The organism is Sphingobium chungbukense (genome assembly GCF_001005725.1).
GTDB lineage: Bacteria > Pseudomonadota > Alphaproteobacteria > Sphingomonadales > Sphingomonadaceae > Sphingobium > Sphingobium chungbukense.
Genome location: NZ_LBIC01000009.1, coordinates 342,340 through 400,010, shown reverse-complemented (window position 1 = coordinate 400,010; position 57,671 = coordinate 342,340). Strand labels below are relative to the sequence as shown.

Annotated in this window: 49 protein-coding genes (2 of these 49 only partly in view); 29 read left to right on the top strand and 20 right to left on the bottom strand. The window is 65.5% G+C overall.

Going from position 1 to position 57,671, the window contains the following annotated elements:
* Positions 1-240 carry the 5' portion of an IclR family transcriptional regulator gene (locus YP76_RS19785; protein ID WP_232307648.1) on the bottom strand. Its footprint begins 516 nt before the window's first position, so the window shows 240 of its 756 coding nt (coding positions 1-240); the start codon lies at positions 238-240; its stop codon lies beyond the left edge, outside the window.
* Between the two features lie 82 nt (positions 241-322).
* Here YP76_RS19785 and YP76_RS19780 point away from each other — a divergent pair, with 82 nt between their 5' ends.
* The 4 genes from YP76_RS19780 (at position 323) to YP76_RS19760 (ending at position 4,281) form a co-directional block, all read left to right on the top strand.
* The gene (locus YP76_RS19780; protein ID WP_046765277.1) at positions 323-1,108 is read left to right on the top strand and encodes a 2-keto-4-pentenoate hydratase; all 786 of its coding nucleotides are present in this window, start codon (positions 323-325) and stop codon (positions 1,106-1,108) included.
* Positions 1,109-1,113: 5 nt separating this feature from the next.
* Complete coding sequence (locus YP76_RS19775) at positions 1,114-2,067, top strand: acetaldehyde dehydrogenase (acetylating) (protein WP_046765276.1); 954 nt, start codon at positions 1,114-1,116, stop codon at positions 2,065-2,067.
* A complete protein-coding gene (gene dmpG / locus YP76_RS19770) occupies positions 2,064-3,089 on the top strand; it encodes a 4-hydroxy-2-oxovalerate aldolase (RefSeq protein ID WP_046765275.1) in 1,026 nt (341 codons plus the stop codon). Before YP76_RS19775 ends, dmpG begins: the two co-directional genes overlap by 4 nt.
* Positions 3,090-3,483: 394 nt before the next feature.
* Complete coding sequence (locus YP76_RS19760) at positions 3,484-4,281, top strand: DUF2189 domain-containing protein (RefSeq protein ID WP_046765273.1); 798 nt, start codon at positions 3,484-3,486, stop codon at positions 4,279-4,281.
* 3 nt (positions 4,282-4,284) lie between these two features.
* Here the strand turns inward: YP76_RS19760 and YP76_RS19755 are convergent, their stop codons facing one another.
* A complete protein-coding gene (locus tag YP76_RS19755) occupies positions 4,285-5,190 on the bottom strand; it encodes a LysR family transcriptional regulator (protein ID WP_046765348.1) in 906 nt (301 codons plus the stop codon).
* Between the two features lie 104 nt (positions 5,191-5,294).
* On the opposite strand from YP76_RS19755, the gene ilvD reads away from it, so the two are divergent.
* Positions 5,295-7,148 carry a dihydroxy-acid dehydratase gene (gene ilvD, locus YP76_RS19750; RefSeq protein ID WP_046765272.1) on the top strand — a complete coding sequence of 618 codons (1,854 nt, stop codon included), beginning with the start codon at positions 5,295-5,297 and terminating at the stop codon, positions 7,146-7,148.
* Between the two features lie 242 nt (positions 7,149-7,390).
* Here ilvD and YP76_RS19740 read toward each other — a convergent pair whose 3' ends face one another.
* On the bottom strand, positions 7,391-7,822 hold the full coding sequence (locus YP76_RS19740) for a MarR family winged helix-turn-helix transcriptional regulator (protein ID WP_046765270.1): 432 nt from the start codon (positions 7,820-7,822) through the stop codon (positions 7,391-7,393).
* Positions 7,823-7,898: 76 nt separating this feature from the next.
* Here YP76_RS19740 and YP76_RS19735 point away from each other — a divergent pair, with 76 nt between their 5' ends.
* From YP76_RS19735 to YP76_RS19715, 5 genes are all read left to right on the top strand, one after another.
* Positions 7,899-9,065, top strand: a complete 1,167-nt coding sequence (locus YP76_RS19735) for an HlyD family secretion protein (RefSeq protein ID WP_408640454.1) — start codon at positions 7,899-7,901, stop codon at positions 9,063-9,065.
* Positions 9,062-10,615, top strand: a complete 1,554-nt coding sequence (locus YP76_RS19730) for a DHA2 family efflux MFS transporter permease subunit (protein WP_046765268.1) — start codon at positions 9,062-9,064, stop codon at positions 10,613-10,615. Before YP76_RS19735 ends, YP76_RS19730 begins: the two co-directional genes overlap by 4 nt.
* Before the next feature lie 11 nt (positions 10,616-10,626).
* Positions 10,627-12,075 (top strand): efflux transporter outer membrane subunit, encoded by a 1,449-nt coding sequence (locus tag YP76_RS19725; protein WP_046765267.1) that lies wholly within the window; start codon positions 10,627-10,629, stop codon positions 12,073-12,075.
* A 136-nt stretch (positions 12,076-12,211) separates the two neighbouring features.
* The gene (locus YP76_RS19720) at positions 12,212-13,498 is read left to right on the top strand and encodes an HD-GYP domain-containing protein (RefSeq protein WP_046765266.1); all 1,287 of its coding nucleotides are present in this window, start codon (positions 12,212-12,214) and stop codon (positions 13,496-13,498) included.
* A 45-nt stretch (positions 13,499-13,543) separates the two neighbouring features.
* Positions 13,544-14,383 (top strand): class I SAM-dependent methyltransferase, encoded by an 840-nt coding sequence (locus YP76_RS19715; protein ID WP_046765265.1) that lies wholly within the window; start codon positions 13,544-13,546, stop codon positions 14,381-14,383.
* On the opposite strand, the gene YP76_RS19710 is transcribed toward YP76_RS19715, so the two are convergent.
* Positions 14,380-14,781, bottom strand: a complete 402-nt coding sequence (locus YP76_RS19710) for a DUF2147 domain-containing protein (protein ID WP_046765264.1) — start codon at positions 14,779-14,781, stop codon at positions 14,380-14,382. The genes YP76_RS19715 and YP76_RS19710 overlap by 4 nt on opposite strands.
* Positions 14,782-14,840: 59 nt before the next feature.
* On the opposite strand from YP76_RS19710, the gene YP76_RS19705 reads away from it, so the two are divergent.
* Entirely contained in the window at positions 14,841-15,539 is a 699-nt protein-coding gene (locus YP76_RS19705) for a methyltransferase domain-containing protein (protein WP_046765263.1), read from the top strand.
* On the opposite strand, the gene YP76_RS19700 is transcribed toward YP76_RS19705, so the two are convergent.
* Entirely contained in the window at positions 15,469-16,626 is a 1,158-nt protein-coding gene (locus YP76_RS19700; RefSeq protein ID WP_046765262.1) for an NAD(P)/FAD-dependent oxidoreductase, read from the bottom strand. The genes YP76_RS19705 and YP76_RS19700 overlap by 71 nt on opposite strands.
* Positions 16,626-17,690 (bottom strand): type III polyketide synthase, encoded by a 1,065-nt coding sequence (locus YP76_RS19695; protein ID WP_046765261.1) that lies wholly within the window; start codon positions 17,688-17,690, stop codon positions 16,626-16,628. Before YP76_RS19695 ends, YP76_RS19700 begins: the two co-directional genes overlap by 1 nt.
* A gap of 413 nt (positions 17,691-18,103) precedes the next feature.
* On the opposite strand from YP76_RS19695, the gene YP76_RS19690 reads away from it, so the two are divergent.
* From YP76_RS19690 to YP76_RS19665, 6 genes are read left to right on the top strand one after another with little or no spacing between them, the layout of a single operon-like run.
* Complete coding sequence (locus YP76_RS19690) at positions 18,104-18,193, top strand: potassium-transporting ATPase subunit F (protein WP_046765260.1); 90 nt, start codon at positions 18,104-18,106, stop codon at positions 18,191-18,193.
* 13 nt (positions 18,194-18,206) lie between these two features.
* The gene (gene kdpA / locus YP76_RS19685) at positions 18,207-19,910 is read left to right on the top strand and encodes a potassium-transporting ATPase subunit KdpA (RefSeq protein ID WP_046765259.1); all 1,704 of its coding nucleotides are present in this window, start codon (positions 18,207-18,209) and stop codon (positions 19,908-19,910) included.
* A 12-nt stretch (positions 19,911-19,922) separates the two neighbouring features.
* Positions 19,923-21,953 carry a potassium-transporting ATPase subunit KdpB gene (gene kdpB, locus YP76_RS19680; RefSeq protein ID WP_046765258.1) on the top strand — a complete coding sequence of 677 codons (2,031 nt, stop codon included), beginning with the start codon at positions 19,923-19,925 and terminating at the stop codon, positions 21,951-21,953.
* 20 nt (positions 21,954-21,973) lie between these two features.
* A complete protein-coding gene (gene kdpC, locus YP76_RS19675) occupies positions 21,974-22,558 on the top strand; it encodes a potassium-transporting ATPase subunit KdpC (protein WP_046765347.1) in 585 nt (194 codons plus the stop codon).
* Positions 22,555-25,236 (top strand): sensor histidine kinase, encoded by a 2,682-nt coding sequence (locus tag YP76_RS19670; protein ID WP_046765257.1) that lies wholly within the window; start codon positions 22,555-22,557, stop codon positions 25,234-25,236. The genes kdpC and YP76_RS19670 overlap by 4 nt, the downstream gene beginning before the upstream one ends.
* Positions 25,233-25,964, top strand: coding sequence for a response regulator transcription factor (locus YP76_RS19665; RefSeq protein ID WP_046765256.1), 732 nt, complete (start codon positions 25,233-25,235; stop codon positions 25,962-25,964). Before YP76_RS19670 ends, YP76_RS19665 begins: the two co-directional genes overlap by 4 nt.
* A gap of 45 nt (positions 25,965-26,009) precedes the next feature.
* Here YP76_RS19665 and YP76_RS19660 read toward each other — a convergent pair whose 3' ends face one another.
* The gene (locus YP76_RS19660) at positions 26,010-27,905 is read right to left on the bottom strand and encodes a potassium transporter Kup (protein ID WP_046765255.1); all 1,896 of its coding nucleotides are present in this window, start codon (positions 27,903-27,905) and stop codon (positions 26,010-26,012) included.
* Positions 27,906-28,119: 214 nt separating this feature from the next.
* On the opposite strand from YP76_RS19660, the gene YP76_RS19655 reads away from it, so the two are divergent.
* Positions 28,120-28,395, top strand: coding sequence for a hypothetical protein (locus YP76_RS19655; protein WP_046765346.1), 276 nt, complete (start codon positions 28,120-28,122; stop codon positions 28,393-28,395).
* A 99-nt stretch (positions 28,396-28,494) separates the two neighbouring features.
* On the opposite strand, the gene YP76_RS19650 is transcribed toward YP76_RS19655, so the two are convergent.
* The 5 genes from YP76_RS19650 to YP76_RS19630 are packed head-to-tail and all read right to left on the bottom strand — an operon-like array spanning position 28,495 to position 32,612.
* Positions 28,495-29,481, bottom strand: coding sequence for a methyltransferase domain-containing protein (locus YP76_RS19650; protein WP_046765254.1), 987 nt, complete (start codon positions 29,479-29,481; stop codon positions 28,495-28,497).
* Between the two features lie 2 nt (positions 29,482-29,483).
* Complete coding sequence (locus YP76_RS19645) at positions 29,484-29,696, bottom strand: DUF5989 family protein (RefSeq protein ID WP_046765253.1); 213 nt, start codon at positions 29,694-29,696, stop codon at positions 29,484-29,486.
* Positions 29,693-31,462 carry a carbamoyltransferase family protein gene (locus YP76_RS19640; RefSeq protein ID WP_046765252.1) on the bottom strand — a complete coding sequence of 590 codons (1,770 nt, stop codon included), beginning with the start codon at positions 31,460-31,462 and terminating at the stop codon, positions 29,693-29,695. Before YP76_RS19640 ends, YP76_RS19645 begins: the two co-directional genes overlap by 4 nt.
* Entirely contained in the window at positions 31,462-32,196 is a 735-nt protein-coding gene (locus YP76_RS19635) for a ferritin-like domain-containing protein (RefSeq protein WP_046765251.1), read from the bottom strand. The genes YP76_RS19640 and YP76_RS19635 overlap by 1 nt, the downstream gene beginning before the upstream one ends.
* Entirely contained in the window at positions 32,193-32,612 is a 420-nt protein-coding gene (locus YP76_RS19630) for a cupredoxin domain-containing protein (protein ID WP_052757506.1), read from the bottom strand. Before YP76_RS19630 ends, YP76_RS19635 begins: the two co-directional genes overlap by 4 nt.
* A gap of 129 nt (positions 32,613-32,741) precedes the next feature.
* Between YP76_RS19630 and YP76_RS19625 the strand changes: the two genes are divergently transcribed.
* The 5 genes from YP76_RS19625 to YP76_RS19605 are packed head-to-tail and all read left to right on the top strand — an operon-like array spanning position 32,742 to position 37,067.
* Positions 32,742-33,338: an RNA polymerase sigma factor gene (locus YP76_RS19625; RefSeq protein ID WP_046765250.1), complete on the top strand. Its 597-nt coding sequence runs from the start codon at positions 32,742-32,744 to the stop codon at positions 33,336-33,338.
* A gap of 7 nt (positions 33,339-33,345) precedes the next feature.
* The gene (locus YP76_RS19620; RefSeq protein WP_046765249.1) at positions 33,346-33,963 is read left to right on the top strand and encodes an anti-sigma factor family protein; all 618 of its coding nucleotides are present in this window, start codon (positions 33,346-33,348) and stop codon (positions 33,961-33,963) included.
* A complete protein-coding gene (locus YP76_RS19615) occupies positions 33,960-35,216 on the top strand; it encodes a S8 family peptidase (RefSeq protein WP_052757505.1) in 1,257 nt (418 codons plus the stop codon). The genes YP76_RS19620 and YP76_RS19615 overlap by 4 nt, the downstream gene beginning before the upstream one ends.
* Complete coding sequence (locus YP76_RS19610; protein WP_046765248.1) at positions 35,137-35,892, top strand: TorF family putative porin; 756 nt, start codon at positions 35,137-35,139, stop codon at positions 35,890-35,892. Before YP76_RS19615 ends, YP76_RS19610 begins: the two co-directional genes overlap by 80 nt.
* A gap of 35 nt (positions 35,893-35,927) precedes the next feature.
* Entirely contained in the window at positions 35,928-37,067 is a 1,140-nt protein-coding gene (locus tag YP76_RS19605) for a hypothetical protein (protein WP_232307647.1), read from the top strand.
* 74 nt (positions 37,068-37,141) lie between these two features.
* On the opposite strand, the gene YP76_RS19600 is transcribed toward YP76_RS19605, so the two are convergent.
* From YP76_RS19600 to YP76_RS19585, 4 genes are all read right to left on the bottom strand, one after another.
* On the bottom strand, positions 37,142-38,746 hold the full coding sequence (locus YP76_RS19600) for a sensor histidine kinase (RefSeq protein ID WP_046765246.1): 1,605 nt from the start codon (positions 38,744-38,746) through the stop codon (positions 37,142-37,144).
* Between the two features lie 10 nt (positions 38,747-38,756).
* On the bottom strand, positions 38,757-39,467 hold the full coding sequence (locus YP76_RS19595; protein ID WP_052757504.1) for a response regulator transcription factor: 711 nt from the start codon (positions 39,465-39,467) through the stop codon (positions 38,757-38,759).
* Positions 39,468-39,478: 11 nt separating this feature from the next.
* Positions 39,479-41,062: a DUF4153 domain-containing protein gene (locus YP76_RS19590; protein ID WP_084733273.1), complete on the bottom strand. Its 1,584-nt coding sequence runs from the start codon at positions 41,060-41,062 to the stop codon at positions 39,479-39,481.
* A gap of 150 nt (positions 41,063-41,212) precedes the next feature.
* On the bottom strand, positions 41,213-42,163 hold the full coding sequence (locus YP76_RS19585; RefSeq protein WP_046765244.1) for a cation diffusion facilitator family transporter: 951 nt from the start codon (positions 42,161-42,163) through the stop codon (positions 41,213-41,215).
* Positions 42,164-42,243: 80 nt separating this feature from the next.
* Between YP76_RS19585 and YP76_RS19580 the strand changes: the two genes are divergently transcribed.
* Positions 42,244-43,095, top strand: coding sequence for an SDR family oxidoreductase (locus YP76_RS19580; protein WP_046765243.1), 852 nt, complete (start codon positions 42,244-42,246; stop codon positions 43,093-43,095).
* A gap of 8 nt (positions 43,096-43,103) precedes the next feature.
* On the opposite strand, the gene YP76_RS19575 is transcribed toward YP76_RS19580, so the two are convergent.
* Positions 43,104-44,210 (bottom strand): Gfo/Idh/MocA family protein, encoded by a 1,107-nt coding sequence (locus YP76_RS19575; protein ID WP_046765242.1) that lies wholly within the window; start codon positions 44,208-44,210, stop codon positions 43,104-43,106.
* 58 nt (positions 44,211-44,268) lie between these two features.
* Positions 44,269-44,568 (bottom strand): response regulator transcription factor, encoded by a 300-nt coding sequence (locus YP76_RS19570; protein ID WP_232307646.1) that lies wholly within the window; start codon positions 44,566-44,568, stop codon positions 44,269-44,271.
* Positions 44,569-44,828: 260 nt separating this feature from the next.
* Here YP76_RS19570 and YP76_RS19565 point away from each other — a divergent pair, with 260 nt between their 5' ends.
* Both YP76_RS19565 and YP76_RS19560 read left to right on the top strand, forming a co-directional pair.
* Positions 44,829-46,175 carry a GntP family permease gene (locus tag YP76_RS19565; protein ID WP_046765341.1) on the top strand — a complete coding sequence of 449 codons (1,347 nt, stop codon included), beginning with the start codon at positions 44,829-44,831 and terminating at the stop codon, positions 46,173-46,175.
* A gap of 12 nt (positions 46,176-46,187) precedes the next feature.
* Positions 46,188-46,865 carry a FadR/GntR family transcriptional regulator gene (locus YP76_RS19560; protein ID WP_046765241.1) on the top strand — a complete coding sequence of 226 codons (678 nt, stop codon included), beginning with the start codon at positions 46,188-46,190 and terminating at the stop codon, positions 46,863-46,865.
* Between the two features lie 420 nt (positions 46,866-47,285).
* On the opposite strand, the gene YP76_RS28370 is transcribed toward YP76_RS19560, so the two are convergent.
* Together YP76_RS28370 and YP76_RS19550 are read right to left on the bottom strand one after the other, a co-directional pair.
* The gene (locus YP76_RS28370; protein ID WP_046765240.1) at positions 47,286-47,816 is read right to left on the bottom strand and encodes a TPM domain-containing protein; all 531 of its coding nucleotides are present in this window, start codon (positions 47,814-47,816) and stop codon (positions 47,286-47,288) included.
* A gap of 127 nt (positions 47,817-47,943) precedes the next feature.
* Positions 47,944-48,426, bottom strand: a complete 483-nt coding sequence (locus YP76_RS19550) for a gluconokinase (RefSeq protein ID WP_084733284.1) — start codon at positions 48,424-48,426, stop codon at positions 47,944-47,946.
* A 214-nt stretch (positions 48,427-48,640) separates the two neighbouring features.
* Between YP76_RS19550 and YP76_RS19545 the strand changes: the two genes are divergently transcribed.
* The 3 genes from YP76_RS19545 to YP76_RS19535 all read left to right on the top strand — a co-directional run.
* Complete coding sequence (locus YP76_RS19545; protein ID WP_046765238.1) at positions 48,641-51,670, top strand: glycosyl hydrolase family 28-related protein; 3,030 nt, start codon at positions 48,641-48,643, stop codon at positions 51,668-51,670.
* A gap of 139 nt (positions 51,671-51,809) precedes the next feature.
* Positions 51,810-54,758, top strand: a complete 2,949-nt coding sequence (locus tag YP76_RS19540; RefSeq protein WP_046765237.1) for a TonB-dependent receptor plug domain-containing protein — start codon at positions 51,810-51,812, stop codon at positions 54,756-54,758.
* Between the two features lie 70 nt (positions 54,759-54,828).
* On the top strand, positions 54,829-57,671 hold the 5' portion of the coding sequence (locus YP76_RS19535; protein WP_046765236.1) for a glycosyl hydrolase family 28-related protein. Its footprint extends 208 nt past the window's final position; 2,843 of the gene's 3,051 nt are visible here — the first part of the coding sequence; the start codon lies at positions 54,829-54,831; the stop codon falls past the right edge of the window.

Sequence of the window (57,671 nt, the reverse complement as noted above, 5' to 3'; positions counted from 1 at the left end):
GTCCACGCTCTGCATCAGGGACAGCAACCGTCGGCCGGGTCCCAATCGACCCCTGGGCATGCGGGCCAGGAACCCTTCGGCCACCAGCGTCGTCACCTGCCGATGAGCGGTCGCAACAGGCATGTCGATAAGCTCGGCGATGGCAGCCACGCTTCGCCCGTCCCGATCCTTCAGGATCGCTTCAAGCATGGCAAGGCTGCGGCTGAGCGCTGCGATGGAGGGTGTTCCATTTCTCACCATATGAGATGGTAGGGCAGAGCCGCACTGGCGGCAAGCCCCTTTCCCATATAGTTTCCACGGCAAATCGAAGGATGAGGATCAGATGACCCGACCAACCCATGAACAGCTCGCACTGCGCCTTCGCGATGCCTATGCCCAAGGTGCGGTGGCCCCCATGCGAGACGGGCTTGACCCGGTAGACGTGGCGGGCGCCTATGCGGTGCAGGCGATCAACACGCGCTTCTGGCAGGCGCAGGGACGCCGCATCGTCGGCCGCAAGGCAGGACTGACAGCCAGGGCCGTGCAACAGCAACTGGGCGTCGATCAGCCGGATTTCGGCGTGCTGTTCGAGGATATGCAGATTGCCGATGGCGGCACGCTGGACCCGGCGCGCAGCCTGCAACCCAAAGTGGAGGCGGAAATCGCCCTCGTGCTCGGCGCCGACCTGCCCGATGCCGATACGACGCCGCAGGCCGTCGCGGCCGCCGTCCGGTCCGTCCATGCCGCCATAGAGATTGTCGACAGCCGGATCGCCGACTGGAAGATCAGTTTCGCGGACACCGTCGCCGACAACGGCTCCTCCGCCTTCTTCGTGATGGCCGAGGAAGGACGCTCCATGGCGGGGACGGACCTCTATGCGGCGGGCATGGTCATGGAGATTGACGGCCGGATCGCATCGCTGGGCGCGGGCGCGGCGGTGCTCGGCCATCCATTGAACGCGGCCGCCTGGCTCGCCTCCACCCTGGCCGCGCGCGGCGAGCCGCTGAAGGCGGGCGACATCCTGCTGACCGGCGCGCTGGGACCGATGGTCGCGCTCGTGCCGGGCAACCATGTGCGCGCGATTGTCGGCGGCATCGGCACCGTTTCCTTCAACTTCGGGAAGGTCTGAAGACCATGCGGAAAACCAAAGTGGCCATCGTCGGTTCGGGCAATATCGGCACCGACCTGATGATCAAGATCATGCGTTTGTCGCAGACACTGGAAATGGGTGCCTTTGTCGGCATCGATCCGGAAAGCGACGGCCTGAAGCGTGCCGCGCGGCTGGGCGTACCGATCACGGCGGATGGCATAGACGGCCTTGTCGCCATGCCCGAATTCGCGGACATCCGGATCGTGTTCGACGCCACTTCGGCCGGCGCCCACAAACGCAATAATGAAGTGCTGCAAGCCCATGGCAAGCGGGTGGTGGACCTGACCCCCGCCGCCATCGGCCCCTATACCATTCCGCCGGTCAATGGCGACGCCCATCTCGACGCGCACAATGTCAACATGGTGACCTGCGGCGGGCAGGCGACCATCCCCATGGTCCATGCCGTCAACCGCGTCGCCAAGGTGCATTATGGCGAGATCGTCGCCTCCATCGCCTCCAAGAGCGCTGGTCCCGGCACCCGCGCCAATATCGACGAGTTCACCGAGACGACGTCCCAGGCGATCATGGACGTCGGCGGCGCAACGCGGGGCAAGGCGATCATCGTCCTCAACCCCGCCGAACCGCCGTTGATCATGCGCGACACCGTCTACTGCCTGTGCGACGAGGCCGACCAGCAGGCGATCCGCGACAGCGTTCGGCGCATGGTCGAGGATGTGCAGAGCTATGTCCCCGGCTATCGGCTGAAGCAGGAGGTGCAGTTCGAGCATGTCGGCTCCAACCGGCCGCTCCACATCCCGGAAATGGCGGACACCGGCCAGACCGATTTCACCGGCCTCAAGGTCACGATCTTCCTGGAGGTGGAGGGCGCCGCCCATTACCTGCCCGCCTATGCCGGCAATCTCGACATCATGACCTCGGCCGCGCTGCGCACCGCCGAGAAGATCGCGGACCGTATCACCGCAGGAGTCCCCGCATGACCTTCGACCCGACCCAGACCAAACTCTATATCCAGGACGTGACCTTGCGGGACGGGATGCACGCCATCCGTCATCAATATGGCCTGGATCATGTGCGGAAGATCGCCCGGGCACTCGACCTGGCGAAGGTCGACGCGATCGAGGTCGCCCATGGCGACGGCCTCAACGGCTCGTCCTTCAACTATGGTTTTGGCGCGCATACCGACTGGGACTGGATCGGCGCCGTGGCCGAGGTGCTGGAACATAGCGTGCTGACCACGCTGCTGCTGCCCGGCATCGGCACGGTGCATGACCTGAAGCGGGCTTACGACCTCGGGGTCCGGTCGGTCCGCATCGCCACTCATTGCACCGAGGCGGACGTGTCGAAACAGCATATCGAGGCCGCCCGCAACCTCGGCATGGACGTGTCCGGATTCCTGATGATGAGCCATATGTCGGAGCCCGGCGCCCTCGCCGCCCAGGCCAAGCTGATGGAAGATTATGGCGCGCATTGCGTCTATGTCACCGACAGCGGCGGCGCGATGAACATGGCGCAATATAAGGCACGGTTCGAGGCCTATGACAGGGTGTTGAAGCCCGAGACCCAGCGCGGCGTCCATGCCCATCATAATCTGAGCCTGGGCGTCGCCAACAGTCTGGTCGCCGTCGAGCAGGGCGCGATCCGGGTCGACGCCTCCCTCGCGGGCATGGGCGCGGGCGCCGGCAACGCGCCGCTGGAGGTCTTCATCGCCGCGGCCGACAGCTACGACTGGAACCATGGCTGCGATCTCTACGCGCTGATGGATGCCGCGGAAGAACTGGTGCGCCCGTTGCAGGACCGCCCCGTCCGCGTCGATCGGGAAACGCTGACGCTGGGCTATGCCGGGGTCTATTCCAGTTTCCTGCGACATGCCGAAAAGGCGTCGGCCGAATATGGCATCGACACCCGCGCGATCCTGACCGAGGTAGGCCGCCGCAAGATGGTCGGCGGGCAGGAGGATATGATCGTCGATATCGCGCTCGATCTGGCCGGGCAGCGCTGACGGGAACAGCCAATTCCCTATCGTCCCGCCATTTGTAGGGACATGTTCCATAGCTGGCTGATTGACCTGCATGGATATCAGGTCGGGCAGATCCAGGGCCGGTCGACATTTCGGTTACTGACGAGTGGCGCAAAAGCGCATGCTTCGTTCCCATATCGATCGGCCCTGGCCTTTCCCCAACGACAGCCAACCCGTCATGGATCGCCCGGCAGCCTCGCCCGCAGCATCAAATGGCTGGCAAGCCCCGCAATCCCGGTGTAAGGTGCCGCCATTGGCCATGAGGCGCCCCCTCATGCCGAGAGATGCCCGCCTTTCCAAAAAGACGGGCATGTCCCGACAGAGGACTGAAAAAAGAGCGAAGGCGTGTCATGGTGTTCGGCCAGGAGAGCGAACCATGGCTATTGCCCATCCGTCCCATGCCACACCCGCCCGCGAGGATATTGCCATTCGCACCCTCGGCTTCGACGATCTACGGATCGCGCTCAGGCAGGGCTGGGACGATTTCCTCGCCAAGCGCGGCGATCTCGTCTTCATCGGCTTCATCTATCCGGTGATCGTCCTGCTCGCGATCCTGTCCGCCAGCCGGATGTCGATCATGCCGCTGGTCTTCCCGCTGGTCGCCGGATCGGTGCTGCTGGGTCCGGCCTTTGCCAGCGGCTTCTACGAACTGGCGCGGCGGCGCGAAGATGGGCTGGATTCCCGCTGGCGCCATTTCCTGGATGTCGTGCGCAAACCGGGAACGTCGGCGGTGTTCGACCTGACCTGCGTCACGGCGATGCTGTTCATCGGCTGGATGGCGATGGCCTGGCTGATCTACCATGTGACGCTGGAAAATGTGCCGGGTTCGACATCGTCGGTGGGCGCTTTCCTGTCGGCGACGTTCAACACCTCCGAAGGGTGGCAGATGATCGTGCTGGGCAATCTGGTCGGCTTCTGCTTCGCCGTCGCCACGCTGGCGGCCAGCGTCGTTTCCTTCCCGATGGTGGTGGACAAGCCGGTCAGTTGGGGCGTGGCGCTGCGCACATCCTTCCGCGTGGCCTGGCACAATCCGGTGACGGTGGCGGCCTGGGGCCTGATCGTCGTGGCGATGCTGTTCGTGGGCGCGCTTCCGGCGCTCGTAGGCCTTGCCGTGGTGCTGCCCGTGCTGGGCTATGCCACCTGGCATCTCTATACCCGCGCTGTGGTGCGGTAAGGGTCAGCCCTCGGCCATGTCGAGGGCTATGCCGATCAGCGAACGCAGGGTCGGCGCCTCGTCGGCGCGGCGCCAGGCCAGCCCGGTTTCCAGAACCGGCGCCGCATCGGCCAGCGGCAGGTAGCGAACGCCCGTCCGCGCCAGGTTCCGGAGCGAGGCGGGCACCAACGCCAATCCCATTTCCGCCGAGACGAGGCTGATGATCGTCTGCATCTGGATCGCGCGCTGGCGGATCAGCGGCTGGCGCCCCTTCGCCCGATAATGGTCGAGGACGAGGTCGTGGAAGGTTGGCGAGACATGGCGGGGAAAGAGCAACAGAGGCTCGTCCAGCCAGCTTTCGCCGGCCAGCTTCCCCTGCTCAAGGGCAAGCCGCCCCTCCTCCACCCAAAGTTGCGGCACCGCAGCCACCAGCGGTTCCCGCAGCAAGGGCCGATATTCGATCAGCGAGGGCAACGCGGAAGCGGGCGGGATCATGATCCCTGCATCGATCCCGCCCTCGACCAGCGCCTCGATCTGCACGTCGCTGGTCGCCTCCGCCAGGGTCATCTCCACCTCGGGAAAGGCGGTCGAATAACGGCGAACCAGCGCAGGCAGGATGCTGTAGTCGGCGGAACTGACGAAGGACAAGGCCAGCCGCCCTGCCGTCCCTTTCCTCAGACGCTGCGCGGTGGCCGGCAAGGCGCCGATCGCGCCCACCGCCGGGCGGACATGCTCCAGCCATTGCGCGCCGAAGGGGGTCAGCGCGACATGGCGCTTTGTCCGGGCAAAGAGCGGCGCGCCCAACTCCCGCTCCAGCGCCATGATCGATTGGCTGAGCGGCGGTTGCGTCATACCAAGCCGTTCCGCCGCGCGCCCGAAATGCAGTTCCTCCGCCACGGCGAGGAAATGGTTGAGTTGCCGCAGATCCATATCAATCATTCACCACACGACTTTGTTACGCCATTCCAATATATTTCACAACCTGTACGAAAAAGCGTAGAGGCGGGCGGAGAGGAATCCGAGGAAAGCGATCCATGCCCCATTATCGTTCACGCACCAGCACCCATGGCCGCAACATGGCCGGCGCACGCGGCCTGTGGCGCGCCACCGGCATGAAGGACGAGGATTTCGGCAAGCCGATCATCGCCATCGCCAACAGCTTCACCCAGTTCGTGCCGGGGCACGTGCATCTGAAGGATTTGGGCCAGCTCGTTGCGCGGGAAATCGAGGCGGCGGGCGGCGTCGCCAAGGAATTCAACACCATCGCGGTCGACGACGGCATCGCCATGGGCCATGATGGCATGCTCTATTCGCTGCCCAGCCGCGATCTGATCGCCGACAGCGTCGAATATATGGTGAACGCCCACACGGCCGACGCGCTGGTCTGCATCTCCAACTGCGACAAGATCACGCCCGGCATGCTGATGGCCGCGATGCGCCTCAACATCCCCGCCATCTTCGTGTCCGGCGGGCCGATGGAAGCGGGCAAGGCCGACATTCATGGCCAGACCATCGCGCTCGATCTGGTCGATGCCATGGTCGCTGCCGCCGACGAAAGCTATACCGACGAGGAAGTGAAGGTCATCGAGCGGTCGGCCTGTCCCACCTGCGGTTCCTGTTCAGGCATGTTCACGGCGAACTCCATGAACTGCCTGACCGAAGCACTGGGCCTGTCCCTGCCCGGCAACGGATCGACGCTGGCCACCCATAGCGACCGCGAGAAGCTGTTCCTCGAGGCCGGGCGCACCATCGTCGACCTCGCCAAGCGCTGGTACGAGCAGGAGGACGCCGCCGTCCTGCCCCGCTCCATCGCCAGCTTCGCGGCGTTCGAAAATGCCATGAGCCTCGACATCGCCATGGGCGGATCGACCAACACGGTGCTGCACCTACTGGCCGCCGCCTATGAGGGCGGGGTCGATTTCACCATGGCCGATATCGACCGGCTGTCTCGCAGGGTCCCCTGCCTCTGCAAGGTCGCGCCCGCCAAGCAGGACGTGCATATGGAGGATGTCCACCGCGCCGGCGGCATCATGGCGATACTGGGCCAGCTCGACCGGGCGGGCCTGATCGACGCAAGCCTGCCGACCGTCCACAGCGCGACCATGGGCGAAGCGCTCAATCGCTGGGACATCAGCCGCACCAACAGCGCGGCGGTGCAGGATTTCTTCAAGGCGGCGCCCGGCGGCGTGCGCACGACGGTCGCCTTCAGCCAGTCGAACCGCTGGAAGGAATTGGACACGGACCGCGAAACGGGTGTCATCCGCAGCGCGGAGCACCCCTTCTCCAAGGATGGCGGCCTCGCGGTGCTGTTCGGCAATATCGCACCCGAAGGCTGCATCGTGAAGACGGCGGGCGTCGACGAATCCATCCTGACCTTCCACGGCACGGCCCGCGTCTATGAAAGCCAGGACGCGGCGGTCGCGGGCATATTGGGCAATGAAGTGAAGGCGGGCGACGTGGTCGTCATCCGTTATGAAGGGCCCAAGGGTGGGCCGGGCATGCAGGAAATGCTCTATCCGACCAGCTATCTGAAGTCGAAGGGGCTGGGCAAGGCCTGCGCGCTCATCACCGACGGGCGTTTCTCCGGCGGCACGTCGGGCCTGTCGATCGGCCATGTCTCGCCCGAAGCGGCGGAGGGCGGGCTGATCGCGCTGGTCGCAACCGGCGATCCGATCCTGATCGACATCCCGAACCGCGTTATCAGTTTGGCCGTGGACGACGCCGTCATCGCGGAGCGCAAGGCGGAAATGGAGGCGCGGGGCGCCAAGGCCTGGAAGCCCTTCGGCCGCAAGCGCAATGTTTCGCCCGCGCTGCGCGCCTATGCGGCGCTCACCACCAATGCGGCGCGCGGCGCGGTGCGCGACGTCAGCCAGATCGAGAAGGATTGAACTTCAAGGGGGCGCGGCGCACAGGGCGCGCCCCTTCGATCACGCGCCGGGGCGGGATCAGTTGAGCAGGATGTAAAGCATACCGGTCAGCGTCAGGGCCGACGCGCTGCACAGGGCCAGCAGTCCTACACTGCATTGGCACATGCTGTAATGCATACGCTCCATCACACTCTCCCCTGCCGCCAGACTTAAGCTGGTCGACCGGGCGATGATAACAGAGAAGATCGCGCGAATCAAAAAAGTCAGGCGTCCGCCAGCCCTTCCAGTAATTTTTGCAGCGCAGCATGGAAATTCAGCCGCTCCGACGGGTTCAGATTAGCCAATAGCTTCGTCATGAGTTGGCGACGCAAAGGTTCCGCCACGGCGACCGCGGCTTCTCCGGCGGGTGTGAGGGTCAGCCGTTTGACCCGCCTGTCCTCCTTGTCCGGGATCCGCCTGATCAACCCATCGCGTTCCAGACCGTCAAGCGCCTCCGTCGCGGTTCGCGGCGCCACGCCCATGATTTCGGCTATGTCGACGGCCCGCGCATTTCCCGACCGAGCCTTGATGCACATCAGCACCTTCGTCTGGGCCAGCGACGCGCCCTGCTCCGTCATCGCCCGGTCGAAAGATTTGCGCATCAACGCGATGGTGCGGAACAAGTCCGTCAGCAGTTCTTCGTCGGAGACATTCATGAGGGCCCTCAATAAATGGTATTGCACAATACTGCAAGAGCGAGCATAGGGCCAGGATCAATTAACGGGTTCCTTCATGAATTCAGAGACAATGGTTTCCCCCTGCGCATCCGCCGACGATTCGGGCCAGCGCCCCTTCTCTCCGCTCAAGAGCCCCCGCGCCCGCCTGATCCTGCTGCTGGTGGGGTTGGCTCTGATCGTCGTTGGCGTGTTGTGGTTCATCCGCTTCGAAAGTTTCGGCCGATATCAGGAATCGACCAACGACGCCTATATCCAGGCCGATTCGATCACCGTCGCGCCCAAGGTTTCCGGCTATGTCGACCGCGTTTTCGTGGACGAGAACCAGGATGTGAAGATGGGCCAGCCGCTGGTCCAGATCGACCCGCGCGACTACCGGGCGCAGGCAGCCCAGTCGCTGGCGCAGATCGACGTCGCCAAGGCCAGCGCCGCCGGCGTCACCGCCCAGATTGCAGAGCAGCGCGCCGCCATCGTCCAGGCAGCGGCGGAGTTGAACGCCTCCAATGCCAATGCCGCCTTTGCGGCCAGCCAGGTGGAACGTTATCGTCCGCTGGCGGCCAGCGGCGCGGAAACCCGCGAACACCTGTCCGAGCTGCAAAATCAGGCTACGCAGGCTCGGTCCAGGGCCGCCGCCGCGCAGGCGACGCTGACCAGCGCGCAAAAGCGGGTCGCCACGCTGGAAGCACAGGTCCGGCAGGCGCAGGCACAGGGTGAGGCCGCCCGCGCCCAACTGTCCGCCGCCAATACCGATGTGGAGGCAACCATATTGCGTGCCGCCGCCGATGGCCGGATCGGTGACAGGAGCGTGCGGCAAGGTCAGTTCGTGCAGGCAGCGACCCGCCTGATGACGCTGGTCCCCAAGGCCAGCCTTTATGTTGAGGCGAATTTCAAGGAAACGCAAATGGGCCTGATGCGCGTCGGCCAACCAGTGAAAATCGAAGTGGACGCGTTGCCGGGCATGGAACTGCCCGGCCGGGTGGCGAGTATCGCGCCCGGCACCGGCGCCCAATTTTCGGTTCTGCCGCCGCAAAACGCCACCGGCAACTTCACCAAGATCGTCCAGCGCATCCCCGTTCGGATCGCTGTCAGCGCAGGCCCCGAAACCCGCAAGCTGCTGGTTCCCGGCATGTCGGTCGAGGTGTCGGTGGACACGCGCTCGGCCAAGGACGCCACCGCACAGATCCGCCGGGAGCAGGAGCGGCACAACGCGCGGACCGGCCAATGACCACCGCCGCTCCACAGGTCGCGCCGGTGCCCGAACGCGCCGACGCCGCCGCATGGCTGGCAGTCGCGGCGGGCAGCCTGGGCGCGATGATGGCGACACTGGATATTTCCATCGTCAATTCAGCCCTGCCCACGATCCAGGGTGAAATCGGCGCCAGCGGCACGGAGGGAACCTGGATCGCCACATCCTATCTGGTCGCGGAAATCATCATCATCCCCCTGGCGGCCTGGCTGGAACGGCTGTTGGGATTGCGGACCCTGCTGTTGGCCGCCGCCTTTCTGTTCACGGGCTTTTCCATGCTGTGCGGTGTGGCGAACGACCTGACGACCATGGTGATCGGACGTGTCGGCCAGGGTTTTACCGGCGGCGCGCTGATCCCCACGGCGATGACGATCATCGCCACCCGCCTGCCCCGTTCGCAGCAGCCGATCGGCAATGCGCTGTTCGGCGTCACCGCGATCCTCGGCCCGGTGCTGGGGCCGCTCGTGGGCGGATGGCTGACGGAAAATATCAGTTGGCATTATGCCTTTTTCCTCAACCTGCCGGTCGGCATCATATTGATCACCCTGCTGTTGGTGACGATGCCGTCCCAAAAGCCGCAGCCCAGCGAATTCTGGCAGGCCGACTGGCTGGGCATTGCCGGCATGGCGCTTGGGCTCGGCGGCCTCACCATCGTCCTGGAGGAGGGGCAGCGCGAACAATGGTTCCAGAGCCGGGAAATCGTCATGATGTCGATCGTCTCGGCGATCGGCTTCATCCTGCTGTTCGCTGGCCAGTTGGTCGCGAAACGGCCGGTCATCCGGCTGAAGCTGCTGCTGGATCGGCAATTCGGCGCGGTGGCGGCCATGGGGCTGGTGATCGGCATGATGCTCTATGGCACGGCCTTCGTCATCCCCCAGTTCCTGGCCGCCATCGCCGGCTATGACGCGTTGCAGTCGGGCCGGATCGTCCTGCTGTCGGGCATTCCCAGCCTGATGCTGATGCCCTTGACGCCATTGCTGATCCGGCATCTCGACATCCGGATCGCGGTCGGCCTCGGCCTGACGGTCATGGCGACCAGTTGCTGGATCGACACGGTTCTGACCAATCAGGCGGTCGGCCATGATTTCATCGAATCGCAACTGCTGCGCGGCGTCGGCAGCGTGTTCGGCTTCCTTTTCCTCAACCAGGCCGCCATTGCCGCGGTCCCCCGCGAGGATGCGGGCGACGCCGCCGGCCTTTTCAACGCGGTCCGCAACCTGGGCGGATCGCTGGCGCTGGCGGGCATCGCCACCATCCAGGACCAAAGGACCTGGTTCCACAGCCGCCGCATGGAGGAAAGCCTGAGCGCGAACAGCGGTCAGGTTCAGGATTATATCGGCAGCCTCGGCCATGCGATGGGCAGCCATGACGCGGCCCTGCGCACGGTGGCGGGCACGATCCAGCGAGAGGCGCTGGTCATGACCTACAATGATATTTTCACGATGCTGGCGGTCGGCATCATCGCCGTCATACCGCTGGTCCTGTTCCTGCGTCCCTTGCCCAAGGGGCAAGCGATTGCCATGCACTAAGGCTGTCTTTCATGCGTTCCCTTCTGTCCGCCCTTCCCCTTGTCGCGCTTGCCGCCTGCACCGCCGGACCAGACTATCGTGGGCCGGAAACCGCCAAGGCGGTCAGCCCCGGAGCGCAGTTCGTCCGGACAGCGGAAGGCGTCAGCGCGCAAGCGCCCGCGGCCGCGGCGTGGTGGACGACCCTGGGCGACCCTGTGCTGGACGCGCTCGAAACCCGCGCGCTCGCCGCCAATCCCGGCGTTGCGGTGGCCGAGGCGCGGGTCAGGCAGGCTCGCGCATCCCTGCGTTCGGAACGGGCCAATGCCTTGCCCAGCGCCAATGCCTCCGCCCTCTATGTCCACGCAACCCTGCCGGGGGTCGATTTAGGCAGTTCGAACGGTGACAGTTCCGGCGGGAGCGATCAGTCCGGCAATGACAGCCAGTCGCTCAACCTCTACAATCTGGGTTTCGACGCCAGTTGGGAAGCAGACCTGTGGGGCGGCAAGCGGCGCGGCGAGGAGGCGGCGCGGGCGCAACTCGACGCGGCGCAGGCCAATGTCGCAGACGCGCAGGTCAGTCTGACCGCGGAAATCGCGCAGGCCTATGTCGATCTGCGCGACCGGCAGCAGCGCATGGCTCTGGCGCAGGACAGCGCCGCCCGGCAGCGCGAAATGCTGCGCCTGACCCAGCAGCGCCAGGAACGGGGCACCGCTTCCGCCCTTGAACTGGAGCAGCAACGCCATCAGCTGGAACTGGCGGAGGCCGCCATCCTGCCGCTGAATGCCGAACGCCAGGCCTATCTCAACGCATTGGCCACATTGGCCGGGGAAGCGCCCGGCGCGCTCGACGATATGCTGGGAGAGACGGCAGCCGTCCCCCTGCCCCCCTCCCATGTTGCCGTCGGTGATCCGGCGGACCTGCTCAAGCGGCGACCGGACGTCCGTTCGGCGGAGCGGCAATATGCCGCGGCCACAGCGAAGATCGGCGTCGCACAGGCCGCACGCTTTCCCAGCATCAGTTTCATGGGGCTGATCGGCATCGGTGGCACCCGGGCGGGAGATCTGTTCGATTTCGGCAAGCTGGCTACGATCGCCATGCCGCGCCTGAGCTGGAGCTTCCTCGATTTCGGCCGCAATGCCGCCCGCGTGGAGCAGGCGGAGGGGAAGCAGGACGAAGCCGCCGCCCAATATCGCCAGTCCATCCTCAATGCCCTGCGCGACAGCGAAGACGCCCTTGCCCGCTTCGGTGCCCAACGGCTGAACGTCGCCAGCGCCGCCCGGTCCAGGGGTTCGGCGGACCGCAGCGCTGCGCTGATGCGTCAGCGTTTCGAAGCGGGCACCGCGACGCGCATCCAGCTTCTCGATGCAGAGCGCCAGAGCATCGCAGCCGGCCAGGCACTCGTCCAGGGCACGAGCGCGATGACGGCCGGCTATATCGCGCTGCAAAAGGCACTCGGCCTCGGTTGGGAAGGGCCGCGTTAACATTTTCGCAAGGCGTTCCCGGCGAAATGGCGATCCACGGCATCGTGCGCAAAAGCGGGAACCGGTTTTGCGCAAAAAAAAACGATGCGACATCAAAAAACTAGGGCGCGCGGCGCGCTCTAGCCGGGGCGCACCAATGTTGAAAAGAATCCGTACCCAGGATGTCGAGCTGGGCATGTTTCTCCACAAGCTGGAAGGGTCATGGTTTTCCCATCCCTTCTGGAAGAGCAAGATATTGCTGGACGATGCCGAGCAGCTGGCGACGCTGAAGGCCAGCAAGGTCGAATGGGTCCAGATCGACATATCGCGCGGCGCGGACGTGAAGCCGAAGGACATGCCGCCGCCACCGCGCGCCGTGGCGACCCTGGATCAGCGCGACCGTCCCTTCGGCCGGGCCGGCGCGACCATCGCGCGGCGCGCTGCTCCCGCTCCGGCCAGCCGTCCCTTCGATCCGCTATCGAAGGAAAGGCTGTCGACCAAGGCCGAAATGGTCCACGCCAACCGCCTCGCCCGCAAGTCGGTACGCGCGATGCAGAAGATTTTCGACGATTCGCGCCTGGGCAACGCCATCAAGCTCAAGAAGCTGGAGCCGATGATCGATGAGATTTCCAGCTCCATCCAGCGCAATCCCCATGCCTTCATGGCGGTGACGCGCCTCAAGAACAGCAGCGAATATCTCTATCTCCACGCATTGTCGGTTTGCGCGCTGATGATCAGCCTGGCCCAGCAGCTTCGCCTCTCGGCAGAGGAAGTGCAGCAGGCCGGCCTTGCCGGATTGCTGATGGACGTGGGCATGGGCCATGTGCCGCAGGAAACCTGGGACAAGGACAGCCCGCTGACCCCCGAGGAATGGGAGGTGGTGAAGAGCCACACCACATTGGCGCATCAATTTCTGGCACTGGGCGGGGAGATGCCCGATGCCGTGCTGGACGTGTGCCTGCATCATCACGAACGGCTGGACGGCAGCGGCTATCCCCATGGCCTGAAGGGTGAGGAGATCGGCCTGTTCGCACGCATGGCGGCGATCTGCGACACCTATGACGCGATGACCTCCAACCGCATCCACCGCCATGGCGAAGACCCCTCCCGTGCCCTGTTGATGCTGGACGAGGCGCAGACGCTTTACGATCCTGAAATCTTCCATGCGTTCCAACAGGCCGTGGGCATCTATCCCATCGGGTCGCTGGTGCGGCTGCGTTCGCATCGTCTTGCCATCGTCGTCGAACAGAATAGGGACGATCTGACACTGCCCGTGGTCCGTCCCTTCTATTCACTGAACGACCGCAGCTTCCTGAAGGCGGAAGATATCGACCTCGCCCATTGCTTCGGCGCGGACCAGATCATCACACGCGAGACACCCGAGGGCTGGGATATGGCGGAATGGCCCACGCTCAGCGCCAAATTGCTGGCGGCGGCAGGTTGAACGGGCGGCCTTGCCGAACAGCCCCCGCAGGTAGATACAATCCGCATGATCGTGCCGAAGGTTCCCCAGACCGCGGCGGCCGTCGCGGTGCATTATGACGAACTCGATCTTGCCTATCGGCGGATCTGGGGCGAGCATGTGCATCATGGTTATTGGCGAACCGGCCGCGAAAGTCCGGCAGAGGCGACCGACGCCCTGGTCGCGCAAGTCGAGGCGCGGCTGGCGCTGGCACCCGGCCAGACGCTGTGCGACATAGGGTGCGGCTACGGCGCCACTGCCATTCGCATCGCGGCCCGGCATGATGTCGCCATTGTCGGCCTGACCCTCTCCGCCGCGCAAGAAAAGATCGCCAACGCCCGCCCATCCCCGCATTTCACCTGCCTTCGGCGAGACTGGCTGCACAACGACCTGCCCGGAGCGAGCTTCGACAGTGCCTATGCGATCGAAAGCTCCGAACATATGGTCGACAAGCCGCGTTTCTTCCGCGAAGCGGCCCGCATATTGCGTCCGGGCGGGCGGCTGGTCGTCTGCGCCTGGCTGGAGGGCGAAAAGCTTCGCCCATGGGAAATCCGGCATCTACTCGAACCCATTTGCCGTGAGGGACGGCTTCCGAGCATGGGCAGTCGCGCCGATTATGAAAAGCTCGCCACCGATGCCGGCCTTGCCTTGCTCGATTATGAGGATGCCAGCATCCGCGTTCGCCGTACCTGGACGATCTGCCTGCGGCGCTTCGCCCGAAGCCTGTTCAGCGACGCCGACCTGCGGCGACTGGCGCTCAGTCCCGGCATCCGCAATCGCGACTTCATCCTCAGCCTGCCGCGCCTGATCCTCGCGCTGCGTACAGGGGCGATGCGTTATGGCATCTTCGTCTGGGTCAAAGCTTAGCGTGCCCGCGTCCAGCGCCGCGATTGGCAGATGAAAAGCACGCACCCCGTCACCTTGAGCGACCCGTCCGGATTGAGCCCCAATGTCGCGCGATAGCTCCGTCCCGATTGGGGATCATAGGCTCGCCCGCCCTTCCAGACCGCGCCGTCCCGATTGAAACCCGACAGGGTGAGGAGACCCACGATCGGCTGCCCACGCAAGTGCGGATCGGGATTGTTGATGTCGGTGGCGGGTACGCCGGGTCCTTTGTCCAGCACGCGCACGATCCGCCCGCAAATATGCTCGCCGCAGGGCGCGATCTGCACCACGCCCTTTCGGTCGTCGGTCAACCAAAAGCCCTCGACGCCCGGCATCGGCGTCCCGGCGACAAGAAACAGAAATGCGGAAAAATATCCCATGGCATCACCTCTTCGCGTAGCGGAATATGCTATGAGGAAAGGGTAGAAGAGAGGGTATCATGGCCGACCTTTCGATCCGGTCCCGACAGGCAGAACAGATGGATGCGCCGGACCTCGACCCGGCCGTCTATGAGCGCGTGCTGCACGACCTCGCCAGGGTCAACCGCTGGACGTTCACCGCATGGCCGACCATCGCCTTTCTCAACCGCGCCGTCGGTTCGGCCCGGCGATTTCGCCTGCTCGACGTGGGTTTCGGCGATGGCGACATCCTCCGCGCCGTCGCCCGCTGGGCCAGAAAGCGCGGGATCGAGGCCGAACTGATCGGGGTCGACCTCAATGAGAAGAGCCTCGCCGCGGCCCGCCATGCGACCCCACCGGACCTTCGGATCGACTATCGCGCCGGGGACTATCTCGACCAGCCGGAGCGGTTCGATTTCATCATCTCCAGTCAGGTGACGCATCACATGACGGACGCGCAACTGATGACCTTCCTGCACCATATGGAGGCGAACGCGCGCATGGGCTGGCTGATCTGCGACCTGCATCGGCATGGTTTCGCTCATTGGGGCTTCCCGCTGCTCGCACGGCTGCTGCGCGTCCATCGGATCGTGCGTGAGGATGGCCAGCTCTCCATCGCCCGCGCCTTCCGCGCCGGCGACTGGGCGGTATTGTTGCCGCAAGCGGGCATCAGCCTGGACCAGGTGCGGATCGTGCGCCGCTTTTCCTTCCGCCTGTGCGTCGAGCGGATATGCGGGTAAGCTGCGCGGCCTGCACGCCCAGCGCCGGCATCCAGCGCAGCAACCGCATCAGCACGTCGCGGCCCACAGTCCCCTTCGCGCCATGGCGCAGAGCCTCCGCCACGGCCACCGGACGAAAATTCCGGCGATGCATCCGCCTTTGCCAGTCGGCCGCCGCTTCCGGCCCGTGATCGAGCAAAGCCTGCGCCGCGCTCACGCCGCTGTTCAGCGCCATGGCGATGCCGTCGCCCGCCAGCGAGGCGATCACCGCACCCTGGTCCCCGATACGAAAGATGCCGGGAGACGTCGTGCCCGTTCGCCAGCCATAGGGCACACCGGCGATCGCATCGAAATGCGGCGGGATTGCACCCTTCATCCGCTCGGCGAGACGGGGCGCCTCCACCATGATCTCCTTCATCAACCCCACCACGCCCGCTGCCAAGCGTTCGTGCGCGACGGCAAGGCACAAATTGGTCGTGCCGTCCTCCTGCAACAGCAGCCCCGCATAGCCCCGGTCGAACAGATGCAGTTCGATCGTACCGGCCAGATCACGCGAACGGCTCGCATCGACCGGCAATTGTGCCCGAAGCCCGGCGGAAGGGGTTTCCTTGCGCCCGTGAAGGTCGCGCGCAAGACCCCTCAACTCATGCTTGCCGGTCGCCAGCAACAAGGCCGCGCCGCTCCATTCTTCACCATCGTCGAAGCGGATGGACCGGCGAACCGGATCGGCCGCGCGCACCGTCCTGCCGCGCAGGAGAACCGCCCCGGCCTTCCCCGCCAACCCGATCAGTGCCTCATCCAGCACCCGGCGCGACAGACCTGCCGCACGATAGGGAAGCGCGAATTCGACACGATGCCCACCGGCAAACAGCCGCAGATACCCCACCGGCCGCGCGCCCAAGGCGAAGGCATCCACGCCCAGATCCCGCAACTCCGCCAGCGCATCCCAACCCAGAAAGCCACCGCAGACGCCGTCATGCGGCCCGGCATGCCGATCGACCAGATACGCCTCCACGCCCCCGCGCGCGAGCGTGATCGCGGCCGCCGCGCCGGCCGGCCCGCCGCCGACGATCAGCACCGGCACAGTCGAGGGGCCCTTGCCATGCATCATCCCATTCCTTCGAACCGGAATCCCTCTGCCGCCAGGCCCGGTCCGAACGCCAACGCCACGCCCTGCCGCGCATGCCCCAGCCTGTCCCCCAGAATGAACATCAGTGTGGAGGAGGACATGTTGCCGAATCGTGCTAGGACGCTTCGCGAGGATGCGAGCGCATCATTCCCGAGCCCCAGCCCATGCTCCACCGCATCCAGGATGGAGCGCCCGCCCGCATGCACCGCCCAATCCTGGATTTCCGCGGGATCATCGCTGCCCCACATCGCCCGGCGGATCGCGGGGACGCCCAGTGCCGTCTGAATGCGCCCCGGCACCTCGCCCGACAAATGCATTACAAAGCCGCTGTCACCGATTTCCCATCGGATCAGTTCCGCCGAATCTGTCAAATTGAAGGAAAAGGGCCGGTCGATCGCGATTCCGCTGCCTTCCGCCGTCACCAGGGCTGCCGCGGCGCCATCCGCGAACTGGAGCATCATCAGCAACCGCTCTATCTGTCGTTCCGGCTGGAAATGGAGCGACGACAGCTCGACCGTCACCACCAGCACCCGCGCCTCCGGTTCCGACCGGACGATATGCCGTGCCGTGCGCAGGGCTGCGACCGCCGCATAGCAGCCCATGAACCCCACCAACGTCCGCTCGACCCCCTGCAGCCCCAGCCGTTGCGCAATGATCTGATCTATTCCTGGCGCGACGAAGCCGGTGCAACTCGCCACGACCAGATGGCTGATCCGCTCGACCGCCACCTTCTCCTTCAGTCTTGCGACCGCTTCCAGCGCCAGGGCCGGCGCATGGTCGGCGTAGCACCGCATCCGCAGCGAGGTCGGCGGCATCGCCCCACTATAGAAACCGCCCGGATCGACCGGCGATCCCCCCTCCGCTGTCGGCGGCAGGACGCACCAGCGATGATCGATGCCGGATCGCTCCGCCATGCGCAGGAAAAGCTGCCTTTCGCGCGGGTTGTCCAACTGCCGGCCTGCCCATTGGATGAAGGAAGCATGCATGTCCTGCGCGGGGACGGCGCAGCCGATGGCATTGATGCAGGCGCGGACGTCGGTCATCGGGTCGACTTATCTCCTATTTCCCGGAAACGCCTCATGACAGGGCAATGATCCTTCCAGCCACTGGCTCGTGGAGTTTCAGTGCCTTGGCAAGCGCAAATGGTTCAAGGGGGATATGGAACTTACGCGATTATTCGGCGGGTTCGGATTCATTTTCCAAGCCAATTCCAGGCCAGAAATCCTGTTTCATACGCAAATACTATGCCCTGCCCTTTCTCCCTCTCTCGAATTCAAACGACCCACTGCTCTAATTGACGGGCGGCAGACGAAGCGTCCCGCATCCCGCGCGACACCCACGCCTGCGGGAGTTTTTGCATGCAGGACATTCTCTGGATCGGCCTGATCCTTATCCTGTTGGTGGCTAGCTTCAGCTATGTCGCCCTGTGCGACCGGGCTTGAGGAGGCTGGCCGCTATGACCATCGATCTCTGGCTCGCCGCTCTGACTGCGCTTGGCCTTCTCCTTTATCTGGTCGCCGTGCTCGCGCGGCCAGAACGATTTTAGAAAAGGCTGATCCATGACCTTTCAAGGATGGCTGCTGATCGCGGCTTTCACCGGCCTGTTGCTGGTTCTCGTCAAGCCCGTCGGCCTCTGGCTGTTCGCGCTCTATGAAGGGCGGCGAACGCCGCTTCATGCCGTGCTCGCTCCGGTCGAGCGGGGCTTCTACCGCCTTTCCGGCGTCGACCCGGAGGAGGAGCAGGGATGGCGCCGCTATGCCGTCCACATGCTTGTCTTCAACGCCGCTCTGCTGCTGCTCACCTATGCCCTGCTGCGGATGCAGGGACTGCTGCCGCTCAATCCGCTCGGCTATGGCGCGGTCGGCGAGCATCTCGCCTTCAACACGGCGGTCAGCTTCACCACCAACACCAATTGGCAGAGCTATGCCGGGGAATCGACCCTGTCGAACCTGAGCCAGATGCTGGCGCTGACGATCCATAATTTCCTGTCCGCCGCGACCGGCATCGCGCTCGCCTTCGCGCTGTTCCGCGGCTTCGCCCGGCGCAGCACGACCGGCATCGGCAATTTCTGGGCCGACATGACGCGAGTGACGCTCTATCTGCTGCTGCCGGTCTGCATCGTCTATGCGCTGTTCCTGATCGCCAGCGGCGTGCCGCAGACGCTGGCGGGATCGGTCGACCTCACCACACTGGAGGGGGCGAAGCAGACCCTTGCGCTCGGCCCGGTCGCCTCCCAGGAAGCGATCAAGATGCTGGGCACCAATGGCGGCGGCTTCTTCAACGCCAACAGCGCCCATCCGTTCGAGAACCCGACCGCGCTCACCAATTTCGTGCAGATGCTGTCGATCTTCCTGATAGGCTTCGGGTTGACATATTGCTTCGGCAAGGCGGTCGGCAATGTCCGCCAGGGCTGGGCGATCCTGGCGGCGATGCTCACCATCTTCCTGATCGGCGTCACCATGACCTACTGGCAGGAGGCGGCGGGCAACCCCGTCCTCCACCATCTGGGCGTCGCCGGCGGCAATATGGAAGGGAAGGAAGTCCGTTTCGGCATCGCCGCCTCTGCCCTGTTCTCGGTCGTCACCACGGCGGCGAGCTGCGGCGCGGTCAACGCCATGCATGACAGCTTCACCGCGCTGGGCGGCATGATCCCGCTCATCAACATCCAGCTGGGCGAGGTCGTGGTCGGCGGCGTGGGCGCGGGCATATACGGCTTCCTGCTGTTCGCTATCCTCGCAGTGTTCGTCGCGGGGCTGATGGTCGGACGCACGCCCGAATATGTCGGCAAGAAGATCGAGAGCCGCGAGGTCAAGCTCGCCGTGCTGGCGATCGCCGTGCTGCCGCTCATCATATTGGGCTTCACCGCCATCGCCTCGGTCCTGCCCGCAGGGTTGGCAGGCCCGCTCAACAAGGGGCCGCATGGGTTCAGCGAAATCCTCTACGCCTTCACCTCCGGCGTCGGCAATAACGGCTCCGCCTTCGCGGGGCTGACCGCCAACACCCCCTTCTACAACGGGATGCTGGGCGTCGCGATGTGGATCGGGCGGTTCTTCATCATCATTCCGATGCTGGCGATCGCGGGCAGCCTGGCGGCGAAGAAATACACCCCTGAAACCGCGGGTAGCTTCCCCACCACAGGGCCGCTCTGGACGGGCCTGCTGGTCGGCATCGTGCTGATCATCGGCGGCCTCACCTTCCTGCCCAGCCTCGCCCTTGGTCCTATCGCCGATCATCTCGCGATGATCAGTGGCCAGCTTTTCTAAGGATCACTGCACATGGCCCGATCCACTCGGAAATCGCTCTTCACCGCCGACCTGATCGTTCCCGCGATCGGCGACGCCTTCCGCAAACTCGATCCGCGCGAACTGATCCGCAATCCGGTGATGTTCACCACCGCCGTCGTCGCGACATTGCTGACTGTGCTGCTCGCGGTCGGACAGGACCAACTCGCAATCGGCTTCAAGCTGCAACTGGTGGTCTGGCTCTGGCTGACGGTGCTGTTCGGCACCTTTGCCGAGGCGCTGGCCGAAGGACGTGGCAAGGCGCAGGCCGCCTCGCTGCGCGCCACCAAAGCCGAGTTGTCCGCCAAGCGGCTGAAGGGCGACAGCTTCGAGACGGTGCCCGCCAGCGCGCTCAAAATGGGAGACGTGGTGCTGGTCGAAACCGGCGATCTCATCCCTTCCGATGGGGATGTCGTCGCGGGCGTCGCCTCGGTCAACGAAGCCGCCATCACCGGCGAATCCGCGCCGGTGATCCGCGAGGCCGGAGGCGACCGTTCGGCGGTGACGGCGGGCACGCGCGTCATCTCCGACCAGATCCGGGTGCGGGTGACGGTCAATCCGGGGCAGGGTTTCCTCGACCGCATGATCGCGCTGGTCGAGGGTGCGGAGCGACAGAAGACGCCCAATGAGATCGCTCTGACCCTGCTGCTGGTCGGCCTCACCATCATCTTCCTCATCGCGGTGGGCACCATTCCAGGCTTTGCCAGCTATGCGGGCGGCAGCGTGCCCGTGGCGATCCTTGCCGCACTGCTGATCACGCTGATCCCGACCACCATCGCAGCATTGCTTTCGGCCATCGGCATCGCGGGGATGGACCGGCTGGTACGCTTCAACGTGCTGGCGAAATCGGGTCGGGCCGTGGAGGCGGCGGGCGACATCGACACGCTGTTGCTCGACAAGACCGGCACCATCACGGTGGGCGATCGCCAGGCGACGGAGTTCCGTCCCGTCGGCACCACGTCGCAGGCCGAGCTGGCTGAAGCGGCATTGCTCGCCAGCCTGGCCGACGAAACGCCGGAGGGCCGATCCATCGTCCTGCTGGCCCGCGAGACATTCGGCCGGACCGCGACCGCTTTGCCCGAAGGCGCGGGAGTCATCCCCTTCACCGCCCAGACCCGCATCTCCGGCGTGCAATGGAACGGCGGCATCATCCAGAAAGGCGCGGTGGACAGCATATTGCGCGCCAATCCCGGCCTCGACAAGGAAGCACCGACGCAGGAACTGCGCCGCATCACGGACGAGATCGCCCGCGCCGGCGGCACGCCGCTGGCCGTGGCGAAGGATGGCAGGCTGCTCGGCGCGATATTCCTCAAGGATATCGTCAAGGCCGGAATCCGTGAACGTTTCGGAGAATTGCGGCGAATGGGGATTCGCACGGTGATGATCACCGGCGACAATCCATTGACCGCCGCCTCCATCGCGGCCGAGGCGGGAGTCGACGATTTCCTGGCCCAGGCGACCCCGGAGGACAAATTGGGCCTGATCCGCAAGGAGCAGCAGGGCGGGCGTCTGGTGGCCATGTGCGGCGACGGCACCAACGACGCGCCCGCCCTGGCACAGGCGGACGTGGGCGTCGCGATGAACACCGGCACGCAGGCGGCGCGCGAGGCGGGGAACATGGTCGATCTCGACAGCGATCCCACCAAGCTGATCGAGGTGGTGGGGCTGGGCAAGCAGTTGCTGATGACCCGCGGCGCGCTCACCACCTTTTCGGTCGCCAATGACGTCGCCAAATATTTCGCGATCATACCGGCCATGTTCGTAGCGCTCTATCCGGGGCTGAAGATACTCAACGTCATGGGCCTCGCCAGTCCGCAGAGCGCGATCCTGTCCGCCATCATCTTCAACGCGCTGATCATCCCCTGCCTGGTGCCGCTGGCGCTGCGAGGCGTCACCTACCGGCCGATCGGCGCCGGGCCGCTGCTGGCACGAAACCTCGCCATTTACGGGCTGGGCGGGCTGGTGGCGCCGTTCGCCGGGATCAAGATCATAGACCTGGCCGTGAATGGCTTGGGCTTGGCCTAAAACAGACAAAGGGCATGACGATGTTCAACGATCTCCAATCTTCTCTCCGGCCGGCGCTGGCGATGACCCTGCTCTTCGCGCTGTTGCTGGGCATCGCCTATCCGCTGGCGCTCACCGGCATCGGCCAGGCCATCTTCCCGTCCCAGGCCAATGGCAGCCTGATCGAGGATAATGGCAGACCCATCGGTTCGGCCCTGATCGGCCAAAGCTTCACGGCCGACCGCTATTTCCATCCCCGCCCGTCGGCGGCGGGCAAAGGTTATGACGGGCTCGCCTCCTCCGGTTCCAACCTTGGCCCCACCAGCAAGGCGCTGGCGGATCGCATCACCCAGGATGTCCAGGCCCTGCATTCACCCGGTCGCCCCGTTCCGTCCGATCTGGTGACAGCCTCCGCATCGGGACTCGATCCCCATATCAGTCCCGATGCGGCCTTTTTCCAGGTCGACCGGATCGCCAGGGCACGCGGCCTTGCCCCCGGCCGGGTTCGCGCGCTGGTCGATGAGGCGATCGAGCGGCCGATCCTCGGTTTCCTGGGGGAACCCCGCGTCAACGTCCTCGAAATCAATCGACGGCTGGATGGGATCGGCGCTAATCAGAGACGATGAACGAGCCGGACCGCCGCGATCCCGAAGCCTTTCTGCGCCAGGCGGCGCAGGAGGGCCGTGGCCGTCTCAAGATATTCCTCGGCGCGGCGCCGGGGGTCGGCAAGACCTATGAAATGCTGACCGACGGCATGCAACGGCTGAAATCCGGAATCGACGTGGTGGTGGGCGTGGTCGAGACGCATGGCCGCCGCGAAACCGAAGCGCTGCTCGCCGGCCATGAGGTCATTCCCCGGCGGGAAGTCGAGCATCAGGGCCATCGCCTCGCCGAAATGGATATCGACGCCATATTGGCCCGCCAACCTCAATTGGTGCTGGTCGACGAACTCGCCCATACGAACGCGCGCGGCAGCCGCCATCCCAAGCGCTATCAGGATGTGGAGGAACTGCTGGACGCCGGGATCGACGTCTATTCGACGGTCAATATCCAGCATGTCGAGAGCCTCAACGACATCGTCGCGTCCTTCACCCGCGTCCGGGTGCGTGAGACGGTGCCCGATTCCATCCTCGAAATGGCGGAAATCCAGGTGGTCGACCTGCCGCCCGGCGAGCTGATCGAGCGGCTGAAGGAGGGCAAGGTCTATATCCCCGCCGAAGCCAGCCGGGCGCTCAACCATTTCTTCTCCAGATCCAACCTGACCGCGCTCCGGGAAATGGCGCTGCGCCGCGCCGCACAGGCGGTCGACGCGCAGATGCTGGATTATGTCCGCGCCCATGCTCTGGCCGGCAGCTTCGCGGCGGGCGAGCGGATCGTCGTGGCGATCAGCGAGCTGCCGAGCGCGCAGGGGCTGGTCCGTGCCGCCAAGCGGCTGGCCGATGCGTTGAAGGCGCCGTGGACCGCCGTGCATATCGAAACCCGGCGCAGCCTGGCATTCACGGCGGAGGAGCGCGCCCATCTGGCCGATACGATGGCACTGGCGTCGCGGCTGGGCGCGACCACCGCGACCATCCCCGCGCCCGGCGTGGTCGAGGGGCTGCGCCAATATGCGACCGATGCCCGCGCCACCCAGATCGTGATCGGCAAGGCGGCGCGAAGCTGGTGGTTCGAACTGCGCCATGGATCGGTGGTGGACCGTCTCGTTCGCGATATGGGCGATGTCGCGATCCATGTCCTGCCCGGCGACGATAGAGGACATCCCCGCCGCGCCGCGTCCGCGACGGCCGGACCATGGGGCAAGCCCAGCGACTATCTCTGGTCGACGCTGATGATCGCGTTGATGACCGCTATCGGCAAGCTGCTGGTCCAGACCATCGCGCTTGGCAATATCGCGCTGCTCTATCTGGTGCCCGTGATGTTCGCCGCCGCCTCCTTCGGCCTGAGGGCCGGGCTGTTCGCGGGTCTGCTCTCCAGCCTGGCCTATAATTTCTTCTTCCTGCCGCCGACCGGCACGCTGACCGTCGCCAATCCGGAAAATGTCATCAGCATCCTCGTCCTGCTGGGCGTCGCCATCGTCACCAGCCAGTTCGCCGCCCGCGTCCGCGCCCAGGCCGACCTGGCCCATGGCAGCGCGCGCCAGAACGCGGCGCTCGCCGGTTTTTCCCGCCAGCTCACCGCTGCCGCCAGCCAGGACGAATTGATGCAGGCGATCTGCGGGGAAGTCGGCCGGCTGTTCGACGTGCGCACCGTGCTGCTGGTCCCTTCGCCCGACGGCCCGCAACTGCGCGCCGCGGTGCCGCCGGAGGACCGGCTGGAGCAGATCGAAAAGGCCGCCGCGCAATGGGCGATGGACAATGAACAGCCCGCCGGGCGCGGTTCCTCCACCCTCACCGCCTCCGACTGGTTGTTCCATCCGCTGCGCACGACACAGACGGGTCGGGGACGGGGCGTATTGGGCGTGTTGGGACTGGCGCGGGAGGATGCAGGCGAACCGTTGCGGTCGGACCAGGTGCCGCTGCTGATGAGCCTGCTCGACCAAGCGTCCATCGCCTTCGACCGCATGGCGCTGGAGGAGGAGATGCTGGACGCGCGCCAGATCCGCGAGCGCGACCGGCTGCGGTCCGCCCTGCTTTCCTCGGTCGGCCATGATCTGCGCACGCCGCTCACCACCATCATCTCGGCCGTGCACGAGCTGAAGCAGCAACACCCTTCCGAGCTTGCCGACACGGTCGAGGCGGAGGCGCAGCGGCTGACCCGCTTCGTCGCCAACCTGCTCGACATGGCGCGGGTGGAGGCGGGCGCGCTTCCCCTGAAGGTCGAACCGATCGACCTGTTCGATGCGGTCGCGGGGGCGGTGCACGACACCCGCCAGTCGCTGGCCGGGCACGAAGTCAGGGTCGATATCTTGCCCGACATACCGCTGGTCCGGGTCGATCCGACGCTGCTGCACCACATCCTCATCAACCTGCTCGACAATGCGGGGCGCTATGCCGAACCGGGCACGCCGGTCGTCATCAGCGGCCAGCGTCTGCCGGATGCCATCACCCTGTCGGTGATCGACGAAGGCCCCGGCATCCCGCCGGGCAGCGAGGCGCGCGTTTTCGACACCTTCACCCGCATGGAAGGATCGGACCGGGTCAAGCATGGGACGGGCCTTGGCCTCGCCATCGTCAAGGGCTTTGCCGAGGCGATGGGGCTCGGCGTATCGGCCGCCAACCAGACCGATCCGGCCGGTGCCTGCTTCACCCTGACCTTTCCGCAGATGCTGATCCTGGCTCCGCTCCCCGACGAGGACGTGACATGACCACCCCTTCATCCGGCCGCCACAAGGTCCTGATCATCGATGACGAACCGCAGATCCGCCGCCTGATCCACGCGGCGCTGACCCGTGCCGACTATGCCACGGTGGAGGCGGCCGACGCGCGCGAGGCGCTGGAGAAATTGCGGGAGGAGCGGCCGGATATCAGCCTGCTCGACCTGGGCCTGCCGGACCGCGACGGGCTGGAGCTGGTGCCGCTCATCAAGCAGCATTCGGACACCGGGCTGATCGTCATATCGGCGCGCGACGCGACCGAGCAGAAGGTGGCGGCGCTGGACCTGGGTGCGGACGATTATCTGACCAAGCCCTTCGACACCGACGAACTGCTCGCCCGCGTGCGCGTGGCGCTGCGCAACCGGATGACCAAGGATGGCGGCATGTCGGCGGTGCGGGCGGGCGATGTGACGATCGACCTGATGACGCGGATCGTCACCAAGGCGGGCAAGGAAGTGCATCTGACGCCGAAGGAATATGGCGTGCTGGTGCAACTGGCCAAATATCCGGGACGGGTGATCACCCACCAGCAGATCATGGCCAAGGTCTGGCCGAACGAGCATGAGCATCATGTCGAATATCTGCGCGTGCTGGTGCGCACGTTGCGGCAGAAGCTGGAGGACGATCCTCAACGGCCCCGGATCATCGCGAATGAATTGGGGATCGGATATCGGTTGAAGGAGGGGGATGGCGGGGAAACCGTGTCGCGCTTGGCGTAAACCGTCATTCCCGTGGAGACGGCAATGACGCGATAGGCTCGCCCCTTAAATTTCCACCTGCGATCCCAGTTCCACCACCCGGTTGGTCGGCAGCTTGAAGAAATCCATCGGCGTCACCGCATTGCGCATCATCCAGGCGAACAGCTTCTCCCGCCAGATCGCCATGCCGGGCTTCTCCGACGGGATCAGCGTCTGGCGGCTGAGGAAATAGCTGGTCTGGCTGATGGCGATGGGACCGCCGCAGCCTTCCACCGCCTTCATCGCAGCGGGGATGTCGACCTCCTCCATGAAGCCGTGGCGCAGCACCACGCGATAGAAGCCCTCGCCCAGATCGGTCACCTCGGAACGGCCGGCCAGCGGCAGGTGCGGCACGCCCTCCGTCCGCACGGTCAGGATGATGACGCGCTCGTGCAATATCTTGTTATGCTTCACATTGTGCAGCAGCGCGGGGGGCACGCCTTCGATCCGGGAATTGAGGAAGATCGCCGTTCCCGGCACGCGCTTCAGGGAACCGGAGACGGACCGGACGAACAGCTCCACCTCCATCGCCCCTTCCATCAGGTAGAAATTCATGATCTTGCGCCCGGTCGACCAGGTGGTGAGGACCAGGAACACCACCGCCGCCACCAGCAGCGGGAACCAGCCGCCATCGGGGATCTTGGTGGCGTTGGAGAGGAAATAGGCGCCGTCCACGGCCAGGAACAGCCCCGTCACCGCCCCCGCAAGCAACCGGTTCCAGCGCCATACGCTGAAGGTCAGCACCCCCATCATGCAAGTGGTGATGACCATGGTGCCCGTGACGGCGATGCCATAGGCCGCGGCCAGATTGCTCGACGACTGGAAACCCAGGACCAGCAGCACCACCAGGAACAGCAGCGCCCAGTTGACCAGCGGCACATAGATCTGCCCCTGCGCCGAGGCGCTGGTATGGGCGATCTTGAGCCGGGGCAGGAAGCCGAGCTGCACCGCCTGCTGCGTCACGGAAAAGGCGCCGGAAATCACAGCCTGGCTGGCTATGACCGTCGCGAGCGTGGCCAGGATCACCAGCGGCAGGCGCGCCCAGTCCGGTGCCAGCAGGAAGAAGGGATTTTCCGCCGCTTCGGGCAGGTCCAGCAGCAGCGCGCCCTGCCCCATATAGTTGAGCAGCAGGCAGGGGAAGGCGGCATAGAGCCAGGCGATGCTGATCGCCTTGCGCCCGAAATGCCCCATGTCCGCGTAGAGCGCCTCCGCCCCCGTCACCGCCAGCACGACGGAACCCAGCGCGAGGAAGGCGAGCTTCGCGTCGAGCGCGAAGAAATGCACCGCCCACATCGGGTTGACGATGGCGACGATCCCCGGATGCCGCAGGATATTGAGGATGCCCAGTGCCGCCAGGACCAGGAAATAGGCCGCCATGACCGGCCCGAACAGCGCGCCGACCCGCGCCGTGCCGTGCTTCTGGATCACGAACAGGCCGATCAGGATGATGATGGCGATCGGCAGGACAAAGGGCGCGAAACCGTCATTCACCGTCTCCAGCCCCTCAACCGCCGACAGGACGGACACGGCCGGCGTGATGATGGCATCGCCATAGAAGAGCGCAGCGGCCAGCACCCCCAATATGGCGATGGTCGGCGTCCAGCGGCTTTCCCCCAGCTTGCGGGAGATCATGGCCAGGAGCGCCATGCTGCCGCCTTCGCCATGATTGTCGGCGCGCATGATGATGAACACATATTTGACCGTGACGATCAGCGTCATCGTCCAGAAGACCAGCGAGAGCACGCCATAGATATGGGCCGGGTCGACCGCCAGCGGATGATGGCCGACGAAGCTTTCCTTCAGCGCATAGAGGGGTGACGTGCCGATATCGCCGAACACCACGCCGAGCGCGCCCAGCGCCAGCAGCGGCAGCTTTTCCTGCGAATGACCGTGGCTTGCCACGCCGCCTGCTCGATCCGTCATCCGTGCACTACCCGCTGTTATCGGACCCGCCCATCGCACAGAGCCGCATAGGTTTTCCAGTGCGGCTTTGGGCGATCGGCATAGGATTCGCATATGAATGACTGAAGATGTGGCCGAATCCTATGACATTTCAACGGAAACGGTCGGGTCCCGCTCTCGAGAAACTATGCAGGGATGCGTAATGGAACATCCTCCCGGAAAGGAGGATGTCGTCATGGCTCCCTGGTATGAACGGTGGACGGCGCAGATCGGGTTGCGGCTGGCGGGCCTGTTGCTGCTGGCTTCGGCCTGGCCCGAGGGCGGACTGCTGCGTCGCCTGGTCCTGCAAAATCCGGCGGCGGGCGTGGACGTGACCGAATTCCTGCTCGCCGCGCTGCTGTTCGTGAGCGCCAGCGCGGGCGCGGCGCTGATCGTGATGGGTCCGCTGCTGTGGAAGCCGGTGCAGCTTTCGGCCCGCTGGTCGAGTTCCGACGGGAAGGAGCGGACTTAGAACGGATTCCGATCTGATTGAATCAGATCGGCCGCTCTAAGTCTTTTATTTGCCGCGATTTCTTAACCGTCAGATGATGCCATCTGACTGGAAATCGCTCTAGCGTCCGGCGCGCGCACGGCCGATCGTCACGAACAATCCCCCTTCAGCCGCGAGCCGGGGAAGCCAGCCAAGCTGCGCCAGCATATCCTCCAGCCACCAGCCGTCCTCTTCCGGGTCGGTCAGCGCATGTTGCTCATCGGCCTGCCCGACCAGCGCGCCCGGAACGGAGCGGATATAGTCGATCCCCTGCCCCGCGAACCAGCGCCTGACCTCGGCCAGGCTGTGGCGATGTTCCTCGGGATGCCGATATTGGTCGCGCAGCCACGCCCGATGCCGGTCCGCTTGCCCGCTGCGTTCGGCCAGCACCCGGTCGCCGGGTGTCCAGCGCCCACCGCTGAGCCTCGCCGCCAGCCGCCGCGCCCGGTGCGGCAGGCGCGCATAAAGATTGTAAAGGCCGATGATCACCAGCCCGCCGGGCCGCGCCAGCCGGGCGACCGGGCCGAAAGCCGCGCAGGGGTCGGGCGTGTGATGCAGGACGCCCGAACAATAGACCACATCGAACGCCCCGGCGCGAAGACCGGGATGGTGGATGTCCGTTTCGACGAACTGGACCTGATCGATCCGCAGCCGCTTCGCCGCTGCCCGGCCCAGCGCAAGGGATGCGCGGCAGAGGTCTGCGGCGATCACTACGCGGTCTCCCCGGGCGAGGTAGAGGCCCATCTGGCCGGTGCCGCAGCCGACCTCCACGATCCGCGCGTCATAGGGGATCGCCGCGTCGAGCTGCCGCGCGAAGGGGCTGCGTCCGGCGCGGGCGCGCAGCCAGTCGATGCTGTCGCGCGGCGGATAGCCGGGGAAAGGCGACGCCATGTAGAAGCGCCGCACCTCTTCGGTCCGGTCGTCCGCGGGCAGGCGCAGGTCGGCGATGCCGTCCCGCATCGCATAGGTCGCCCGACAATCGCGACAACCCAGCCCCTCGTCCGCCGCATCGTCCAGCGGCCCGCCGCAGCGAGGGCAGGCGAGCAGGGACAGCGCATGGGCATCCATCGCTAGAAGATCGAATAGATGAAGGGCGCCAGCGCCTCCACCCCGGCGGCCAGCGTCAGGATGACGCCCAGCGAGCAGAGGAAGACCACCAGCGGGATCATCCACCGCCGCCCGCCCGATGCGTGCCAGAGCCCCCGCACCAGATCGGCGACCGTGGCCGATGCGCTGCCGGCGATGATGAGCTGACGCCGCAGGCGTCCCTTGCGCCGGATCATGCCATGACCTCCATGCGTTGCGCCTGCCGCGCCCGGTCGCGGCGGACGACGACATCATCCGCGACCAGCAGGTCCATGCCCGCGCGGCGGAAGGTCGAATAGCCTTCCGCCGCGCTGGTCACGATCGGATCGCCGGCGATGTTGAACGATGTGTTGAGCAGGACGGGGATGCCGTGGCAGCGGCTATAGGCGCCGAGCAGCCGGTGGAGGCGCGGTGCCATGGCAGCTTCCAACACCTGCACGCGGGCGGTGCCGTCGACATGGGTGACGGCGCGCAGCCTGTCCCGCCATTCCGGCCGCACCGGAAAGACGCCGGACATGAAGCGGCCCAGCCGGGCGCCGCCGGGGGGCAATTCGAAAAAGGTCGCAGCCTGTTCCACCGGCACCACGGGCGCGAAGGGGCGGAAGGATTCCCGGAACTTGATATCGCGGTTGATCCGGTCGCGCATCGCCGCGTCGCCCGGATCGGCCAATATGCTGCGATGGCCAAGCGCCCGCGGACCGAATTCCACCGCGCCCTCCATCCAACCGACGACGGCGCCCCGCCCGATGGCGTCCGCCACATTGTCGATCATGTCCGCTTCCGCCGCCCGCTCGAACGCCAGCCCGTCCTCGGCAGCAAGGCGGGCCAGATCGTCGGGTTCAACGGCCGGTCCCCAGAAGGGATGATCCGGACAGTCGCGATGCGGCTGGCCGAAGAGGATGCGATCGGCCCAGAGCGCCGCGCCCAGCGCGCAGCCCGCATCGCCGGGCGCGGACGGCACGAACAGCCGTTCGAACCCGGCTTCGCGCAGGATGCGGGCATTGGCGACGCCGTTCAGCGCCACCCCGCCGCCCAGGCAGAGATCGGCCAGGCCGGTCTCCTTCCGAAAGGCCGTGGCGATATCGACGATCACCTCCTCCAGCACCCTCTGGGCGCTGGCCGCGACGTCGGCATAGTGCCGGCCCTGCGCCGTGCCGGGGTCGATCGGCTCGAAACGGTCGCGGGGCGGACCGAACAGGTCGACGAAGCGTCGCGAATAGGCGGCGTCGACCGCCCGGTGATAGTCGAAATAGCCGAGGTCGAGGGAGAAAGCCCCATCGGGCGTCCGCCGCAATATCCGCCGTACCTCGTCGGCAAAGCGCGGCGCGCCATAGGCGGCAAGGCCCATCACCTTATATTCGCCCTCATTGACCGGAAACCCCAGCCAGGCGGTGAAGGCCGAATAGAAGAGGCCGAGCGAATGGGGAAAGCGGACCTCGCGCAACAGACGGATGTCGACCGGGCCGCCTGGACGCTTGCTGCCCTGCCCGACCGTCAGCGTCGCCCATTCGCCCACGCCGTCGGCGGTCAGGATCGCCGCCTCTTCCGTCGGCGCGGTCAGGAAGGCGGCGGCCGCATGGGAGAGATGATGGTCGGTGAAATGCACCCGCCTGGCGGGAATGCCGAGCTGCGCGCTGACGATGCCGCGCACCCACAGCTTTTCCCCGACCATGTTCTTCATCGCCTTGGGAAAGATGCGCCAGCTTTGCGGGAAACCACGCAACAGGGTCATCAGCACCCGGTCGAACTTGAGTGCGGGCCGTTCATAGAAGATCGCCGCGTCCAGCGCCTCCGGCTCCAACCCCGCCTGGTCGAGGCACCATTCGATCGCGCGCATCGGGAAAGTCGGATCGTTCTTGGACCGCGAAAGCCGTTCCTCCTGCACGGCGGCGACCGGCAGGCCGTCGATCGTCAGGGCGGCTGCGGCGTCATGATAGAAGGCGGAGATGCCGAGGATCTTCATCAATATTGCCCTCCTCCCGCGCGCCCTTCCGCCCGGTCGTGCTCGGGGCAGTCGCGCCAGCCCGCCGCCTCCTTCCGCGCGGCCCGCTTCGCCACCCAGGCAAAGGGCGGCAGCAGCAGGAAATAAAGCAGCGTCAGGATCAGCCGGGAAATCATGTCGGCCAGGATCAGCGCCAGCCGCAAATAAGCCCGCCAGAAACGCCGCAGCCGCGCGACCCACAGGGCTCTGCGCGCATCGGGCGCGAGACGGGTGAGTTCGGCACGCGAATAGCGCATGTGCCCCTCCTCATCGCGGGCGATCCGGTCGATCACCGCACGCGTTTCCGGATCATGGTCCAGCACCGCGCCATAGGCGGCGAAGGCCTGGGATGCGGCCCGTTCCGACAGATGAATGAAGGCCAGCAGCGCGGCGATGCTCTCCCTTTCCACCTCGAGCCGGTCGAAACCGCGTTCGCCGGGGATAAGGCCGTCGCCCAGCCCATGTTCGGGACCGGGATCGGCCAGCATCCGCCGCAGCGCCAGCCCGCGCGCGCGGAACAGGGCGGCATGGCGCACCTCGTCCCGTGCATGGGCAAAGAGGCGCCGCCGCAACAATGGATCGTCCGTCATCTCCGCCGCGCGGAAGAGATCGCGGGCGCCCTGCGCCTCCACCTCCGCAAATTGCAGCAGCTTGCGCGCCCGGCGGCGCGGGTCGGCCCAGACCAGCCGGTCGATCGGGACCCGCCAGCCCGTCACCGCACGACGATCCGTCCGGTCATGCCGAACATGCTGTGCATGAAATGGGTGCAGCGTATCTTGTAGCTGCCCGGCGAGGGTGCGATCAGGTGGATGTCGACGCTTTCCCCGCCGCCAAGGTCGACGCGCCCGCCGCTGACCTTATCCGCATCCTCCGGCTTGATCCGCGCCTGGGCGAAAAATTCCTTGCTCGCAAAATCATGGCCGCCCGACGAACCGTTCACGATATGCAGCGTGTAGGGCACCCCATGGTCCAGCAGGATGTCCGACGGATCGAATTTGAAGCTGGACAGGTGGATCGTCAGCAGGCGCGCGCTGCGCCAGTCATCGGTGGATTGCGCCCCGACCGACGATGCCAGGGTGAACATGGCCAGCAGTGGAAAGGCGAATCGCAGAAAGGGTCTCGAACGGGACATGCCCTGCCTCCTCTGTCATCGGGGATGAGTGGCGGGGCCCGGCCCATCCGGTTCACCGGGCTCGGGAAAAAATTTTGAACCCTTCGGGGATCGGGCGCACACTCATGCGGCGGTGCGCAGGAGTCGTTCTTGGAAACGGTCGAGACGGCAGGTCGGGTGGAGGTCGGGGCGCGGGCACGCGCCGATGACGACCTGCGCCTGCTCGCCCGGATCAGGCGGCGCGACCTCAAGGCATTCGAGGCGCTCTACCGTCATTACCAGCCGCGCCTGACGCGGTTCCTGATGACACTGTTGCGCCGGCCGCATCTGGTGGAGGAGGTGCTGGACGACACATTGCTGGTGCTGTGGGACCGGCCCGACAGCTTTGCGGGCAGGAGCAAATTGTCGACGTGGCTGTTCACCATCGCCTGGCGGAAGGCGATGAAGGCGCTGCGCAGGCAGGACGAGCCGATCGAGGACCCGTTCGCGGACAGCCGCATGAGCCCCGACCGCTCGCCCGAACAGACCGCCGGGGACCAGCGGATGCGCGCGGCGTTGCTGGAGGCGCTCGCCGCCCTTTCGCCCGAACAACGGGCGGTGGTCGACCTCTGCTATTTCCACGAGATCGGCTATCGCGAGATTGCGCAGATCATGGACTGCCCGGTGGACACGGTGAAGACGCGGATGTTCCATGCAAGGCGGCATCTGCGGCGCGAACTGGCCGGCGAATTTGGCGACTGGATCTGAAAAGCCCATGGCCGACATCCTTTCCTTTCGCGGCGATCCGCATCGGGCGACCGAAATGCTGCTGCCCTGGTATGCGTCCGGGCAACTGGACGAGGATGACAGGGCCGTCGTCGACGCGCATCTGAGCCAGTGCGACCTGTGCAGGGCGGCGCTGGAACGGGAAAGGCGGTTGAAGGCGCAAGTGGCCGGGCTGCCGGTCCGGGCCGATCTGGGCTGGGAGAAGCTGCAACGCCGCCTCGCCCCCGATCGGGCCGCGCGGCGCTTGCCCCTGCCGCGAACGGTCCTGACCTGGCCCGCCCTGACGGCGTTCGCCGCGGCGCAGGCGGCGCTGTTGCTGGGAGCGGTGACGCTGTTCCGCCCACAGGGGCCGCAAGCGGCGTATCGCACGCTCGGCGCTCCGGCCGCGCGCGGGAACGGCAATCTCCTCATCATGTTCCGGCCCGATACGCCGGAGCAGGAAATGCGCCTGGTCATCGGCCGCGCGGGGGCGAGGCTGGTCGACGGCCCGACCGCTGCCGGAGCCTATGTGCTGGACGTCGCACCCGCGCGGCGGGAGAACGTGCTCGCCGACCTGCGGACGCGGCACAGTGTCGTGCTGGCCCAGCCGATCGAGGCGGCGCCATGATCGGGCGCATGATCCGCACCCTGTTCCTTGGCCTGATCGGCGTCCTGATGACGCCGATTGCCGGTCATGCCGCGGAGGGCGATCGGATCCTGGTGATGCTGCGCCTGCCGCCGCCGCATTTCCGGTCCGGCGGCGCCTATGCCGGCGGCTATGGCGACAGGATCGGTCACGGCCAACTGATGCATGAGGCGCGGCGCATCGCCCGCGACCATCATCTGACGCTGGTGACGGACTGGATGATGCCGGTCATCGACCTCGACTGTTTCGTGATGCGCGTGCCGGGCGGCATATCGGCGGACGCCATGGCGGAGGAGGTGTCGAAGGACAGCCATGTCGCCTGGTCCCAGCCCATGCATGACTATCAGACGCTCGCAACAGCGGAGGGGGCAGGACCGGACAAGGGGGAACCGGCGGGGCATGACGATCCGCTCTATCCCGCCCAGCCCGCGCGCATGCTCTGGCATCTCGACGCCGTCCACCGGCTGGCGACCGGACGCTCCGTCACGGTTGCGGTGATCGACAGCGGCATCGACGCACGCCATCCCGATCTGGCAGGGCAGATCAGAGCCAATGTCAATCTGGTCGACGGCCGGGCCTTTGCCGCCGAGGCGCATGGAACGGCGGTCGCGGGCATCATCGCGGCGCGGGCCGACAACCGGATCGGCATCGCGGGCATCGCGCCCGGCGCACGGCTGCTGGGGCTGCGCGCCTGCTGGCAGACGGGGCCCTCCGCGATGGCGGCATGCGACAGCCTGAGCCTTGCCAAGGCCCTCCATTATGCCATCGACCGCAGGGCGCCGATCATCAACATGAGCCTGGGCGGCCCGCCCGACCGGCTGCTGGCGATGCTGCTGGACGCGGCCATGGCGCGCGGCGCTTCGGTCGTGGCGGCTTATGACCCGCGCCGGCCGGACGGCGGATTTCCCGCCTCCTGGCCCGGCGTCGTCGCCGTGTCGGGGGTCCCGCTGTCGGGCAGGCGGGCCATCTATGTCGCACCGGCCGCCGGCATTCCCGCAACCGAACCGGGCGGAAAATGGGGGCTGGTCGACGGTACGTCCTATGCCGCGGCGCAAGTGAGCGGCCTCATCGCCTTGATCGATCAGGCGCGGGGGCATAGTCAGGGACGAGGGCAGGAACGATCCATGTTCGTCCTATCGGCAGGAGGGATGATCGATGCGCTCGCCACGGTGCAGGGCAAAGCAGGATGCGAAGGCGCCTGCCGATCCCCGCTGGCGGCGGCGGGTCGCGACTAGCTTTCTCCTGGGCGCGGTGCTTGCCGGTCCCGCGACCGCACAACTGGGCGGCAGCCTGACCCTTTCCAGCCAGGCGCGGCTGCGCGGCCAGCCGATCGGCGATCACCGCCCCGTGGCCGAACTGGAGCTGGTCCATGACGCCGCCGGCGGCTTCTATATCGGCGGATCGGCGACGCTGGTGGCGACGCGCGACGAGGGGGTAAAGCCACTTTCCTTCCGGCAATATGCGGGGTTCGCCAGGCACCTGTCGCCCGCGACGGCAATCGATGTCGGCATGGTCCATAGCGGCTATACCAGCTATTCCGGAATTGCGGGCGGTGGCAGCTATACCGAAGCCTATGTCGGCATGACCGGCCGCCATCTGTCGGGGCGACTATATTTCTCGCCCGGCTATTTCCGGAAGGATGAGCCGACGCTCTATGCGGAGCTGAACGGCGATCTCGACCTTGCGCCGGACTGGTCGCTTGTCGCCCATGCGGGGCGGCTGACGCATCTGAAGGCGCATGCGGACAGGGGCGACCGGGATGCGACCGACTGGCGGATCGGCCTGCGCCGCCATTTGGGGCCGGTCGATCTGGACGCCGCCTGGACCGGCCATGCGCAGGATCGGGCCGCTTATGGCGCGGGGGACCGTAGCGACGGCGCGCTGGTGATCGCCCTCTCCTGCGCCTTTTGAACCGAAGACGGGTCTTGCGGCACAAAAGCCGCGTCATGCCCGTCACGGCCAACCTTTCAGCGGATCGTCCCCTCCCCATGCTGCGCTGGGCGGGGCAGGCGTTGACGGGCGCCGTCGCGCTGCTGTTGCTGGCGATGGCGTTGCGCATGAACCGCGACTGGACCGATCGCCACCTGCTGCCCGACATCATCGTGCCGAGCGACTGGCTGATGATGATCGTGCAGGTCGAGCGGTTGTTGCTGGTCGCGCTGGCCGCCGTCCTGCTGCTCGCCATGCGCCGGATCGGCGCGCGGCGAGGGATCGCCATCGCCATGGCGGTCCTGCTGGCCCTGCCGGCAAGCGAACTGGTCATGCAATACGCTTCCGGGCGAAAGGGGCAGGCATGGAATCCGAGCGATGAGCCGCTGCGCCGGGCGGACCCGCTGATCGGATGGACCTACACCCCCTCCCGCTGCGCGGGCGATCCCGAATATGCATGGCGCCCGGTCTATTGCATCGACGGCCAGGGCTATCGCGTGGCGTCCAGCGACATGCCATTCGACCGGGCGGCACCCGCGATCCTGTTCGTGGGGGAATCGATCCTGTTCGGCAAGGGCCTCAACTGGCGCGACAGCGTGACGGGACAGGTGCAGGAACTGAGCGGCATCGCGAGCGCCAACCTCGCCGTCAATGCCTATTCGCTGAGCCAGGGCTTCCTCCATCTGAAGCGGGAACTGCCGCGATTCCGACGCCCCGTGGCAGTGGTGATCCTTTTCACGCCCAGTCTGATGATGCGCGAACTCGACCGGAACCGTCCCTGGATCGACAGTGCCGGGCATTGGCATCGGGCGACGGGAACATGGGCGCTGAGCCATCTGGGCCGGGTGTTGTTTCCCTATCATGGTGCGGCCGCCATCGATGAAGCGGTGGCGGCCGACCGCCGCCTGCTGAGGGCCGAAGTCGCGCTGGTGCGGGCGCGCGGCGCGCGGCCGCTGGTCCTGGTGCCCGTCTTCCAGCCCGAAGGGCCGCGCGAACGCGCGCTTCGCGCGGCGATCTTCAACGGTGCGGCCATTCCCCATCTGGTCGTGCCGCTGGGCCAGCACTGGCGGCTTCCCGGCGATTCCCATCCGGACGCCCGCGCCCACCGGATGATGGCGCGCGCCCTGTGGACGCGATTGCGGACCGAGACGTCCTAGGGCGATTTCCAGTCAGATGGCATCATCTGACTGGAAATCGCGGCAAATAAAAGACTTAGAGCAGCCGATCTGATTCAATCAGATCGGAATCCGCTCTCATCCCCGGCCTGGACGATGGGGCAGATGAGACGGAAATGCGCGCCCTGCGCCGATGGCATGAGTTGCAGCTTGCCGCGATAGGCATCCAGCAGCGACCGGGCGATGGCGAGGCCGAGGCCGGTGCCGCCCTTTTCCCGCTTGCTGGTGAAGAAGGGATCGAAAATCCGGTCCCGGTCCGCCTCTGGAACGCCCGGCCCGTCGTCGGCAAGGGCGATCCAGACCTGATCGTCCTGCCATGCCGCGCTGATGTCCAGCCGTGACGCACCCGCCTGCCGCGCATTTTCACACAGGGTCGCGAGAACGCTTTCCAGCGCATCGGCGTCGACCGCGAGGGGCGGCATCATCCCGGGCAGATGCAGGCCGATGGCGAATGTCTCGTTCGCCATCGCATCGGCCACGGCCGCCAATACGGGTCCGGCATCGGCCCGCGCGCCGCTTTCGCCCACGAGCACGTCCGCCCGCGCCAGTTCCATCAGCCGCCGTACCATCCGCGACAGCCGTTGGGCATCGGCCGCCATATTGCCGAGGAAACGTTCCCGATCGGCGGGCGCCATGTCGACGCCATGATCCTGCAACAGCTCGATCGCGCCGGAAATGCCGGCCAGCGGCGTCTTGAACTCATGGCTGAGCGAGGAGGCGAAATCGCGCAGATAGCGGGAACGCTTGCCGATGCTGTCGGCCATCTGCTCGAAATCCTGGTAGAGTGCCCGTATCTCGACCACCTGCAGGGACGGATGGCGCGGCGTGATCCGCCGCCCTGAGGCGAGTTCCCTCGTCGCGCGGCTCAAGCCTTCGATCGGCCGGACGATGGCGCGCGACAGCACCGCCGAGAGCAGCACCAGCAGCAGGAAGATCGCCACCACGCCTAGCGCGATCTTGCCCCGGTCCTCATAGAGCCCCAGGAACAGCGCACGGGGAGAGCGCGATACCAGCAGCACGCCGATGACTTTCCCATCGAGGCTGATCGGGCGTGCGTGATGCAACCGGATGTTCGACGCCCGGCTCAACCATTCGAGCGGATAGCGGGTGACCATCCCCTCATTCTCCCGCAACACCGTGACGGATCGCCCAGCCAGCGCCGCCCGGATTTCCGGCAAGGCGGCGAGGCTTCGTCCCCCCTCCCGTCCGTTCAGCACGATGCCGCGCCGGTCGAGCATGAGGATGGAGGAAAGGGTCGTCATCTTGGTTTCGGCAAAGGCCGGCATCATCCGCCGGGCGATGGCGATGGCGGCGCCGTCCGGCCGGTCCCGCGTCGGTGCGGCGGACGGACGTGGCGGCAATATGGGGGAGGAGCGCAAATCCACCTCCGTCATCCGGTCATGATAGCGCACCGTCGCCGCAGGCGCGGCGGGTGTGGCCGTCAGCCCGCTGCCCACCACCGAAGCGCTGGCGGCCAGCGCGGCGCCCTGCGCCACCAGTTCCGCCTCCGTGCGGCGCACCAATGCATTTTCATAGACGCGCAGGAAGATCGCGCCGAGGCCGGGCAGCGCGGCCACGAACAGCAGCGTTCCGAACAATATGGTGCGCAGCCGCAGGACCGGCCAGTGCCGGGCGATCCATGCCTTCACCTTCAGGATCATGCAGCCCCTATCATGCCGTCAGGTCCGTTCCGCCGCATGCCCCCAGCCGATAGCCGATGCCGGCCCGCGTCTCGATGAGGTCGATCCCGCCCACATCGCTGAATTTGCGGCGGAGGTTGCGGATATGGCTGTCCACCGTCCGGTCGGTGAGGGCAAAGCCCGGTCCCCGGAAACGGTCGATGATCTGGTCGCGCGAAAAGATGCGGGACGGCATGGCGAGCAGCGTCCGCAATATGGTGAATTCCGTCACGGTCAGGCCGACCTCCAGCATGCCCCAGTGGGCCGACCAGCTTTCGGTATCGAGGCTGAGCAGCCCGTGGCGCATGACGCCGACATTCTCCACCACTGGCGGGCGGGCAGCGGTGCGGCGCAGGATCGCCATGGAACGCGCCACCACCTCGCGGGGGGAGAAGGGCTTCACCACATAATCGTCGCCGCCCAGTTCGATGCCCAGCACCCGGTCGATCTCATCGTCGCGGGAGGACAGGAAGAAGATCGGCACGTCATTTTGCGCGCGCAGCCTGCGGCACACCTCCAGCCCGTCCATGCGCGGCATGTTGATGTCCAGGATGACGAGGTCGGGCGCATGGCGTTCGACCTCGGCCAGTGCCTGCTCGCCATCGGCGGCCTCGATCGTGCCCAGCCCCGCCTTGCCGAAGGCGAAGACGAGCAACTGGCGGATATGGGGGTCGTCATCGACGATCAGGATGGTGCTGGGCATGGGGCATAGGATCATTTCCCTATCTCCCCTGTCAACGCATGCACGGCCTTGGCGTCGACGGATTCCGCCTGCGCCGGTGCGACGGGATCTTGAGGCGGTGGCAAAAGGGCGCCGGCGCAGCCGCGCGCTCCGGATGGCGCGGCGGCGGCCGGACTATTTCGCGCCCGCTTCAGCCGCATCTGCCCCAACAGGGTCCAGCCTTGCCGCTGATCCTGCGCCAGTGCGTCGTGAATGCGGACGCGCACCGCTTGCACATGTTCACGCAATGCCGGCTGCAAATCGGTCCGCCGTTCCAGATCGATCAGCGGCAGCAGAGCGGAGCCCCCCAATCCGCTCAAATAGCAAAGATCGAGCGCCACGCCCCGCCCGCCGACCTCGCGTGCGTGGCGGACATTCCACTGCGCCGCGACGGCGCCGAGATCGACGAAGCAGGCAACCGCCAGCACCAGCCCCACCGCCGCCAGATTGACGTTGATCAGCCAGGCCGCGCTCCGTTCCCGCAGCAGCCGCCAGCAGATCGCCGCCAGTCCCAGGGCCACCAGCGCCATCCATGCCAGCGCGGCGATCCGCAGGCGAGTGAGCGAATAGGCCTCGATATAATCGATCGTCCGCAACATGGACGAGGCGACGAGGAAGATATTCTGCCCGATCCATAGCATCACCAGATTGCGGATCGCCTTCGTCCGCGCGGTTTCCGATCCCGGACGCAGCGTCACCAGCACGAACAGCGCCGCCAGCAGCGCCGTCGCGATCAGCGGATAGGCGCCGCGATGGGCATAGTCCGCCATGGACATGCCCGCGGGCATCGGTGCCAGGCCCCAGAGCCAGGCCATGTCCATCAGATTCTGGAGCGCGAAGATCAGGTTGAAGAGGAGGAGCGAGAGCGTCACCGACGCGACCGACACCCCCGGCAGGACAAGATCGCCGTGGCCCCCGAAGGCCGGCAGCAGGCGCCGTGCGGGGCGGGGGCGCAGAAGGCTCCACATCATCAGGAACAAAAGGCCCCAGAGGATCAGACGCCCGATCAGTTCCAGCGACAATTCGGGCCACAGCAGTGACGAGAGGAAGCGTTCGATCAATGGGTTCGCGGCCGAAAACAGCGCCAGGATCACCACGCTCCCCATCAGCGGCAGGGCCAGTACCGCCAGCACCGCGCCGAGGTTCCAACGCCCCGATCGGCTGGCGGCCCGGATCTTGAGGAAGCGCCGCAGGTCGATCAAGGGGACGAAAGGCGTGCGCACCCCTTGCCAGATCAGACGCTGGCACCAGCGCCAGCCATCATCGAAGCGCGCCGTTGCCGGCAGCAGCGTGGCCATGCTCGCCGCCGCCCAGAACAAGGCCAAGGCAAGAAGGCTCGCATCATAGACCAGTGCGAGCGCGAACAGGCCGGCGGCCGACAATGCCGCCCAGGCGCGCCTGTCATGGCGCACCGCCGGTCGGCCGGTCCACAGCGCGATCAATAAGGCGAGCGCGAAAAGCCCGTAAAATCCGCCATATAAATGCCGCTGGTAGAAAAGCCAGTCGCCGATCGCGACGACGACCAAGGTGGGCACCAGTTTCCATCGGAAACGCCCGGCCAAGGGAAAGTTGTGCATCCATCTGTCTCCCCGAATGTCAGGGAAAGATGCGTCATGCCCAAGCAGGCAAGCCGGTGCTGCCGATCAATAATTGGCGCAGAAGCCGTGCAGGACATGTGCAAGCGGCAGAATTCCTTCAGCTCGCCCAACTCGCCGATACGGAAAGGGTCAGGACGGGCGCGGCTGAATGACCGCGTCCTCCCGTTTTTCGGGCCGGATGTAGATGGAGGTCAGTTCGGGAATGGCACGTTTCATCGCGCTTTCCAGTTCCTCGATCAGGCTTTCCGCCCGGCCCATCGGCAGTTCGTCGGCAAAGTCGGCGCTGATCGCGACGAAGACCGCATCCGGGGCGGTATGGATGGTGCGGACATGGTTGACGGCGGTGATCTCCGGCCGCTGGTCGAGCAGGCGCCAGACCGTCTCGACGATGGCGCCGTCCGCGCTTTCCCCGATCAGCAGCCCCTTGGCCTCCCGCGCCAGCAGGATCGCCACCCCGCCCAGCACCAGCCCGATGGCGATGGAGGCGATGCCGTCCAGCCTCGGGTCGGCAAAATGATGGCTGGCCCAGACCCCGATCGCCGCCATCACCAGTCCGACCAGCGCCGCGCTGTCCTCGAACAGAATGATGAAACCGGCGGGGTCCTTGGACCGGCGGATCGATTGCCACCAACTGCTCGGTCCGCGCTTCCTGCCGAATTCGCGGACCGCGATCGTCCAGCTACTCCCCTCCATGGCAAAGGCGATGGCAAGGACGATATAGTTGACGACGGGATCGCGCAGCGGCTCGGGCGCGCGGATATGGAGCCAGCCTTCGTAGATCGAGACGCCCGCCCCCACGGCGAAGATCAGGATCGCGACCACGAAGGCCCAGAAATAGAGTTCCCGCCCGTAACCGAAGGGATGGGCCGCATCGGCAGGGCGCTTTGCCTGCGCCTGGCCGTAGAGCAGCAGCAACTGGTTGCCGCTGTCGACCAGCGAATGCACCCCCTCCGTCAGCATGGAGGAGGAACCCGTCAACGCCGCCGCGACGAATTTGGCGATGGCGATCCCGACATTGGCGACCAGCGCGCCGTAAAGAACGATATTTTCACGAAAATGCGCGGCGCGCCCGATTTTCATCCCGCCTCTCCCTCGCGTCGACCGACGAAGAGAACTCTCCGGCAGACGATGAGTTCTTCGACGATGAGAGGAGATTTGCAATGACGCAAACGCAGGACATGATTCATGAAGACGCGCTGCCGGGGCATGAAAGCCGGCTGGAGCCGAAACCGGAATGGGAACCGCGCTATCCCGGTTCGGGCCGCCTGGCCGGCAAGACCGCCGTCATCACCGGCGCGGACAGCGGCATCGGCCGTGCCGTCGCCGCGCTTTTCGCCAGGGAGGGCGCGGATGTCGCGATCGTCTATCTGTGCGAACATGAGGACGCGGAACGGACCGCCGAGATCGTCCGGGCAGAGGGGCAACGCGCCCTCACGCTGGCAGGCGATCTGGGCGAAAAGGATTTTTGCGACGATGCCGTTGCGCGGATCGTCGAGCAATTCGGCCGCATCGACATCCTCGTCAACAATTCGGGGGAGCAGCATCCCGACAGCGACATCACCGACATCAGCGAGGAACAGCTTCGCCGTACCTTCCAGACCAACATATTCGGCATGTTCTTTCTGACGCAGGCGGTGCGGCCGCACCTCAAACAAGAGGCGGCAATCATCAACTGCACGTCCGTCACCATGTATCAGGGGTCGAAGGAACTGCTGGATTATTCCAGCACCAAGGGCGCGATCACCGCCTTTACCCGGTCGCTCTCCGAAAATCTCGTCGGGGACGGCATCAGGGTGAATGCCGTGGCGCCGGGACCGATCTGGACGCCGCTCAACCCCAGCGGCGGGGCGAGCCCGGAGAAGCTGGCACATTTCGGCGAGAACACGCCGATGGGAAGGCCGGGCCAGCCCAATGAAGTCGCGCCGTCCTTCCTGTTCCTGGCCTGCGCGGATTCCAGCTACATGTCCGGCCAGGTGCTGCATCCCAATGGCGGGACGATCGTCAACGGATAGGGGTTATCTCAGGCGGCGCCGATGCGGACATGGCGACGCTCGGCGGCGGAACCATAGATCGCCTCGATCACGCGCATGTCGGCCAGCCCTTCCTCGCCAGGCACGATCGGCGTCGCGCCCGTGACAACGCATTCGGCGAGATGATCGAGTTGTGCCGCGAACTGGTTCTTGGCCGGCACGGGCAGCGTTCGGGGCATGACCGCATCCTGTTTGCGGATGCGCATCGCATGGCCGCTATAGGGGGTGGCCGGTTCCATATCGATCCAACCCTCCGTCCCGATGACGCGATAGGCATTATGGGCCGAACTGTAGCTCGATATGCAGTTCGCCTCGATCCCGGAGGGGAAGCGCAGCAAGAAGCTGATGCGGTCCTCGACCGTGCGGAAGCGCGGATCGCTGCGGTCGGTGGAATCGATGGCGCTCACCTCCACCGGTTCCTCCCCGGTCAGATAGCGCGCCGCGTTGAGGCTGTAGATGCCGATGTCCATCATCGATCCGCCGCCCGACAGCGCCCGGTCGAGCCGCCACTGATCAGGCCGGATCGGAAAGCCGTGCTCCGCCGTGATCAGCCGGGTGGAACCGACATGACCGCCACGCGCGAGATCGATAGCCAGCCGATTATGGACCTCGAAACGCGAGCGATAGCCGATCATCAACCGGGTGCCCGCCTTGCGGCAGGCCGCGATCATCGCCTCGCATTCGCCGACCGATATCGCCATCGGCTTTTCGCACATCACATGCTTGCCTGCCTGCGCGGCGCGGATGCTGTATTCGGCATGCATCGCATTGGGCAGCACGACATAGACGACATCGATATCGGGATTATCGCGGATGCGATCGAAATCGGCATAGCTGTAGCGGTGGGTGGCGGGGATGCCATATTGGGCGCCATATCGGTCGAGCTTGGCCGGCGTGCCGCTGACGAGGGCGACCAGGCGCGCATGGTCGCAGCCCGCGAAATTGGGCATGATCTGGCGTGTGGCATAGGAACCCAGACCGACAACGGCATAGCCGATCCGGCGGTCGGCCGCGATAGCGTGCCGGGGCATCATTGCCGCCGCGACCAGCCCCACGCCAAGGCCGCCGATCATGTCCCGCCGATTGCTATCGGGCATTGGATTCCTCCTCCTCCGCCCGGAATCGGTGGCGCACAGGTTCAGCAATGGGGCGGAATCAATCCGCGGAGCTGGAACGCCAGCCCATATTGCCCGCCGCGACCGCGACCTGCGTCCGGTTGCGGACATTGAGCTTGCGCATGAGCGCGGTCATATGGACCTTCACCGTAGCCTCCGCCATGCCCAGCTCATAGGCGATCTGCTTGTTCAACAGGCCCGAATGGACGCAGCGCAGCACCTTGATCTGGGTCGGGGTCAGATGGGGAGGTGGCGACTCATATCGCCGCGGCTCGTCCTGCCCCGGATAGTCATATTCGGGGCGATCGAGAATCTCGTGCAGAGCTGTGCCGAAAACCATCTTCCTCTCCTGTCCGCGATTGACCTGGGTTTGCGCCCCGGATTCGTATTAGCGCTAACAATAACGGAAGTGGTCTGACAGGTTCAAGAAAAAATTTCGAATATATCATAAATTTCGTGGTTTTTCAGTCAAACCACCTTATAAGCTGTCCAACAGATTTTTCGGGCCGGGATTTCGCCGGATACCGGATTCCAGCGGTCAGGGAGGGAGAGGATGAGGGTTTCGCTTCGTCGACGCATCAACGCCGCACGGTGCAGCCGGTGACGCCGGAGGACGGCCGGCTGATCCTTTCAGCCATTATCGGCATCGCCTTGTCCATCACGCTCATCATCCGAGGGCGGCTGCACCCCTTTGTCGGCCTGCTGTGCGGTGCCTTCACGGTCGGGCTGCTGGCGGGCCTGCCGATGGAGGAAACGGCCAAGGCCGTGGAAAAGGGCGCCGGCACCATATTGGGCGGGACGGGCCTGGTCGTGGCTTTGGGCCTGGGCCTGGGCGCGATGCTGCAACTGTCGGACGGGGCGGGTGGATTGGCACGGGCTGCGCTGCGCCTGTCCGGGATCAGGGGCGCGCCCTGGGCGAGCCTGTGCACCGCGATCGTCATCGGCCTGCCGCTCTTCTTCGAAACCGGGCTGGTGCTGCTGCTGCCGATCGTGGCCTCCGCGGCGGCGGCGCTGCCGCACGGCCAGGATGATGATACGGCCAAACTGCGCCTGATGCTGCCCGCCCTTTCCGGCCTGTCGGTGGTCCATGCGTTGGTGCCGCCCCATCCCGGCCCCCTGCTGGCGGTCAATGCGCTGGGCGCCAATCTGGGCCTCACCCTTCTTTATGGCCTGATCGTCGGCATCCCCACAGCGATCATCGCGGGGCCGCTGCTGGCGCGCTTCACCGCGCCGGGCGTGAAGCTCAGCCCGCCACTGCTGGAGCCGGTGAAGGCCGACGTCCCCCCACCATCCGTCGGCCGCGCGCTGACGGCGGTGCTGCTGCCGGTCGTGCTGATCGCGGCGGGCCAGGCGGTTGCCATGCTGCCGCCCACCGTCGCCGTCCATTTCCATTGGCTCGGCTGGGTCAGCGATCCGGTGGTCGCGCTGCTGGTGGCGGTGCTGGTCGCCCTGCCCCTGCTGTTCGGCCGCCGCATCACCGACCGGACCATCCAGAACGCGATCTGGACCGAGGCGATGACGCCCGCGGGCGGCATATTGCTGGCGATCGGGGCGGGCGGCGCACTCAAGCAGGTGCTGGTGACGGCCGGGCTGTCCGACATGCTGGTGCGGCTGGCCGACGGCGGGGCGATCTCGCCCATCCTGCTCGCCTGGGGCGTGTCGGTGTGCATCCGGCTGGCGACGGGATCGGCGACGGTGGCGACGATCACCACGGCGGGCGTCATGCAGGGGCTGGTCGCCGCGTCCGGCGTGGAGCCGGAATGGATGGTGCTGGCGATCGGCGCGGGTTCGCTGTTCTTCTCGCACGTCAATGATCCGGGCTTCTGGCTGGTGAAAAGCTATCTCGGCACCGACATGCCCGGCACGTTCAGGACCTGGTCGATCATGGAAACCGTGGTGGCGGTGGTCGGCCTGCTGTTCGTGCTTGTGGCCAGCAGCATCTTCTAACAAGGGGTTGCCATGAACCAGGCACGCCTTTCCGACCAGGCCTATGCGGGCATCGTCGAGATCATCAAGTCCGAGGAGTTGGAGGTCGGCGCGCGCCTGCCATCCGAAGCGCGGCTGGCCGAGATGTTCGGCGTGTCGCGTGCCATCGTGCGCGAGGCATTGGTCCGGCTGGCATCGGACGGCATCACCGAGGCGCGGCGCGGCGCGGGTTCCTTCGTCAAGAGCCGCCCCTCCGAACGGCTGGCGGCCTTCATGCCGTCCACCGAACTGCCGACGACGCTCGGCAGCTACGAGGTGCGCTTCGTGCTGGAGGCGGAAGCGGCCAGGCTGGCGGCGACCCGCCGCACGCCCCAGGAAATGGTGCATATCGAGGACGGCATGGCCACGCTGCGCGAGGCGCTGCTGTCGAGCGAGCCGGCCCATGCCGAGGATATGGAACTGCACCGCCGGATCGCGGAAGCGACGGGCAATCCCGCCTTTGTCATCGCCTTCGACGCGCTCTGGAACGATGTCGAGAAGATCATGCGCGCGGGCGTCGACATCTCCCGCTCCCGCCCGCCCGAGGTAATCGCGACCATGCTGCGCGAGCATGAAGTGATCGTCGCCGCCATCCGTGCGCAGGACCCGGAGGGCGCGGCGCTGGCCATGCGCTGGCATCTGTGGGAAGGGCGGCGGCGGCTGATGCCTTAGAGCGCGTTGCGATTGAGTTTATGGCCGATATCGGCGACTTTCGGCCGAAATTCACAGTGTATGCGCGCGCGTGCCTGGGCGCGCGTAGGCGTGGTGAGGATCTGCCCGACGTTTCAAAGAGGGCTGCGGGATAGGCCCGCTGGCGCGCAATAGGACAGGCTCAATCCCGTCCTGTCAGAGAAATAGGATGTTTTTTTTGAATGCTGTGGCCTTTGGGTTACGCATGATGCTCAGCCCGTCTCCAGCTTCAAGGTCCAATGATGGAAGGGGGGTCTGAAAGCGACCAACCATGGTCATTCCAGCCGTATTCGGCGCAATCCGGAAGCGGTCGCTTAGCGGGATCAGATTCGCTTAACGACCGGCAGCTAGCAATGATCTGTCAGCGGGGGGCAACGTAACAAAGGTTGGGGGGAGCGGGCACTATTCCAAGAGGGTAATCAACGCATCCGTGCCCGCTTTAATGCCGCCGGAGAGATCTCCTTTCCGGAAGCTCGGAAGGATTTTCTGATCGATAATTTGTTGGCAGGCCCCATCAGACAGTCGCTTCTCGAAGCCATAGCCAACAGCTATTCGGACCTTGCGCTCATTCGGTGCGACAAGAAGAACCACGCCATCATTATGGCCTTTGCGCCCAATTCCCCAGCTGTTCGCTAAGTCTCTCGTGTAATTGGCAACATCGCGTCCACCGAGCGAGGACACTGTCACGACAACCAGTTGATGCTGCGTTTTCTGCTCTAGCTTCGCTAGCCTGTCACTCAGGTTAACCCGCTCTTGGGGCGATAGGACATGAGCCGCATCGGTCACGCGGCCAGCCAACGGCACGGCTGCTATAGAGGTCGCAGAATTTTCGCTTTCAGTTCCGGTCGCTGGAGCACTGGTCGCCTGCCCATTCGAGCACGCAAGCGTAAACAGCACTGATGCTATGGCAATTCCTCGAAGCGATCGTCTCATGTGGGCATGGTGAGGTGCAGTTGCGGGACCGTCAATGTCCGTTTTGTCGGCGTATCCGGAGAAGCCGCTTCGTAGAGAATTTAGCCGGAAGCTGCCAAACCGGAAACCACCCATAACCGCAGTCTCGCTATCGCCCTAGCCAGCGCAAGGCTGCATCGCGCAAAAGATCGGGCGCGTCATCCGTGTTGAGGATCAGAACCTGCTCTTCGGGCAAGGGCCGTTCCAATGTAGCGAACTGACTGTCGAGCAGGCTGGCGGGCATATAGTGGCCGGACCGGTCCCCCAGCCGCGCCAGCAGCTTCTCCCGGCTGTTCTCCAGCAGGATGAAACGCACGGGAACCCCGATCGCGCCGCGCAGCCGGTCGCGATAGCTCCGCCGCAAGGCCGAACAGGCGGCGACCGTCATGCCCTGCGCGGCAGCTCTATCGGCGGCGGCCTTTCCCACGCGGTCCAGCCAGGGCCAGCGATCCTCGTCCGTCAGGGCGCGACCGCCGCGCATCTTGGCCACGGCTTCGGGCGAATGAAAGCTGTCGCCTTCCAGAAAGGGGCAGTCCAGCGCCTGCGCCAGGAGCGCGCCAAGGGTCGATTTGCCGCAGCCACTCACTCCCATGACGATGATGGCAAGGGGCGACGCCGGAACAGGATCGAGAGAAGGTAACAAGGCGGCTTTCTCGCGGACGAGCGACGCGCTCGGCATCGCGTTGATTTCGCATCGCTATAGGAGGACCGCCACGCCCATGAAACTACGACCTTCGTCGCAAGTGCCAGCGCCTGTTCCACACTTTAGCCATGCAGGTGATGAAGGATAAGCGGAAGGTGCGGCTATGATCGGACGCGGCATGATGGCCGTCTTGTTGGCGGCGACGGCTCTTGCCGGGGCAGGCGACGCCCGGGCAGCGGGTCAGTCCGTCTTTCCGGTGGCTCCCGATGAGCCCCATGCCGTGACCGTGAAGGCGAAGGGAGACGGGCGAAGCGACGATGGCGATGCCATCCAGCAGGCGATCGACAAGGCGCGAGACCGAACCGGGCATGGCATCGTCTTCCTGCCGTCTGGCCGCTATCGCATCACCCGCAGCCTGATCGTCCCGCCGGGCGTGCGCATCTACGGCGTGGGGCCGACGCGCCCGGTGATCCTGCTCGCCGCCAACACGCCGGGCTTCCAGCAGGGCGTGTCGACGATGATCGTCTTTGCCGGAGGCGACCAATATAATGTCGGCCAGGTGCCGGTTCCCGTCCCCACCGTCGTGCCGCGCGAGAAGATCGTCCGCGACGCCAATTCGGGCACTTTCTATTCGGCGATGAGCAATGTCGACATAGAGATCGGCGCGGGCAATCCGGCGGCGGCAGGCGTGCGTTTCCGCATGGCGCAGCATGCCTTCCTCAGCCATATGGACTTCCGCCTGGGGTCCGCCTTCGCCGGGGTCTACCAAGCCGGAAACGTCATGGAGAATGTCCATTTCCAGGGCGGCCGATACGGCATCGTTTCCGAAAAAACCTCCCCCGCCTGGCAGTTCACCCTGCTCGATTCGAGCTTCGACGGGCAACGCGACGCGGCGATCCGCGAGCATGAGGTCGACCTCACGCTGGTCAACGTCGCCATCCGCAACACGCCGGTGGGGATAGAGATCGACCGGGGTTACAGCGACAGCCTCTGGGGCAAGGATGTGCGCTTCGAAAATGTGTCGAAGGCGGGCGTCGTCATCTCCAAAGAGAAGAATGTCTTCACCCAGATCGGCTTCGACAATGCGCTGGCGGTGAACAGCCCGGTCTTCGCCCGGTTCCGCGACAGCGGGCAAGCGGTCAACGGCAAGGGCAAGGCCTATAGGGTCGCATCCTTCTCCTACGGTCTTGCCGTGCCCGCGCTCGGCCGGATGGGCGAGTACCGGACCGAGGCGGACATCCAGCCGCTGCCCGCCATGCCCGCGCCGCGAGCGCCCGCCATTCGCGACCTTCCCGACATGGCGCAATGGGTCAATGTCCGCACCCTGGGGGCAGTGGGCGACGGCAAGGCGGACGACACCGCGGCGCTCCAGAAGGCCATAGACAGCCACCGCATCCTCTATTTCCCGACCGGCTTCTACAAGGTCACCGACCGGCTGAAACTGCGACCGGACAGCGTGCTGATCGGCCTGCACCCGGCGATCACCCAGCTCTATATTCCCGACAACAACCCGGCCCATGCGGGCCTTGGCCCCGTGCTGCCCATCCTGGAAAGCCCCAAGAGCGGCGACAATATCCTTTCGGGCCTCGGCCTCTTCACCGGCCGGGTGAACCCGCGCGCGTCCGCCCTGCTGTGGCGGTCCGGCGAAAACAGTCTGGTGGACGACGTCAAGATCATGGGCGGCGGCGGCACACCCACCGCCGATGGCACCATGCTCGGCAGCCTGCGGGTCCATACCGGCGACCCGGTCACCGACGACCGGCTGGACGCGCAATATCCCAGCATCTGGGTCACGGACGGGGGCGGCGGCACCTTCGTCGACGTGTGGAGTCCGAACAGCTTCGCGCAGGCCGGTTTCTACGTCACCGACACCAATACGCCCGGCCATGTCTATGAAATGTCGGTCGAGCATCATGCCCGTAACGAATTCGTCCTCGACAATGTGCATAATTGGGAGTTTCTGGCGCCCCAGACCGAGCAGGAAGTGGGCGACGGCCCCGACGCCATCTCGCTCGACATCCGCAATTCCAGCAATCTGCTGTTCGCCAACTATCATGGCTATCGCGTGACGCGCACTTACGCGCCGGAAAAGAGCGCGGTCAGGCTGACCAATTCGGGCGACATCCGCTTCCGCAACGTCCACATCAACGCCGAAAGCGGCTTTGCGACCTGCGATGACGAGGGCTGCGGCACCTTCCTGCGGGCGAGCAAATATCCGTTCGACAATGCGATAGAGGATGTGACGCGCAAGCTTTTCGTGCGCGAGCGCGAATTCGCCAGTCTGGACATCGGACCGGCAGGCAGTTCCATTCCCGCGCCGACCCCCGGCAGCACGAAGGTCGAGAAGCTGGAGGACGGTTTCTGGTCGATTTCCGGCGCAGCGGTCGATGCCAGGGGGGCGCTGTATTTCATCGACCGGCGGTTCCAGCGCATCCATCGCTGGAGCGAGGGCAAGGGGTTGGAGGTGGTGCGCGACCATGCGCTCGATCCGGTCAATCTGGCGATCGACGCGTCCGGCCATGTGCTGGTGCTCTCTTCGCTCGGCGCCAAGGCGGGTGTCTATTCCTTCGATCCCGACGGGCCCAAGGACCGGTTCACGCTGATCGAACCAACGCCGGTTCGTGCATCTTCGGGCGCCAAGACGCTGCTGCCGGTCAATTGGTGGAACAATGGCGAATTCCGCGACCAGCTCGATCATAAAAGCCATGAATTCACGACGCTGGCGGACATGTTCGCGCGTGACGCGGGCACGGCCAAGAGCCGCGAATATGTTTCCCCCGACGGCAGCCTGTCGCTGCCTGCGTTCCGCGTATGGCAGCAAGGGCCGACGGATCATACCGGCTGGCGCTGGTCCGACAGCCTCAACGCGAACGGACTGGTCGGCGGCAAACAGGGGGAGCGGCTGTTCGTCACCAACGGATCGGAGAATATCACCTATAGCGGCAGGATCGGCGCGGGCGGCGCGCTGACCGACCTCAAACCCTTCACCAATCGCGGCGGCGAAAGCGTGGCGGTCGACGGAGAAGGCCGCGTCTATGTCGCCAACGGGCAAGTCTTCGTCTACGATATGGACGGCAAGGAAACAGGGCGGATCGACGTGCCAGAGCGTCCCTTGCAGATCCTGTTCGGCGGCGCGGACCGGCGCACGCTCTTCATCCTGACACACCATGCACTTTACGCCGCGAGGCCCTGAAAAGCGTGTCTCCGCCGCACCTACGACCTATGTCGTAAGTGCGGCGGCCGGAGCGTCACGATATTCTTGAGGGGATCGCCCGCCATGGGCGCGGACCGCGCCGGGAGGGCGGCCGAAGGACAAAAAAGGGGATGGATCGATGAAAGCCGCAATTCAGCTTGCCAGCGTCAGCCTTGCCGTGATGGCATTCGCCAGCGTGGCGGGGGCCCAGACGCCCGCGCCGTCCGCAGTGGGCGCGCCACAGACGGAAACGACCGGCCAGGCACCCGCGGGCAATGCCGACATCGTCGTCACCGGATCGCGCATCACCACCAGCGGCTTCAACGCGCCCACGCCGACCACGGTGATCGGCGAGGAGCAGATCGCCAAAAATGCGCAGCCCAATATCTTCACCACCATCGCGCAACTGCCCTCGCTCCAGGGATCGACCGGCGCCGCGACCGGCACGTTCAGCACGTCGAGCGGGTTGCAGGGTCTCAGTTCCTTCTCCCTGCGCGGTCTCCAGCCGATCCGCACGCTGACGCTGCTCGACGGCCAGCGCGTCGTCGGTGCGAACGTGACCGGCGTTCCCGACATCAGCATGTTCCCGCAATTGCTGGTGAAGCGCGTCGACGTGGTGACGGGCGGTGCGTCTGCCTCCTACGGCTCGGACGCGGTCGGCGGCGTCGTCAACTTCATCACCGATACGCGGTTCGAAGGGTTCAAAGGCAATATATTGGGCAGCATCACCAAATATGGCGATGATGAAACCGGCCTGGTGCAGGCGGCCTGGGGCAAATCCTTCCTCGACAACCGCCTGCATGTCGTGCTGAGCGGCGAATATGACCATGAGGAAGGCGTGGGTCCGGGCGATTTCGGCACCGACCTGGCGGGCAGCCGCGACTGGTATCGCGCCACGACCCTGATGAACACGGGCCAGACCAATAACGGCCTGCCGCAATTCAACTATCGCGACTATGCCCAGCCCTATCAATATGCGCGCTATGGCCTGATCAACAACGGGCCGTTGCAGGGCATCGCCTTCGACCAGAACGGCACGCCCTATAATTTCAACTATGGCTCGGGCGGCCAGCCCCTCGGCAACGGCCAGGTTTCCAACTGCTTCCGCGGCAACAGCTTCTGTGTCGGCGGCGACCTGTCGGGGGCGCCGGGTTCGGGCGCTTCGCTGAAATCGGCACTGGAACGGATCAACGGCTATACCCGGATCGGCTACGACTTTGCCGACGACAATGAAGCCTATGTCTCGGTCAACGTCGCGCAGGTGAAGACCAGCAACCAGCCCAGCCCCGGCTATAACCGGCCCAGCCTGACCGTCCAGTGCGCCAATCCCTTCCTGCCGCAACTCATCCGCGACCGCTGCGCCACGGCGGGCATCACCCAGTTCAGCTTCGGCACCAGCAACGGCGCCTTCCCCGACCCCAGGGTGCATACCGACCGCAGGCAATATCGCTTCGTCGGCGGCCTCAAGGGCAAGTTCGCCATGGCCGGGACGGATTGGAATTACGATGCCTATTATGAGCATGGCATCACCATTTCCGATATCCGGGTGCAGGACATCGTCCTCCAGAACCGCTATGTCGCCGCGACCAATGCGATCACGCTCAACGGCGCGATCGTCTGCGCCGATCCGGCCGCGCGGGCGGCGGGGTGCCAGCCCATCAACGTCTTCGGCGGCTTCGCCCCATCGTCGGCGGCGCTCGCTTATGTCGCGCCCCACGAAAACGGACCGTTCCAGCACACGAAGCTGACGCAGGACGTCGCCAGCCTCAATTTCTCGGGCAATCCGTTCGACCTGTGGGCGGGGCCGGTGTCGGTCGCGTTCGGTGGCGAATATCGCCGCGAATATTATCGCGTGAACGCCGACCCCTATGGCGCGGGCGTCTCGGCGATCAGCCCGAACAGCGAGGACTATCCGGCCGATCCGCTGCTCAATTCCGCGCAGGGCAGCAATTGGGCGGCGGGCAATTACAAGAATGGCCACGGCAAATATGATGTGTGGGAAGGCTATCTGGAAGTCGACCTGCCGCTGATCAACAGCGACTCCATGGGCCGCGCGAACCTGAACGGCGCGGCGCGCGTCACCCATTACAGCACGTCGGGCACGGTCTGGACGTGGAAGGTCGGCGGCACCTGGGACACGCCGCTCGACGGCATCCGCCTGCGCGCGGTGACGTCGCGCGACGTGCGCGCGCCCAACCTGTCGGAACTGTTCGCGGCGCCGACGGTGACGACGCTCCCCAACTTCAACGATCCCTTCCGCAACCAAGCGGTGCAGGTGTTCCAGAACACGATCGGCAACACCAACCTCAAGCCTGAAGTCGCACGCAACACCGAACTGGGCATCGTCCTGTCGCGGCCGTCCTGGCTACCGGGGCTCAGCCTGTCGTTCGACTATTACAATATCAAGCTGAACGGCGTCGTCTCCACCCTCTCGGCCGACCAGATCGTCCGCTTCTGCTTCGAGGGCAATCAGGCCTTCTGCGGCGGCTTCCAGCTCGACGGGGCGCAGGGCACCAATTTCGTCAACGTCCAGCCCTTCAACCTCGCCTCCTGGAAGACGAGCGGCTTCGATATCGAGGCAAGCTATCAGTGGCAGCAGCCGCTGGGCCTGCCGGGCAGCTTCACGGTGCGCGCGCTGGGCACGCATATCCGCAAGTTCATCGTCAATGCGGGCATCGCCGGCGTCGATCCGGTCGATCAGGCGGGCGCGAACAACGGCAATACGCCGGACTGGAAATGGCTGGCGGTACAGACCTATGACAGCGGCCGGTTCAGCTTGACCGTGCAGGAACGCTGGATCAGCGACGGCACCTTCGGCAATCAATATGTCGTCTGCCAGTCGTCCTGCCCGACCTCGACGACGAACCATCCGACGATCGACTATAACAAGATGAAGGGCGCCTTCTATGTCGACATCGGTGCGACCTTCAAGATCGGCGACAGCCTGACCATCTATGGCAAGGTCGACAATCTGTTCGACAAGGACCCGGTGCCCGCGCCGCAGACCAATACCGGCCTCGACATCAACCCGGCGCTTTATGATACGCTGGGCCGCATCTACCGCGCGGGGATACGCTTCAACTTCTGATCCTGCCTTTCTTTCCCCCTCCTCGTCCCGGCCTTCACCGGCCGGGACGTCTTGTTACCGGAGTATGTCGATGGTTCGTGGATTAAGCGGAGCCTGTGCGTCGGTACTGCTGCTCCTGGCGGCTTTCGATCCCGCTCACGCTTCGCCGTCGGTCTATGCGACCGCACCCGACGAACCGGGCGCCGTCACGGTCAGCGGCGTCGGCGACGGCCGGGCGGACGACAGCGCCGCGATCCAGGAGGCGATCGACAAGGCGGCCGAAAAGGGGGGCGGCGGCATCGTCTTCCTGCCCGCCGGCACATACCGCATCAGCCGCACCATCTTCCTCTGGCCGGGGGTCCGCATCTTCGGCATCGGCGAACAGCGCCCCGTCATCCTGCTGGGCGCCAACACCCCCGGTTTCCAGCGCGGCGTCGCCCATATGCTGATCTTCGCGGGGGGCCGCCGCGAGCGTGATCCCAAGGATAGCCGCCCGGTCGCCTTCCCGCCACCGGGCAGCGTCCCCCTCAACAAGGATGTGCCGGACGCCAATCCCGGCACTTTCTATTCCGCTCTCGGGAATATCGATTTCCGCATATTGGGCGGCAATCCCGCCGCCACCGCGATCCGCTTCCATTCCGCGCAGCACAGTTTCGTCAGCCATGCCGATTTTGACATCGGATCGGGGCTTGCCGGCCTCTATCATGTCGCCAATGAGGCGGAGGACCTGCATTTCCGGGGCGGCCGATACGGAATCCTTGCCGAAAAGACCTCCCCGGCCTGGCCCTTCGCGCTGGTGGACGCGACTTTCGAGGGGCAGCGGGACGCCGCCATTCGCGAACATGAGGCGGGGTTGACGCTGGTCAATGTCGCGATCCGCGACACGCCGGTCGGGATCGAGATCGACCGCGGCTATGGCGACTGGCTCTGGGGTCAGGATGTGCGGTTCGAGAATGTCTCGAAGGCGGGCGTCATCATCTCCAACGAGAAGAATGTCTACACCCAGATCGGCTTCCAGAATGTGCTGGCTGAAAACACCCCCGTCTTCGCGCGCTTCCGCGAGAGCGGACGGACGGTGACGGGCAGGGGCGCGGCCTACAAGGTCACGTCCTTTACCCACGGCCTGACCCTGCCCGGGCTTGGTCGGATGGGCGAGTACAGGACCGACATGCAGGCCGAGGGGCTCTCCGCCCTCCCCGCCCCTTCCGCGCCCGCGATCCGCGCCCTGCCCCCCGTCTCCGATTGGGTGAGCGTGCGGTCGCTGGGGGCGAAAGGCGACAATAGCAGCGACGACACCGCCGCCATCCAGAAGGCGATCGACAGCCATCGCGTCGTCTATCTGCCCACCGGCTTCTACAAGGTCAGCGACACGCTGCGTCTGCGCGCCGACACGGTGCTGCTGGGCCTGCACCCCAGCCTGACGCAGATCGTGCTGCCCGACGGCGCGCCTGCCTGGCAAGGGGTGGGCGCGCCCAGGGCGCTGGTCGAAAGCGCGCAGGGCGGCGATGCGATCGTCGCCGGGCTCGGCCTCAATAGCAACGGCGCCAATCCCCGCGCAACCGCGCTGCTGTGGATGGCAGGCGCGAACTCGATGGTGAACGACGTCAAGTTCCAGGGCGGCCACGGCACCAACCTGTACGACGGCAGCCGCGCCAATCCCTATAACAACAATGCCACCGCCGACCCGGACGCGTCGCGGCGCTGGGATGGGCAATATGCCAGCCTCTGGGTGACGCGGGGCGGCGGGGGCACCTTCGCCAATATCTGGAGCCCCAGCACCTTCGCCCATCCCGGCATCCTGATTTCGGACACGGAAACGCCCGGCCGCCTGATCCAGGCATCGGTCGAACATCATGTCCGCACCGAAATCGGCCTCAACCGCGTCGCCAACTGGGAATTGCTGGCCCCCCAGACCGAAGGGGAGGCGGGCGAAAGCGGCGATGCGGTCGCCCTGGAAATCCGCGATTCCCGCAACATATTGGTCGCCAATTTCCACGGCTACCGCGTCACCCGCACGCGCAAGCCCGCTCCGGCGGCGGTCACGCTCACCAATTCGCAGGACATCCGTTTCCGCAATGTCCATGTGAACGGCGAGAGCGGACTGGGCACCTGCGATGAAAATGGCTGTGCGACCTTCCTGCGGCTTACCAAATTCCCGTTCGAAAACGCCATACGCGACGTCACCCATGGCATCGATGTGCGCGAACGGGAGTTCGCCGTGCTGGACGTGCCCGCCAGGCCGGAACCCGTCGTCCCCTCGACATTCCTTGGCGCGAAGGTGGAAAAGCTGGCCGAGGATTTCCATTCCATCGGCGGTGGGGCGGTGGATGCGAAGGGCGCGCTCTATTTCATCGACCGCCATTTCCAGCGCATCTGGCGCTGGTCGGACGACCGCAGGCTGGAGATCGTCCGCGACGCCGCGCTCGATCCCGTCAACCTGACGCTCGACCGGTCGGGCAATCTGCTGGTGCTGTCATCCTATGGCCGCAACGGCACGGTCTACAGCTTCAAGCCCGGCACGCCCGACACCGAATTGACGGTGATCCAGCCGACCACCTCCGTCCCTCGTACCGGGACGGCGACCGTGCTGCCGGTCAACTGGTGGAACAATGGCGAGTTCAAGGACCAGATCGATCCCAAAAGCTACCAGTTCACCACCTTGAGCGAAATGTTCGCCCGCGACATGGCACTGCCCAAGGCGCGCGAATATGTCTCCCCCGACGGCAGCATCGTGCTGCCCGCCTGGCGCATCTTCGCGCAGGGACCGTCCGACCATCGCGGGCTGCGCTTTTCCGACTCGCTCGACAGCTATGGCTTCATCCAGGGCAAGCCGGGCGAGCGGGTCTATCTGACCAACGGATCGGAAAACCGCACCTATAGCGGCAAGGTCGGCTCCGGCGGCACGATAACGGAGCTCAGGCCCTTTGCGGAACG

What these genes read in the sequence shown, in the direction of transcription:
- YP76_RS19780 (WP_046765277.1), top strand. Translation starts at nt 323, where the DNA reads ATGACCCGACCAACCCATGAACAGCTCGCACTGCGCCTTCGCGATGCC.
- YP76_RS19775 (WP_046765276.1), top strand. Translation starts at nt 1,114, where the DNA reads ATGCGGAAAACCAAAGTGGCCATCGTCGGTTCGGGCAATATCGGCACC.
- dmpG (WP_046765275.1), top strand. Translation starts at nt 2,064, where the DNA reads ATGACCTTCGACCCGACCCAGACCAAACTCTATATCCAGGACGTGACC.
- YP76_RS19760 (WP_046765273.1), top strand. Translation starts at nt 3,484, where the DNA reads ATGGCTATTGCCCATCCGTCCCATGCCACACCCGCCCGCGAGGATATT.
- YP76_RS19755 (WP_046765348.1), bottom strand. Translation starts at nt 5,190, where the DNA reads ATGGATCTGCGGCAACTCAACCATTTCCTCGCCGTGGCGGAGGAACTG.
- ilvD (WP_046765272.1), top strand. Translation starts at nt 5,295, where the DNA reads ATGCCCCATTATCGTTCACGCACCAGCACCCATGGCCGCAACATGGCC.
- YP76_RS19740 (WP_046765270.1), bottom strand. Translation starts at nt 7,822, where the DNA reads ATGAATGTCTCCGACGAAGAACTGCTGACGGACTTGTTCCGCACCATC.
- YP76_RS19735 (WP_408640454.1), top strand. Translation starts at nt 7,899, where the DNA reads ATGAATTCAGAGACAATGGTTTCCCCCTGCGCATCCGCCGACGATTCG.
- YP76_RS19730 (WP_046765268.1), top strand. Translation starts at nt 9,062, where the DNA reads ATGACCACCGCCGCTCCACAGGTCGCGCCGGTGCCCGAACGCGCCGAC.
- YP76_RS19725 (WP_046765267.1), top strand. Translation starts at nt 10,627, where the DNA reads ATGCGTTCCCTTCTGTCCGCCCTTCCCCTTGTCGCGCTTGCCGCCTGC.
- YP76_RS19720 (WP_046765266.1), top strand. Translation starts at nt 12,212, where the DNA reads ATGTTGAAAAGAATCCGTACCCAGGATGTCGAGCTGGGCATGTTTCTC.
- YP76_RS19715 (WP_046765265.1), top strand. Translation starts at nt 13,544, where the DNA reads ATGATCGTGCCGAAGGTTCCCCAGACCGCGGCGGCCGTCGCGGTGCAT.
- YP76_RS19710 (WP_046765264.1), bottom strand. Translation starts at nt 14,781, where the DNA reads ATGGGATATTTTTCCGCATTTCTGTTTCTTGTCGCCGGGACGCCGATG.
- YP76_RS19705 (WP_046765263.1), top strand. Translation starts at nt 14,841, where the DNA reads ATGGCCGACCTTTCGATCCGGTCCCGACAGGCAGAACAGATGGATGCG.
- YP76_RS19700 (WP_046765262.1), bottom strand. Translation starts at nt 16,626, where the DNA reads ATGCATGGCAAGGGCCCCTCGACTGTGCCGGTGCTGATCGTCGGCGGC.
- YP76_RS19695 (WP_046765261.1), bottom strand. Translation starts at nt 17,690, where the DNA reads ATGACCGACGTCCGCGCCTGCATCAATGCCATCGGCTGCGCCGTCCCC.
- YP76_RS19690 (WP_046765260.1), top strand. Translation starts at nt 18,104, where the DNA reads ATGACCATCGATCTCTGGCTCGCCGCTCTGACTGCGCTTGGCCTTCTC.
- kdpA (WP_046765259.1), top strand. Translation starts at nt 18,207, where the DNA reads ATGACCTTTCAAGGATGGCTGCTGATCGCGGCTTTCACCGGCCTGTTG.
- kdpB (WP_046765258.1), top strand. Translation starts at nt 19,923, where the DNA reads ATGGCCCGATCCACTCGGAAATCGCTCTTCACCGCCGACCTGATCGTT.
- kdpC (WP_046765347.1), top strand. Translation starts at nt 21,974, where the DNA reads ATGTTCAACGATCTCCAATCTTCTCTCCGGCCGGCGCTGGCGATGACC.
- YP76_RS19670 (WP_046765257.1), top strand. Translation starts at nt 22,555, where the DNA reads ATGAACGAGCCGGACCGCCGCGATCCCGAAGCCTTTCTGCGCCAGGCG.
- YP76_RS19665 (WP_046765256.1), top strand. Translation starts at nt 25,233, where the DNA reads ATGACCACCCCTTCATCCGGCCGCCACAAGGTCCTGATCATCGATGAC.
- YP76_RS19660 (WP_046765255.1), bottom strand. Translation starts at nt 27,905, where the DNA reads ATGACGGATCGAGCAGGCGGCGTGGCAAGCCACGGTCATTCGCAGGAA.
- YP76_RS19655 (WP_046765346.1), top strand. Translation starts at nt 28,120, where the DNA reads ATGGCTCCCTGGTATGAACGGTGGACGGCGCAGATCGGGTTGCGGCTG.
- YP76_RS19650 (WP_046765254.1), bottom strand. Translation starts at nt 29,481, where the DNA reads ATGGATGCCCATGCGCTGTCCCTGCTCGCCTGCCCTCGCTGCGGCGGG.
- YP76_RS19645 (WP_046765253.1), bottom strand. Translation starts at nt 29,696, where the DNA reads ATGATCCGGCGCAAGGGACGCCTGCGGCGTCAGCTCATCATCGCCGGC.
- YP76_RS19640 (WP_046765252.1), bottom strand. Translation starts at nt 31,462, where the DNA reads ATGAAGATCCTCGGCATCTCCGCCTTCTATCATGACGCCGCAGCCGCC.
- YP76_RS19630 (WP_052757506.1), bottom strand. Translation starts at nt 32,612, where the DNA reads ATGTCCCGTTCGAGACCCTTTCTGCGATTCGCCTTTCCACTGCTGGCC.
- YP76_RS19620 (WP_046765249.1), top strand. Translation starts at nt 33,346, where the DNA reads ATGGCCGACATCCTTTCCTTTCGCGGCGATCCGCATCGGGCGACCGAA.
- YP76_RS19615 (WP_052757505.1), top strand. Translation starts at nt 33,960, where the DNA reads ATGATCGGGCGCATGATCCGCACCCTGTTCCTTGGCCTGATCGGCGTC.
- YP76_RS19610 (WP_046765248.1), top strand. Translation starts at nt 35,137, where the DNA reads ATGCGCTCGCCACGGTGCAGGGCAAAGCAGGATGCGAAGGCGCCTGCC.
- YP76_RS19605 (WP_232307647.1), top strand. Translation starts at nt 35,928, where the DNA reads ATGCCCGTCACGGCCAACCTTTCAGCGGATCGTCCCCTCCCCATGCTG.
- YP76_RS19600 (WP_046765246.1), bottom strand. Translation starts at nt 38,746, where the DNA reads ATGATCCTGAAGGTGAAGGCATGGATCGCCCGGCACTGGCCGGTCCTG.
- YP76_RS19595 (WP_052757504.1), bottom strand. Translation starts at nt 39,467, where the DNA reads ATGCCCAGCACCATCCTGATCGTCGATGACGACCCCCATATCCGCCAG.
- YP76_RS19590 (WP_084733273.1), bottom strand. Translation starts at nt 41,062, where the DNA reads ATGCACAACTTTCCCTTGGCCGGGCGTTTCCGATGGAAACTGGTGCCC.
- YP76_RS19585 (WP_046765244.1), bottom strand. Translation starts at nt 42,163, where the DNA reads ATGAAAATCGGGCGCGCCGCGCATTTTCGTGAAAATATCGTTCTTTAC.
- YP76_RS19580 (WP_046765243.1), top strand. Translation starts at nt 42,244, where the DNA reads ATGACGCAAACGCAGGACATGATTCATGAAGACGCGCTGCCGGGGCAT.
- YP76_RS19575 (WP_046765242.1), bottom strand. Translation starts at nt 44,210, where the DNA reads ATGCCCGATAGCAATCGGCGGGACATGATCGGCGGCCTTGGCGTGGGG.
- YP76_RS19570 (WP_232307646.1), bottom strand. Translation starts at nt 44,568, where the DNA reads ATGGTTTTCGGCACAGCTCTGCACGAGATTCTCGATCGCCCCGAATAT.
- YP76_RS19560 (WP_046765241.1), top strand. Translation starts at nt 46,188, where the DNA reads ATGAACCAGGCACGCCTTTCCGACCAGGCCTATGCGGGCATCGTCGAG.
- YP76_RS28370 (WP_046765240.1), bottom strand. Translation starts at nt 47,816, where the DNA reads ATGAGACGATCGCTTCGAGGAATTGCCATAGCATCAGTGCTGTTTACG.
- YP76_RS19550 (WP_084733284.1), bottom strand. Translation starts at nt 48,426, where the DNA reads ATGGGAGTGAGTGGCTGCGGCAAATCGACCCTTGGCGCGCTCCTGGCG.
- YP76_RS19545 (WP_046765238.1), top strand. Translation starts at nt 48,641, where the DNA reads ATGATCGGACGCGGCATGATGGCCGTCTTGTTGGCGGCGACGGCTCTT.
- YP76_RS19540 (WP_046765237.1), top strand. Translation starts at nt 51,810, where the DNA reads ATGAAAGCCGCAATTCAGCTTGCCAGCGTCAGCCTTGCCGTGATGGCA.